The 57,671-nt window shown below is 46.4% G+C and carries 40 protein-coding genes (2 of these 40 only partly in view); 15 read left to right on the top strand and 25 right to left on the bottom strand.

Translation table 11 applies throughout. The features are described from left to right. From BQ5591_RS08980 to BQ5591_RS08960, 5 genes are all read left to right on the top strand, one after another. Positions 1-1,096, top strand: partial view of an L-rhamnose isomerase gene (locus BQ5591_RS08980; protein WP_071149052.1) — the 3' portion only. 158 nt of this gene lie to the left of the window's left edge; only the last 1,096 of its 1,254 coding nucleotides appear in the window; its start codon lies beyond the left edge, outside the window; it ends in the stop codon at positions 1,094-1,096. A 31-nt stretch (positions 1,097-1,127) separates the two neighbouring features. Continuing rightward, entirely contained in the window at positions 1,128-2,159 is a 1,032-nt protein-coding gene (gene rhaT, locus BQ5591_RS08975; protein ID WP_071149051.1) for an L-rhamnose/proton symporter RhaT, read from the top strand. Between the two features lie 62 nt (positions 2,160-2,221). Then, positions 2,222-3,031: a rhamnulose-1-phosphate aldolase gene (gene rhaD / locus BQ5591_RS08970; protein WP_071149050.1), complete on the top strand. Its 810-nt coding sequence runs from the start codon at positions 2,222-2,224 to the stop codon at positions 3,029-3,031. Between the two features lie 265 nt (positions 3,032-3,296). Continuing rightward, positions 3,297-4,202 carry a helix-turn-helix domain-containing protein gene (locus tag BQ5591_RS08965; RefSeq protein ID WP_071149049.1) on the top strand — a complete coding sequence of 302 codons (906 nt, stop codon included), beginning with the start codon at positions 3,297-3,299 and terminating at the stop codon, positions 4,200-4,202. A 117-nt stretch (positions 4,203-4,319) separates the two neighbouring features. Beyond that, the gene (locus BQ5591_RS08960) at positions 4,320-5,225 is read left to right on the top strand and encodes an IS982 family transposase (protein ID WP_071149048.1); all 906 of its coding nucleotides are present in this window, start codon (positions 4,320-4,322) and stop codon (positions 5,223-5,225) included. 38 nt (positions 5,226-5,263) lie between these two features. Here the strand turns inward: BQ5591_RS08960 and BQ5591_RS21360 are convergent, their stop codons facing one another. Then, complete coding sequence (locus BQ5591_RS21360; RefSeq protein ID WP_159434444.1) at positions 5,264-5,431, bottom strand: hypothetical protein; 168 nt, start codon at positions 5,429-5,431, stop codon at positions 5,264-5,266. A 97-nt stretch (positions 5,432-5,528) separates the two neighbouring features. Here BQ5591_RS21360 and pheS point away from each other — a divergent pair, with 97 nt between their 5' ends. The 6 genes from pheS to BQ5591_RS08930 all read left to right on the top strand — a co-directional run bounded on the left by pheS (position 5,529) and on the right by BQ5591_RS08930 (position 13,396). Then, positions 5,529-6,563, top strand: a complete 1,035-nt coding sequence (pheS, locus tag BQ5591_RS08955) for a phenylalanine--tRNA ligase subunit alpha (RefSeq protein ID WP_071149047.1) — start codon at positions 5,529-5,531, stop codon at positions 6,561-6,563. A gap of 139 nt (positions 6,564-6,702) precedes the next feature. Next, complete coding sequence (locus BQ5591_RS08950; RefSeq protein ID WP_022161633.1) at positions 6,703-7,899, top strand: MFS transporter; 1,197 nt, start codon at positions 6,703-6,705, stop codon at positions 7,897-7,899. Positions 7,900-7,942: 43 nt separating this feature from the next. Continuing rightward, complete coding sequence (nth, locus tag BQ5591_RS08945; RefSeq protein WP_071149046.1) at positions 7,943-8,617, top strand: endonuclease III; 675 nt, start codon at positions 7,943-7,945, stop codon at positions 8,615-8,617. Positions 8,618-8,765: 148 nt separating this feature from the next. After that, a complete protein-coding gene (locus tag BQ5591_RS08940; protein ID WP_113740855.1) occupies positions 8,766-10,025 on the top strand; it encodes a phosphoglycerate kinase in 1,260 nt (419 codons plus the stop codon). A gap of 72 nt (positions 10,026-10,097) precedes the next feature. After that, positions 10,098-11,129 (top strand): porin, encoded by a 1,032-nt coding sequence (locus BQ5591_RS08935; protein ID WP_071149045.1) that lies wholly within the window; start codon positions 10,098-10,100, stop codon positions 11,127-11,129. 71 nt (positions 11,130-11,200) lie between these two features. Then, positions 11,201-13,396, top strand: coding sequence for a tetratricopeptide repeat protein (locus BQ5591_RS08930; protein ID WP_071149044.1), 2,196 nt, complete (start codon positions 11,201-11,203; stop codon positions 13,394-13,396). Between the two features lie 133 nt (positions 13,397-13,529). Here the strand turns inward: BQ5591_RS08930 and BQ5591_RS08925 are convergent, their stop codons facing one another. From BQ5591_RS08925 to BQ5591_RS08900, 6 genes are all read right to left on the bottom strand, one after another. Then, positions 13,530-14,885, bottom strand: coding sequence for an MATE family efflux transporter (locus tag BQ5591_RS08925; protein WP_022162003.1), 1,356 nt, complete (start codon positions 14,883-14,885; stop codon positions 13,530-13,532). Positions 14,886-14,978: 93 nt separating this feature from the next. Beyond that, positions 14,979-15,563: a Maf-like protein gene (locus BQ5591_RS08920; protein WP_071149043.1), complete on the bottom strand. Its 585-nt coding sequence runs from the start codon at positions 15,561-15,563 to the stop codon at positions 14,979-14,981. 71 nt (positions 15,564-15,634) lie between these two features. Further along, positions 15,635-16,165, bottom strand: a complete 531-nt coding sequence (locus BQ5591_RS08915) for a KdsC family phosphatase (RefSeq protein WP_071149042.1) — start codon at positions 16,163-16,165, stop codon at positions 15,635-15,637. A gap of 11 nt (positions 16,166-16,176) precedes the next feature. Further along, a complete protein-coding gene (locus tag BQ5591_RS08910; RefSeq protein WP_071149041.1) occupies positions 16,177-16,974 on the bottom strand; it encodes a Rossmann-like and DUF2520 domain-containing protein in 798 nt (265 codons plus the stop codon). 13 nt (positions 16,975-16,987) lie between these two features. After that, entirely contained in the window at positions 16,988-17,323 is a 336-nt protein-coding gene (locus BQ5591_RS08905; RefSeq protein WP_071149040.1) for a hypothetical protein, read from the bottom strand. Positions 17,324-17,325: 2 nt separating this feature from the next. Continuing rightward, positions 17,326-17,862, bottom strand: coding sequence for a nitroreductase family protein (locus tag BQ5591_RS08900; RefSeq protein WP_071149399.1), 537 nt, complete (start codon positions 17,860-17,862; stop codon positions 17,326-17,328). A 113-nt stretch (positions 17,863-17,975) separates the two neighbouring features. Here BQ5591_RS08900 and BQ5591_RS08895 point away from each other — a divergent pair, with 113 nt between their 5' ends. After that, a complete protein-coding gene (locus BQ5591_RS08895; RefSeq protein WP_022161997.1) occupies positions 17,976-18,959 on the top strand; it encodes a GNAT family N-acetyltransferase in 984 nt (327 codons plus the stop codon). A gap of 73 nt (positions 18,960-19,032) precedes the next feature. Here BQ5591_RS08895 and BQ5591_RS08890 read toward each other — a convergent pair whose 3' ends face one another. The 7 genes from BQ5591_RS08890 to BQ5591_RS08860 form a co-directional block, all read right to left on the bottom strand. Further along, positions 19,033-21,102, bottom strand: a complete 2,070-nt coding sequence (locus BQ5591_RS08890; RefSeq protein WP_071149398.1) for an alpha-amylase family glycosyl hydrolase — start codon at positions 21,100-21,102, stop codon at positions 19,033-19,035. A 118-nt stretch (positions 21,103-21,220) separates the two neighbouring features. After that, entirely contained in the window at positions 21,221-22,645 is a 1,425-nt protein-coding gene (locus tag BQ5591_RS08885) for an Outer membrane protein SusF domain-containing protein (RefSeq protein ID WP_071149039.1), read from the bottom strand. A gap of 25 nt (positions 22,646-22,670) precedes the next feature. Further along, complete coding sequence (locus tag BQ5591_RS08880; protein WP_071149038.1) at positions 22,671-23,903, bottom strand: cadherin repeat domain-containing protein; 1,233 nt, start codon at positions 23,901-23,903, stop codon at positions 22,671-22,673. A gap of 27 nt (positions 23,904-23,930) precedes the next feature. Continuing rightward, the gene (locus BQ5591_RS08875; protein ID WP_071149037.1) at positions 23,931-25,667 is read right to left on the bottom strand and encodes a RagB/SusD family nutrient uptake outer membrane protein; all 1,737 of its coding nucleotides are present in this window, start codon (positions 25,665-25,667) and stop codon (positions 23,931-23,933) included. Positions 25,668-25,689: 22 nt separating this feature from the next. Further along, positions 25,690-28,776, bottom strand: a complete 3,087-nt coding sequence (locus BQ5591_RS08870) for a SusC/RagA family TonB-linked outer membrane protein (RefSeq protein WP_071149036.1) — start codon at positions 28,774-28,776, stop codon at positions 25,690-25,692. A 785-nt stretch (positions 28,777-29,561) separates the two neighbouring features. Further along, the gene (galB, locus tag BQ5591_RS08865; protein ID WP_071149035.1) at positions 29,562-32,036 is read right to left on the bottom strand and encodes a beta-galactosidase GalB; all 2,475 of its coding nucleotides are present in this window, start codon (positions 32,034-32,036) and stop codon (positions 29,562-29,564) included. A 12-nt stretch (positions 32,037-32,048) separates the two neighbouring features. Continuing rightward, entirely contained in the window at positions 32,049-33,221 is a 1,173-nt protein-coding gene (locus BQ5591_RS08860; protein ID WP_071149034.1) for a glycoside hydrolase family 53 protein, read from the bottom strand. Between the two features lie 397 nt (positions 33,222-33,618). On the opposite strand from BQ5591_RS08860, the gene BQ5591_RS08855 reads away from it, so the two are divergent. The 3 genes from BQ5591_RS08855 (at position 33,619) to BQ5591_RS08845 (ending at position 38,511) form a co-directional block, all read left to right on the top strand. Beyond that, positions 33,619-34,623, top strand: coding sequence for a LacI family DNA-binding transcriptional regulator (locus BQ5591_RS08855; RefSeq protein WP_071149033.1), 1,005 nt, complete (start codon positions 33,619-33,621; stop codon positions 34,621-34,623). Positions 34,624-34,684: 61 nt separating this feature from the next. Next, positions 34,685-36,049: an SLC45 family MFS transporter gene (locus tag BQ5591_RS08850; RefSeq protein ID WP_071149032.1), complete on the top strand. Its 1,365-nt coding sequence runs from the start codon at positions 34,685-34,687 to the stop codon at positions 36,047-36,049. A gap of 149 nt (positions 36,050-36,198) precedes the next feature. Further along, positions 36,199-38,511: a family 65 glycosyl hydrolase domain-containing protein gene (locus tag BQ5591_RS08845; RefSeq protein ID WP_071149397.1), complete on the top strand. Its 2,313-nt coding sequence runs from the start codon at positions 36,199-36,201 to the stop codon at positions 38,509-38,511. Between the two features lie 122 nt (positions 38,512-38,633). Here BQ5591_RS08845 and BQ5591_RS08840 read toward each other — a convergent pair whose 3' ends face one another. From BQ5591_RS08840 to BQ5591_RS08790, 11 genes are all read right to left on the bottom strand, one after another. Next, positions 38,634-39,869, bottom strand: coding sequence for a sodium ion-translocating decarboxylase subunit beta (locus BQ5591_RS08840; protein WP_022162146.1), 1,236 nt, complete (start codon positions 39,867-39,869; stop codon positions 38,634-38,636). Continuing rightward, the gene (locus BQ5591_RS08835) at positions 39,869-41,704 is read right to left on the bottom strand and encodes a biotin/lipoyl-containing protein (RefSeq protein WP_022162147.1); all 1,836 of its coding nucleotides are present in this window, start codon (positions 41,702-41,704) and stop codon (positions 39,869-39,871) included. The genes BQ5591_RS08840 and BQ5591_RS08835 overlap by 1 nt, the downstream gene beginning before the upstream one ends. Positions 41,705-41,746: 42 nt before the next feature. Further along, a complete protein-coding gene (locus BQ5591_RS08830; protein WP_022162148.1) occupies positions 41,747-42,007 on the bottom strand; it encodes an OadG family protein in 261 nt (86 codons plus the stop codon). A 966-nt stretch (positions 42,008-42,973) separates the two neighbouring features. After that, on the bottom strand, positions 42,974-44,449 hold the full coding sequence (locus BQ5591_RS08825) for a glycoside hydrolase family 30 protein (protein WP_071149031.1): 1,476 nt from the start codon (positions 44,447-44,449) through the stop codon (positions 42,974-42,976). Between the two features lie 30 nt (positions 44,450-44,479). Beyond that, positions 44,480-45,925: a sulfatase gene (locus tag BQ5591_RS08820; RefSeq protein WP_071149030.1), complete on the bottom strand. Its 1,446-nt coding sequence runs from the start codon at positions 45,923-45,925 to the stop codon at positions 44,480-44,482. 44 nt (positions 45,926-45,969) lie between these two features. Further along, positions 45,970-48,153 carry an alginate lyase family protein gene (locus BQ5591_RS08815; RefSeq protein ID WP_071149029.1) on the bottom strand — a complete coding sequence of 728 codons (2,184 nt, stop codon included), beginning with the start codon at positions 48,151-48,153 and terminating at the stop codon, positions 45,970-45,972. A 12-nt stretch (positions 48,154-48,165) separates the two neighbouring features. Then, positions 48,166-49,716, bottom strand: coding sequence for a sulfatase family protein (locus BQ5591_RS08810; protein ID WP_083380912.1), 1,551 nt, complete (start codon positions 49,714-49,716; stop codon positions 48,166-48,168). 46 nt (positions 49,717-49,762) lie between these two features. Beyond that, a complete protein-coding gene (gene hepC / locus BQ5591_RS08805; protein ID WP_071149027.1) occupies positions 49,763-51,760 on the bottom strand; it encodes a heparin-sulfate lyase HepC in 1,998 nt (665 codons plus the stop codon). 131 nt (positions 51,761-51,891) lie between these two features. Further along, positions 51,892-53,559 carry a RagB/SusD family nutrient uptake outer membrane protein gene (locus tag BQ5591_RS08800; protein WP_071149026.1) on the bottom strand — a complete coding sequence of 556 codons (1,668 nt, stop codon included), beginning with the start codon at positions 53,557-53,559 and terminating at the stop codon, positions 51,892-51,894. Positions 53,560-53,574: 15 nt separating this feature from the next. Continuing rightward, positions 53,575-56,328, bottom strand: a complete 2,754-nt coding sequence (locus BQ5591_RS08795; protein ID WP_071149025.1) for a SusC/RagA family TonB-linked outer membrane protein — start codon at positions 56,326-56,328, stop codon at positions 53,575-53,577. 40 nt (positions 56,329-56,368) lie between these two features. Further along, positions 56,369-57,671, bottom strand: the 3' portion of a protein-coding gene (locus BQ5591_RS08790) for a RagB/SusD family nutrient uptake outer membrane protein (RefSeq protein ID WP_071149024.1). It continues 536 nt past the right edge of the window; the window shows 1,303 of its 1,839 coding nt (coding positions 537-1,839); the start codon falls outside the window, past its right edge; its stop codon occupies positions 56,369-56,371.

Here is a 57,671-nt window from a genome sequence, read left to right as displayed (position 1 = left end):
CGAACTATCGGGAGGCATACAGGCCACCGGTAATTATCCCGGTAAGGCACGAAACATTGACGAAGTGCGCCAGGACATTCTGAAAGCGGCCAGCTACATTCCCAGCAACCATCGCCTGAATCTGCACGAGATATACGGAGACTTTGGAGGAAAGTTTGTAGACCGCGACCAGGTAGAACCACAGCATTTTGAAAGCTGGATGCAATGGGGAGCCGAACACAACATGAAGCTGGACTTCAACTCTACTTCCTTCTCGCATCCCAAAAGCGGAAACCTTTCTTTAGCCAATCCGAACAAAGCCATACGCGACTTCTGGATAGAACATACCAAACGCTGCCGCCTCATAGCCGAAGAAATGGGAAAACGGCAAGGTGACCCGTGCATCATGAACCTGTGGATACACGACGGCAGCAAAGACATCACGGTGAACCGCATGAAGTACCGCGAAATATTAATGGAATCGCTGGACGAAATCTTTGCAACCGAATACAAACATATGAAAGACTGCATAGAGTCCAAAGTATTCGGTATCGGGCTGGAAAGCTATACGGTAAGTTCGAGCGATTTCTACACCGCATACGGAGCAAGCCGGAAGAAGATTGTCACACTGGACACCGGACACTTCCATCCCACCGAGAGCGTAGCCGACAAGCTATCGGCCCTGCTGCTGTTCATACCGGAAGTGATGCTGCACGTAAGCCGTCCGGTACGTTGGGACAGCGACCACGTAACCATTATGAACGACGATACACTGGACTTGTGCAAAGAGATTGTCCGTTGCAATGCATTGGATCGCGTACACATCGGTCTGGATTATTTCGATGCCAGCATCAACCGTATCGGTGCTTACGTCATCGGCAGCCGCGCCACACAAAAATGCCTGTTGCAAGCTCTGTTGGAACCGCTGGAGACACTCCGCCAGTACGAAGCCTGCGGACAGGGATTCGAACGGCTGGCTTTGCTGGAAGAAGCCAAGTCAATGCCTTGGAATGCCGTATGGGACATGTTCTGCCTGAAGAACAATGTGCCCGTAGGCGAAGGTTTCATTGCCGAAGTCGAGAAGTACGAAGCCGAAGTTACTTCCAAACGTTGCTGATACACCTCAAGGATTCTTAAAGCTGAAAAAGATGAATACACTGATAGGATTGCTGATCATAGCGATAGGCAGTTTCGGACAAAGCTGTTCGTACGTCCCTATCAATAAAGTGAAACAATGGTCGTGGGAAAGTTTCTGGCTGGTGCAAGGCATCTTCGCCTGGCTGTTGTTCCCGCTGCTGGGAGCCATGCTGGCCGTGCCTGCCGGGAGCAGCCTTCCCGAACTATGGAGCTCGGGCGGAGCCATCCCGGCCATCGCTTACGGAGCACTCTGGGGCATTGGCGGACTGACATTCGGATTGAGCATGCGCTACCTGGGTGTGGCCTTGGGACAAAGCATCTCTTTAGGCACCTGTGCAGCCTTTGGCACCTTGTTCCCAGCCATATTTGCCGGAAAAGATTTATGGCACGGAGAAGGCCTGATGCTGCTGACCGGTGTTTGCATCACGCTGACCGGCATCGCTATCATCGGCTATGCCGGAAGCCTCCGCTCGCAAAGCATGTCGCAGAAAGAAAAAACAGCGGCTATCAAGGACTTTGCACTGACCAAAGGTCTGCTGGTAGCCCTGCTGGCCGGAGTAATGAGTGCCTGCTTCGCCCTGGGGCTCGATGCGGGTACCCCCATTAAAGAAGCCGCACTAAGCAACGGGGTGAAACCGCTATATGCCGGATTGCCCGTCATCTTTCTAGTAACCCTGGGCGGTTTCTGCACCAATGCCGCCTATTGCATCCAGCAAAACATCAAAAATCATACGGGGAAAGAATATCTTTCGGTAAAGGGCAGTACCTTTGCCAACAATCTGCTTTTCTGTGCCCTGGCCGGTGTTTTGTGGTACTCGCAATTCTTCGGACTGGAAATGGGAAAAAGCTTCCTGACCGACAGTCCGGCGCTGCTGGCTTTCTCGTGGAGCATCCTGATGTCGCTGAATGTCGTGTTCAGCAATCTTTGGGGCATCTTGCTGAAGGAATGGAAAGGATGCAGTCCGCGCACCATACGCGTACTTGTCATCGGACTGATAACACTGGTAGCCTCTATCGTAGCTGTAGCAATGGCACAGGCTTAAACCAAGAAACAGAATGAAACGGAAACAACGATAAACGATCAATCATAAATACTGAATAAAAAATGGAATCAATCTTGAACAATCGTCCGGCACTGGCTGCCGAAGTAGAGAAAGCCGCCGAGGTAGCCGGCTATTTATGGCAGAAAGGCTGGGCCGAACGCAACGGCGGAAACATCACATTGAACATCACCGAATTCGTTGACGACGAAATCAGAAACATGCCTGCCATCAGCGGTGTTCTGAGCATCGGCACCTGCCTGCCCTACCTGAAAGGTTGTTACTTCTACTGCAAGGGAACCCAGAAACGCATGCGCGACCTGGCACGCCGACCGATGGAGAACGGAGCTGTCATCCGCATCCTGGACGACTGCACCAGCTACGTCATCATAGCCGACCAGCCCGTAATGCCGACTTCGGAACTGCCCTCGCACCTGAGCGTACACAATTACCTCATCGAACACGGTTCGCCTTACAAAGCATCACTTCACACCCACCCCATCGAACTGATAGCCATGAGCCATCATCCCAGATTCCTGAAAGACGACGTAGCAGGAACCCTGTTGTGGAGCATGATACCCGAGACCAAAGCCTTCTGTCCACGCGGACTGGGTATCATCCCTTATGAATTGCCCGGTTCTGTCAAGCTGGCCGACGCTACCATCAGCAAGCTGGCCGACTACGATGTAGTGATGTGGGAGAAACATGGTGTATTTGCGGTCGACACCGACATCATGTCTGCCTTCGACCAGGTAGATGTGCTGAACAAATCGGCTCTGATTTACGTAGCTGCCAAAAACATGGGTTTCGAACCCGAAGGCATGACCGAAACACAAATGAAGGAAATGACCGAGGCATTCAACCTGCCCAAATAAGCAACTGACGAAAGCCTTCTGATACTTACTTGTACCCCGCGTGAGCCACACTTGTGTGGCTCGCGAGCCGTACAAGTGTTTCTCATGAGCCGTGCAAGTGTTTCTCACGAGCCACACAAGTGTCCCACAAACCGCTATGAAGCGTAAAGTTATTCCACTGATAACAAGCCTTTTACAAAATCCGCCTATTCATGGGTGAAAAGCCTGTTGTTTTTCCGGAGGAAAAACAATAACTTTGTCACAGACACCAAGAAAGACACTTGCCATGAACATCTGCAACAACCATTCCGGAATAGAATTCAAATACCTGATAGTAAACGACATGGATAAGCGATTCGGCCTGTGGGTGAACACCGTCGGTTTTCAATCCATCCCGCCCCACTCGTCCTATCCGCTGAAGGACCATCCCTCCGGCTACTTTTTCAACGCCCAGAAGGGACGCACGTTGCGCGAATACCAATTGGTCTACATCACCAAAGGCCGCGGATTGTTCAGTTCTGAAACCACCCACGAGAAACAAGTATGCAGAGGTCGGCTGATGCTCCTGTTCCCAGGCCAATGGCACACTTATCACCCATTTAAACAAACCGGATGGGATGAATACTACATCGGCTTTGAAGGCCCTGTGACGGATAACATTATGAAAGCGGCTTTCTTCACCGCCGAAAATCAGGTACTCGAAGTAGGACTGAACGAGGAACTGGTATCGCTCTTCTCGCGGGCACTCGAAATAGCCGAGAGTGACAAAATCTCCTCACAGCAATACCTAGGCGGCATCGTGTTGCACATGTTGGGCATGATACTATCCATCTCGAAAAACAAAATATTCGAAATGAGCGACACCGACCAGAAAATAGAACAGGCCAAAATCATCATGAACGAAAACCTGCTGGGCGACGTCGATCCCGAAGAATTAGCGATGAAGCTAAACATCAGTTATTCCTGGTTCAGAAAAGTATTTAAGGAGTACACCGGATACGCCCCCGCCAAATATTTTCAGGAGTTGAAGCTCCGAAAAGCTAAACAACTCCTGATAAATACTTCGCATTCGGTGAAAGAAATCGCCTTCATGCTCAACTACAAGTCTACCGAACATTTTTTCTCCACCTTCAAGAAGCACACCGGATTCACTCCTTCGGAATACCGTACGTTCGGTAAAAGCGCGCTATAACGTTACAGTAACGTGAGTTCGATATAAGCAAATAAATATTTCACTGAAAATTAGGAACATAGCGATAAAAGTATTAAATTTATAGTGAACAATTATAACATTTAAACGATTATCACTATGTTTCCAGAGTCTAAAGTTACAGAGATTTATTGTATGGCCGATGATTTTTGCAAGGAATTTACATTTCAACAGGAAAAATATATGATTGATGATAAGAAGAACAAGCATCGCAATAAACCCAACCGTATGAGTGATGCTGAGATTATGGTTATTCTTATCCTGTTTCACTCCGGTGGTTTTCGCTGTTTCAAGCATTACTACAAGGAGTATGTCTGTAAACATCTGAAACACCTTTTTCCGCGCCAAGTTTCCTATAACCGTTTTGTAGAATTGGAAAAGGAAGTACTACTTCCCCTGACCATCTTTATCAAAAAAGTACTGCTGGGAACCTGTACCGGCATCAGTTTTGTGGACTCCACTCCCTTACGTGTATGCCGTAACCAAAGAATCCTTATTCATAAGACATTTGAAGGACTTGCCGAGCGTGGAAAATGTTCAATGGGATGGTTCTTCGGATTCAAGTTGCATCTGATAATCAATGACAAAGGGGAAATTCTCAATTTCATGTTTACTCCCGGAAACGTGGATGACCGGGAGCCTTTGAAGCTGGGCAAGTTCCTGAAGAACATTAAAGGAAAACTATGTGCAGACAAAGGATATATTGGTCAGGCCCTGTTCGAGAATCTTTTTCTTAATGGCATACAACTTGTCACCAAGGTCAAGAACAATATGAAGAACTCACTGATGAGTATTGCCGACAAGATCTTGCTCAGAAAAAGAGCCCTGATCGAAACGGTCAATGACGAATTGAAGAACATTGCACAGATAGAGCACTCCAGACATCGTTCATTCAATAACTTTATAGCTAACTCTTTGTCGGCTATCGCAGCATACTGCTTTTTTGAAAAGAAGCCAGCTATTGATATAAATTTTGTCAATGACAGACAACTTCCTTTTTTTTGATTTTATATCGAACTCACGTTACAGTAAAAGTTTCCGATTCAATCCCGTACATTGCTGTCGAGTACTACTGCAATGACAGTCAGGTCATCGGCCACCGGAGAGATTCCTTCCAGACGGATCGATTTTCCTTTCTGCGAGATTTTGACATCCTGACGGGTAGACAAAACCAATACCAAAACTAAAGAGCATCCGAAGCGTAAGTTCACACTTGCACAAAATTAACGGCCCCAAGACAAGCTATATCGTAATAAAATTGTATCTTTGCATCGTTTTTTACTTTAGGAATAACATAAGATAATAACTATGATAGCTAAAATCGAACAGCTTCTGCAAGAAGTAGAAGCAATGAAAGCCGCTAATGCTGAGGAACTCGAAGTGCTCCGCATCAAATACCTCAGCAAGAAGGGAGCCATCAACGAACTGATGGCAGACTTCCGCAACGTACCCGCCGAACAGAAGAAAGAGGTAGGTATGAAACTGAACGAACTGAAAAACAAAGCCCAAGAAAAAATCGCTGCGCTGAAAGAACAATTCGAAAGCCAGAATACGGGTTGCGACAACCTCGACCTGACACGCTCGGCCTACCCCATCAAGCTGGGTACACGCCATCCGCTTTCCATTGTAAAAAACGAAATCATTGATATCTTCGCACGCATGGGATTCAACATCGCCGACGGTCCCGAGGTAGAAGACGACTGGCACGTATTCTCGTCCATGAACTTTGCCGAAGACCATCCGGCACGCGATATGCAGGATACATTCTTCATCGAAAACAACGAAGGAAATGTTACGCACAACGTCATCCTGCGCACGCACACGTCGAGCGTACAAAGCCGCGTGATGGAAACGACACAACCGCCCATCCGCGTCATCTGTCCGGGACGTGTATACCGCAACGAAGCCATCAGCTACCGTGCACACGCTTTCTTCCATCAGGTAGAAGCCCTGTACGTAGACAAGAACGTATCGTTCACCGACCTGAAGCAGGTGTTGCTGCTCTTCGCTCAGGAAATGTTCGGTAGCGACACCAAGATTCGTCTGCGTCCGTCCTACTTCCCCTTCACCGAACCGAGTGCCGAAATGGACATCAGTTGCAACATTTGTGGCGGAAAAGGCTGTCCGTTCTGCAAGAACACGGGCTGGGTAGAGATTCTGGGATGCGGAATGGTAGACCCCAACGTACTGGAACTGAACGGAATTGACAGTAAGGTATACAGCGGCTATGCCCTCGGTATGGGTATCGAACGTATCGCCAACCTGAAGTACCGCGTCAACGATTTGCGCCTCTTCTCGGAAAACGATGTCCGTTTCCTGAAAGAGTTTGAGGCGGCACAATAACCGAGAAATCTCGTTCAACACATTCTTTTTCATTTTTCATTAGGCACTAATTACACGAAAAACACCGTGTTGCCTCCCCTTCCGACATGGCAACCGTGAGATTCGTATAATTCGTGCCTAAAACATTTTTTTCACACACATGAAGGACAGGCTCGTTACCCCCAGTTATTGCTTTATCCTTGCGGCCAACTTTCTGTTGTTTTTCGGCTTCTGGCTGCTGATGCCGGTACTTCCCTTCTACCTGGCGGAAGTATTTCAGGCCAACAAAGCCACCATTGGTGTTGTCTTGTCGTGCTACACCATCGCGGCCTTGTGCATTCGCCCTTTCTCCGGCTACCTGCTCGATACTTTTGCCCGCAAGCCATTGTATCTACTGGCCTATTTCATCTTTACTGCCATGTTTGCAGGTTATCTGGTAGCAGGCACACTTACCCTGTTCATCCTCTTCCGTATTATCCACGGCGTATCGTTCGGCATGGTTACCGTAGGCGGCAACACCATCGTCATCGACATTATGCCCTCCTCGCGCCGCGGTGAAGGACTGGGTTACTACGGACTGGCCAACAACATCGCCATGTCCATCGGCCCCATGACAGGACTGTTCCTACACGATGCCAGTGTCTCTTACCCCATCATATTCTGCTGTTCGTTAGGCTCCTGCCTGACCGGTATGCTGTGTGCTTCGGCCGTAAAGACTCCCTACAAGCCCCCCGTCAAGCGCGAACCCATCTCGCTCGACCGCTTTATTCTGCTGAAAGGTCTTCCGGCAGGCATCAGCCTGTTGCTGCTGTCCATCCCCTACGGTATGACTACCAACTACGTAGCCATGTACGCCAAACAGATCGACATCCAGGCATCTACCGGGTTCTTCTTCACCTTCATGGCCGTTGGTATGGCCGTGTCGCGTCTCTTCTCGGGCAAGCTGGTAGACAGAGGAAAAATAACACAAGTCATTGCCGCAGGACTGTATGTCGTCATTGTCAGCTTTTTCCTGCTGGCGGCATGTGTCTACATCATCCGCTGGAATAGTGATGCATGCACTGTCCTCTTCTTTCTGATAGCCCTGATGCTGGGCATCGGCTTCGGCATCATGTTTCCCGCCTACAATACGCTTTTCGTCAATCTGGCTCCCAACAGCCAACGCGGAACAGCTACCTCCACCTATCTGACTTCGTGGGATGTAGGTATCGGCATCGGAATGCTGGCAGGAGGATACATTGCCGAAATCAGTACCTTCGACAAGGCTTATCTGTTCGGCGCATGCCTCACCATCGTGTCGACTCTTTATTTCCACCTGAAAGTGTCTCCGCACTATCACAAGAATAAATTAAGATAAGCAGACAGCAACAGAGATTTCACTCCAAAGCCATCCAATATATATGAGAAAAAAAGAACGTTACGAAAAGATATTAGCCTGGTTTCGCGAGAACCGCCCAATAGCCGAAACCGAACTGCACTACAGCAATCCTTTCGAACTGCTGATTGCCGTCATACTTTCGGCACAATGCACCGACAAGCGTGTCAACCTGATAACGCCTCCGCTGTTTCGCGACTTCCCGACCCCCGAAGCACTGGCTGCAACAACGCCCGAAGTTGTCTTCGACTACATACGCAGCGTGTCCTATCCCAACAACAAAGCCAAGCATCTAGTAGGTATGGCCCAGATGCTGGTCAAGGACTTCAACAGTCAGGTTCCCGACACACTGGACGAACTCATCAAACTGCCCGGAGTGGGCCGTAAAACAGCCAACGTCATCCAATCGGTCGTATTCAACAAAGCTGCCATGGCTGTCGACACCCACGTGTTCCGTGTCAGCCACCGGCTCGGTCTGGTTCCCGACCGTTGCACCACCCCTTTCAGTGTCGAGAAGGAACTGACTCAGAACATTCCTGCCGAAGACATCCCCATTGCCCACCACTGGCTCATCCTGCACGGACGTTACATCTGCCAGGCGCGTACTCCCCGGTGCGAGGAATGCGGGCTGCAACTGCTGTGCAAATATTATTGCTCAAAGTATAAAGTAAGCAAAGAGAGCGAAAACAGAGACAAATAAAATAACATTTATTCGTACAAAAGAAAAAAAATAAATGCTAACTTTGCGGCAAAAAGAAAAGAGAGACCAAATACAGGCCTGCCAAAGTGCAGCCAGTAACGCATCTCTGCCGGAAAAAAGAAAGTAACACTTTTAAATAAATATAGAGATTATGACAATTGATCAATTTAACTTTGCCGGAAAAAAGGCATTCGTTCGCGTGGACTTCAATGTACCCCTGGACGAAAACTTCAACATCACAGATGACACTCGTATGCGTGCCGCTCTTCCTACGCTGAAGAAAATTTTGGCCGACGGTGGTAGTATTATTATCGGTTCTCACCTGGGACGTCCGAAAGGCGTAGCCGATAAGTTCTCTTTGAAGCACATCCTGAAACACTTGTCTGAACTGTTGGGTGTTGAAGTACAATTTGCTAACGACTGTATGGGTGAAGAAGCTGCCGTTAAGGCTGCCGCTCTGCAACCGGGTGAAGTACTGTTGCTCGAAAACCTCCGTTTCTATGCCGAAGAAGAAGGCAAACCGCGTGGTTTGGCCGAAGATGCTTCTGACGAAGAAAAGGCTGCTGCCAAGAAAGCTGTAAAAGAGAGCCAGAAAGAATTCACAAAGAAACTGGCTTCTTATGCCAACTGCTACGTAAACGACGCATTCGGTACAGCTCACCGTGCACACGCTTCTACGGCACTGATTGCTAAATATTTCGATAAAGACAATAAGATGTTCGGTTACCTGATGGAAAAAGAAGTGAAGGCCGTTGACAAAGTATTGAACGACATTCACCGTCCGTTTACAGCCATCATGGGTGGTTCGAAAGTTTCTTCTAAGATCGAAATCATCGAAAACCTGCTGAACAAGGTTGATAACCTGATCATCACCGGCGGTATGACATATACCTTTACCAAAGCTATGGGCGGTAAGATCGGTGTATCTATCTGCGAAGACGACAAGCTGGAACTGGCATTGGATCTGATGAAGAAAGCCAAAGAAAAAGGCGTTAATCTGGTATTGGCTACAGATGCCAAGATTGCTGACTCTTTCTCGAACGATGCTAACACCAAGTTCTGCAAAGTAAACGAAATTCCTGACGGATGGGAAGGTCTGGATATAGGTCCTGAGAGTGAAAAAGCATTCGCTGAAGTAATCAAAGGTTCCAAGACTATCCTGTGGAACGGTCCTACAGGTGTATTCGAATTCGAAAACTTCACTCACGGTTCACGTTCTGTAGGTGAAGCTATCGTAGAAGCAACCAAGAACGGCGCATTCTCACTGGTAGGTGGCGGCGACTCTGTAGCTTGTGTTAACAAGTTCGGTCTGGCTCAAGGCGTATCTTACGTTTCTACTGGTGGTGGTGCATTGCTCGAAGCTATCGAAGGCAAAGTTCTTCCGGGTATTGCTGCTATCAACGAATAAAAGTCAATCTATTCATACCCCAAGGCAGCTCTTTGAAAAAAGAGTTGCCTTTTTTAATTTATATCTTTACGTATGAAACACATCCTGCTTTCCTGCCTCCTTCTGTTATGCGGAGGATACACACTCAAAGCACAGGAAAATACAAAAACAGCAAACGAAGTAATAAACACTCTGAAAGAACGCATCACCCTGCAGGGATATGCGCAAGTCGGTTACACCTATGACGACCAGAATGGAGGGAGCAACACGTTCGACATCAAACGCGTCATCTTCATGGCAAGCGGCCAGATAACCGACAAATGGTTATGCTACTTCATGTACAGTTTTGCCAATACAGGAAAAATACTCGAAGCTTACACTGAATACAAGTTTCTGCCCGAAATCAAAGTCCGGCTCGGACAGTTCAAAACCATGTATACTTTCGAGAATCCTATATCGCCCTGCTATGTAGAGTTGATCAACTGCTATGCACAGTCTGTCAACTACCTGGCCGGTATCGACGGCAGCGATCCTCTGTATGGTTCAAACAGCGGTCGCGACCTGGGACTGATGGTATACGGTGACCTCTTCGACAAACTGATAAGCTACAACCTGGCTGTAATGAACGGACAAGGCATCAACAAAAAAGACCTGAACAACCAGAAAGACATCGTAGGCCGCCTCATCTTCCATCCGCTGAAATGGCTGTCGGCAGGAGGTTCGTTTATAAAAGGAAAAGGACACGCCGTTGCCGCCTCTGCCTACAATCCCGAAGTCGGTATAGGCGAAAACTATACACGCAACCGCTGGTCGGCAGGTGCCACGATTACCACCACTCCGGTTGACATCCGCACCGAATATCTGGCAGGAAAAGACGGAAACGTCAAAAGCGAAGGATATTATTGCACAGCATCGGTTCACGTATTGCCCAAACTGGACGTCATCGCTTCGTATGACTACCTCAACAAAAACAAGACTGCGGCAGACAAACAAACCAACTACGTGGCAGGGCTGCAATACTGGTTCTACCCCAAATGCCGTGTACAGGCACAATATACGTACTGCGACCGTCACAAGGGAGAAAGTTCCAACCTGATACAAGCCCAGATACAAGTCAGATTCTAAGCAAGTGTTTTTTGGCATCCTTTTTGTATATTTGCAACATATATAATCATACAAGAAAATATTCCCTATATATGAACGAGAAAAACATACAAGAGCAATACAATCATATCGTCCTTCTGCTGAAACAGAAACGCTTGAAAGAAGCCCAGTCGCAACTGCAGGCTTTCCTGTGGAATGCCAACAACTGGGAACTTCAGAACCGGCTGGAACAGGCACAGACCTCCTACCAGTACATGCTGCAATACATGAAACAGGGTACCGAGGACCCCGAAAGGCACAAACTGTACACACGCCTGCTGGCCGAAACCTGGGAAATTGCCGACCAGACACGGCTCAGTCTGCTGGAAAACGTTTCATCGTGCTATTACATCTGGCTGCGTAAAGGATGCAAATATCCCGTACCGGTACAAAGTCCGGGCGAGATACTGAAGGAACTGGAAGCCTACACCGACGACATGGCTGTCAGCCTGCTGAATCCCAGCGACATGAAGACCATCAACAAAGTCATCGAACGTCACGAAACGGCCCAGCAAGACATTGCATTGTCTACATGGGGAAACAGTGCCTGGACTACTACAGAGGCGGCAGAAGCCCAACTCTATCTGAAATCGGAACTGATCTCATCTATCGACTTGTGCCTGTTTACCAGTATGGTTACTCTCAGCCTGATAGAATGTTTCGACGCACGTAAGCTATCTTGGCTGATGGATGCCTACACGCATGCTGATACGCAAGTCAACCAACGGGCATTGGTCGGCATCGCCATCATTCTGCACTGTCATCCCGACCGCATCTCCCTCTATCCCGATCTGACAGCCCGTCTGTCCCTGCTCGACGAAAACGGTAACTTCGGCAAACAGCTGAACCGCGTCTACATGCAGTTGCTGTACAGCAAGGAGACTGACAAGATAAACAAGAAGATGCAGGAGGAAATCATTCCTGAAATGATAAAAAACGCGAATGCAGTCAGCAACATCATGAAATTCGACCTCGAAAACTCGTCCGAGGACAACGACCGGAATCCGGATTGGGAAAAGGTCATCAACCAGCCCGAATTCGAGAATAAGATGCGCGAGATGAACGAACTCCAGATGTCGGGAGCTGATATCAACATGAGCACCTTTGCCCATCTGAAAAGCTATCCTTTCTTTCAGAAACCTTACAATTGGTTCCTTCCTTTCGATAAGCGCCACTCTAGCATCGTCAACATATATGGTCTGAATCTGGACAATGAGAGCTCCACGCTTTCTTTCATCCTACGGGTAGGGAATTATTGCAACAGCGACAAATATTCGCTTTGCCTCATGATGGGCAGTCTCCCTTCTCAACAGCGCCAGCAGATGTTGCAGCAGATGAATGTACAGGGGATAAGCGAGGCTATGGAGGACCAGATCAACCAATACTCCCAGCGGAGCGAACAACCGGAAACCATCAGCAATCTTTATATACACGACATTTATCGTTTCTTCAAACTCAATCAGCGCAGAAGCGAGTTCCGCGACCCGCTTAAGGAGGACATCGCTTTACACAAGATTCCGGCACTGAAAGAGATATTGGGAAAGCCCGAACTGCAAAAGGCCATAGCCGATTTCTACTTTGCCCAGGAACATCCCATAGAGGCTTTACAGATCTATCTCGATCTGATTGACAACAACCATGCAGATGCCGACCTTTTCCAAAAAGCAGGCTACAGCCTACAGAAAGAAAAACGCTACAAAGAAGCTATTGAAGCCTATCGGAAAGCGGATGTGCTGAAACCGGACCACGTATGGACCATACGTCATCTGGCAGTCTGCTACCGTCAGTGTGGCGATTATGCCTCGGCTCTTGAATACTACAAAAAGGCTGAAAGCATACAACCCGAAAACAAAAACATCATCTTTGCTATCGGCAGTTGCCTGGCCGAACAAGAACGTTACGACGAAGCCCTTCAACAGTTCTTCAAGCTGGACTTCATGGAAAACAACAGTCTGAAAGCCTGGCGTGCCATTGGCTGGTGTTCGTTCGTCAGCGGCAAATACCAGCAGGCCATGAAGCATTACGAGAAAGTAATTGCCGCCAAACCAACTGCTACCGATTACCTGAACGCCGGCCACGTAGCCTGGAGCTTGGGGAACCTGGAAAAGACATGTGAATACTACGAAAAATCCATTCTGGAACTCGGTGGTAAGGAGGCTTTCCTCGAAGTGTTCCTAAAAGATAAAGAAACCCTGCTGAAACAGGGCATCGCTTCCGAAGACATTCCGCTGGTGCTGGATTTAATCTAATCCGAACCTACTGCCGGCAACAGGCGAAAGGAGGCGTTCGTTTCAGGCCAGTTAGGCAATAATTTTTCCCCAGTTAGGCAATAATTTTTTCCTAACTGGGGAATATTTTTTTCCTAACTGGGAAAAAAACAGGCTATAATTTCATCTTCGCCAATATCCGAGGGAAAGAAAATGCAAAAATCAGCGTACAGCAAATGGCGGCTACTGCATCGGAAATGCCTTCGGCTGCAAAAACACCCGTTACTCCCATCCACCGCGGCAACAACAAGGCCAAGGGTACCAGCAATATCACTTTACGCAATAGAGCTATAAAGATAGAAATACGCGCCTGCCCCAAGGCCACAAACATATTCTGACAGGCACGCTGCAAACCGAAAATAGTCATTCCACCCAGGAATATCGGCATCGAGCGTGATACTGTTTCAGTCAGGCGAACATCATTGGTAAAGACCGCTGAAATGACTGTAGGGAAAAGAATCATCAGCAACACCAGTACAAAGTTGAAAAGGAACATCACTGTCACTGCTACCTTGAAACAGGCCTTCACCCGTTCGCGGTCGCCATGTCCGTAATTGTAACTGGCAACAGGCACAAATCCTTGCGCAAAACCGGTCAATGGCACACTGACACACAGCATGGCTGCCTGCATCACCGCCAGCGCACTGACGTAAATATCGCCATAACGCTCCAGACTGCCATTCAGAACAAAGCCTACCAGACTTTCCGTACTGGCCATAATGAAAGGAGAAAGTCCCAGTGCCAAAGTAGCTCCTACAATGCGGCGATCTAACTTCATATAACGGAGTTCCAACCGTAAGGAAGCTTTCTGCGAAGTCAGGAAACGCAATACCCACACCGCACTGCACGCCTGCGACAGAATGGTAGCCAGTGCCGCCCCCTTCACTCCCATATCGAAGACAAAGATAAACAAGGGATCCAGCACTATGTTAAGCACCGCTCCAATGATAACCGAACACATAGCTACGCCCGGCCTTCCCTGACAGTTGATAAACAGATTCAGTCCTACCACCGTCTCGACAAACAGCGTTCCCAACAGATAAACCGACAGGTAATCGACCGCATAGGGCAACGTATTGGCCGAAGCACCGATAGCCAGCAGAATAGGTTCCATAAAGATATAGGAAATGGAAGAGGTGATGACTGCAAACAATATCAGCAGCACAAACCCGTTACCCAATATCTTCTCGGCGCGTTCGCGATGATTCTGTCCCAAAGCGATGGATGCCAGCGGTGCCCCTCCTCCGCCTACAATGGAAGAGAAAGAAGAAATCAGAATAATGATAGAACTGGTCACTCCTACTCCAGCCAGCGCATCAGTACCAATACCTGGAATGTGACCGATATACATACGGTCCACCAATGTATAAAGCAAATTAACCAACTGGGCTGCAACCGCAGGCAAAGCCATACGGAATATCAGCGGAAGCATCGGATCGGTGCCAAGTCGCTCTTCGTAACGAGTATCCATACATTCTATCTTTTTAGACAGGCTGTCAACGAAAACAAGCTGACAAGACTACAGAATCCTTATCAGCTTGCTCACCTACAGCCTTTCAACTATTTACACAATTGCTTTCAGTTCACGATACAGCCGTTGCACCGGAAGCCCCATAATATTGAAATAACTGCCCGAAATATTTTCCACTCCGATAAAGCCAATCCATTCCTGTACGCCATATGAACCGGCTTTGTCCATGGGCTGATAACGGTCGACATAATAAGTAATCTCTTCTTCTGTGAGTTGGGCAAAACATACCTCGGTCTGTGCAGCAAAGCTACGTTGCCAGTCGGTAGTCGTAATGCAGACGCCTGTAAACACTTCGTGTGTACGTCCCGACATATCCCGAAGCATCTGCAACGCATCTTCTCGATCCTTAGGTTTGCCCAGTACCCGTCCATCCAACCAGACAATGGTATCGGCTGTTATCATCAGCTCGCCCGGCTGCAACAGTGCCCGGTAGGCATCAGCTTTTTCTTGCGAAATGTACAGAGGAATGTCTGCCCCTTGCAGCGACTCCGGATAAGATTCGTCTACATCCGGCAAGGTACGAACCTCGTAATCGATACCAAGTCCCGACAATAACTCCTTACGACGGGGCGAATTGCTGGCCAATATCACTTTGTATTTTTTCAGATTCTCCAACATAAGCAGATTGAATAATGAAGTTTAAAGAAATGAACGAAATCAGAGAACTCACAAAAAGCGTTAGAACGCATTTACCATCCGAACGCTTTCTCGTCTGCCAGCCACAATCCCTGTACCTTCAGCACCTGCTCTACAATGTCGCGACCGCAACCATAGCCACCGTCCGCATAAGATATATAGCGCGAAACAGCTTTTACTTCGGGCACTGCATCTTTAGGGCAACAGGGAAGTCCGCACATACGCATCACTTCCAGGTCGGGGATGTCATCGCCTACATACAGTATTTCCTCATCCTTCAGTCCATGACGGTCGCGGAAATCGCAGTAGTCGTGAATCTTAACTGACGAACCCAGATAAATGTTTTCGGCAGCCAGCCCCAACGAAAGGAAACGCTTGCGCACAGCTTCCGTCTTGCCACCGGTGATGATGCCCAGCAGCACTCCCTGCTTGGCGGCCAGGTGCAAGGAATATCCGTCCTTGATGTTGACCGTGCGCATCGGTTCGCCTTCCACACTCATCGGTATTACATTGGCACTCAGCACTCCGTCTACATCGAACAAAAGTGCCTTAATTTTTTTCAGATCGTAATTTATCGTACTCACAATGACCAGTTTTATTCTTTTGAACTTTGATGGATGCTTTCGCTTATCAGCCGATATAGTTCCTGTACTCTGGGCTCATCGGCCAGCATCTGCAGATGTCCGTTAATGACGTTTTCGTCAAAACGTATGGCCGGTCCTGTCTGTGCAGCCTTCGGCTCCAACTCGTGTACCTTTCGTGCCGTCTCGTCAATCAGAGGCAACATCACATCAAAAGGCAGATCGTACTTCTTCAACAGCTTGTCGGCCAAGGCATACATATGGTTCGTAAAGTTACAGGCAAATATCGCAGACAGATGCAGGCTCTTACGCTGTTCGGACGAGGCCTCGAATACCTTTACCGACAATGCGGCCGCCACTTCTTTCAGGAACTGAGTGTTCTCGGCCGAAGAGCCTTCCACAAAAATGGGAATATGGCTGAAATTCACTTCACGCTGCTTGCTGAACGTTTGCATCGGATAGAACACTCCGTAACGTTCTACATGACCTTCCCATATACTCATCGGAATGCTGCCAGCCGTATGTACCCACAATGCCTTTTCTTTTCCTGCCACAATATCGGGCAGCAGCTGTACCAGCACCGCATCCTTCAACGAAACGATATACAGTTTGGCGTCTTTCACCAACTCAGTCAAATCAGTTGTATATTCAGCTTCCACTACCTGCGCCAGTCCCTGTGCCGACTCACGGGTACGGCTATATACCTGAACGATGCGAAATCCTTTCCGATAAAGGGCCTTAGCCAGATTGGTTGCCAAATTGCCGGCTCCAACCATCACAATCGACGTATCTTCTATACTTCTTCTTGCCATACAACACTCTTTTTCATCTTGTAGCCAACCAATAGAGAATAGCTCCCAGCACCAGCAACGCCAGCGGGAGCAGATAAGCGGACATTGTACCCAACAAGGCTGTTATCAGGTTGAAGTTCAGTATCAACCACAAGCCTATAAGTACCAGACCAACGGATTTGTCGTGCTTGAACAACAGAAATATCACCGCTGTGTAAAGTAGGAAATTATCTTTGTTCATCACCCACGGCAATCCTAAGGAACGGAAATGTATCAGCTTGTCCGCCAAATAAAGAATCCCGAACACGATCAGCGTGATTGCGGTTGCCTTGTATGTGTCCCGGTTATTATTTGCCTTCGCTGCACTCACCGTTATTGTCCTCCGTATTTATTCAGATGTATTTTCTCCCATTGCAGATGTTCTTCGGCAAAAGGCTTACGCTCCATACCCTTATGACCGATAGCAATGACACTGAGCACCTGCAGCTGCAAAGGGATATCCAGCAGTCCGTGGATAAATTCGTCCGACGGCATTCCGGCTGCCGTATAGCGTTCGCGCACCTGTACCCAGCAGCTTCCCAGTCCCATATCTTCGGCTTGGAGCTGCAAGTAGATAGAAGCGATCGAAGCATCTTCAATCCATACATCGCTTGCCAAAGGATCGGCCGTAACCACTACTGCCAAAGCTGCATCGGCAATAAATTGTGAAGCCTGCTCCTTACAGTGAGACAGTTCCTTCAATGTCTCCTTATCATCTACCACGATAAACTGCCACGAATTGCTCCGCTTGGAGGTGGGTGCCATCAGTGCAGCTTTCATCAACGTAACGACTTCGTCCTGAGTCAATTCCTCGGATGTAAACTTCCGCATACTGCGGCGATTCTTTATCAATTCACTGAAACTTTCCATAAAAAAACGATAATAATGAAGAAGCAATCAGGCAAATCTGCCGTTTGGACTTCTTCGTTCTTTTGCAATAAACTTGTGCAAAGATACAAGATTATTTTCTATATTTGCGAGCAATGCCTTTGAAACTGACAACATATTATCGGGGGAACCAGATTCCGGACTTGCCCGGAAGCAATACGTTCCACTCTACGGAGTTGTTTCACATCTACGAAGCAACGCCGGGCTATACTCCTGTCCTTATTGTTGCCAGCGAACAGGACCGTCCGGTAGCCAAACTGCTTGCAGCCCTGCGGAAAAGTGTCCGTCTCTTTCCGCCTGCCATCATCAAACGATGCGAAATCTACGGCACCGGAGAATACTTTGATCCCCAGTCTGATAAAGAAGCTATCTTCAGCGACATGCTGAAGCGCCTGACCGATGAAGCCTTGCGCGACTCCTTTCTGATAGAGTTCCGTAACCTCGAAAACGCATTATTCGGTTACAAAGCTTTCCGTGCCAACCATTACTTTGCCGTCAACTGGCTGCGTGTGCGTAACTCACTGCACAGTGTCGACCGCGTAGAAGAGCGTTTCAGTCCTTCGCGCATCCGGCAGGTAAAGAAAGGATTGAAGAACGGAGCTTACGTAAGAGAAGCGCATACTTCCGAAGAGATCAAGCAATTCGCCCTGATGCTACACAAGGTCTATTCTTCCAAAATACGCCGTCACTTCCCCAGCATGAGTTTCTTTCAGCACCTCGCAAACAAAATGCTGGACGACCAGCATAGCCGGATATTCATCGTCATCTACAAAGACAAAATCATTGGAGGAAGTGCCTGTATCTACTCGGACGACAATGCCTACCTCTGGTTCTCGGGAGGCATGCGCAAGACTCATGCCTTGCAATATCCCGGCATCCTGGCCGTATGGAAAGCTCTGGACGACGCCAAACAACGGGGCTACCGGCATCTGGAATTCATGGATGTCGGCCTACCCTTCCGTAAACACGGCTACCGGGAGTTTGTGCTACGTTTCGGCGGAAAACAAATCAGCACCCGCCGTTGGTTCCGCTTCCGCTGGAAGTGGCTCAACTGGGTGCTGAATAAAATTTATGAATGATGTGCAAATCAGGAGTTAAGAATGAACGGCTTTTCAACTACTGATTTGCACAAACTAACAGTTCTTATCTGGCCTATTTCAATTTAAAGACTACCGAGGTATACCCACCCATCTTCAACTGCATCTGTCCGTTGCCAACCGATTGTTGCACATTGCCTGAAACGGCTACTGCTTTTTCCACTTCATCCGTCAATGAGAATTGAAGCTCCGAACTTCCGAAGTTGTGCATCACAAGCAACTTCTCACTGCCTTTAGTCATGTACCAGGCAGCCAAAGCCTGATAGGATTTGTTTTCATCGTTGTAAACAGCATGTCTGCTCATGGTTCCCTCAGCCAAAGCCGGATAAGTATTACGCAACTTCGCAAAAGTAATATAAGTGTTCAGCAACGAAGCAGCGTCAGCTTGCTGCTCTGCCACGGAACGTACCGATGACGCCATTCCAGCATCCACCTTATCCGTATAGCTTGTTGTCGAAGCATCACCCCACAACATGGGACTGCGCACATATTCATCCCCATTATTCTTGGTTCCATAAAGTCCCAGTTCTTCGCCATAATAGATATATGGTGAACCAGCCGAGGTCAACAATACCGCTGCAGCCAGTTTACACTTGGCGGCCGACTTGCCTAACTTGGAAGACGTACGGTCTTCATCATGATTGGAAAGTTTAGTTGCCTCAATATAGTCAGAACGATAAGCTGCATATTCCTGTTGATAACTCATAATATCCTTGGCAAAGTAACAACCAGTACCATTGTTAAGAGCCCATTCCAACCTATACCAGAAGGAGAACTCAAACAGGGCAGGCAAACCTGCATAGTAAGGAGCCACCTCGTTGTGTTCCGAAAGTACCTCACCTACCATATAAAAGTCGTCAGTCTTACCAGTCTGTTTGTAGTACGCATTCATGTCGTCATAGAAAGTTTTCAGGAAACGTGGATTCTCGTCGGACTTGGCATTGTGATAGATATGCTTCACAGCATCCAGACGCAATCCATCCACACCTTTGTCTACCCATCCCTTAGCAGCATCCACCATAGCAAGATAAGTGGGATTAGTCGTAACCTCAGCTACAGGTCCATAGTTCAGGTCAGCAAACCAATCAGTATAAAAATGAGAATGATAATACCACAAGTTCATCGATTCAAACAGAATATCTGCAGCAGTCTTGTTATCCAACACAAACGGCTCGCCCAGTTTCACCTTCGACGATTTGGACGGAGCACCATACTTGGTTCCCCCATCCCACGTTGTATTGCTGGTACGAATCAGAAAGCCCCAACTTGAAGCAAAATCCACAGTCAACTCATAGATACCATTACCACGGTCATAAAACTTCTTGCAGACTTCATCTCCATAATATAAATACTTAGCACCGCTAGTACCCGTATCGGGATTATCCGCATCAGGAGTCTCGCCCGCTGTTACGGTCACCGTAGGATGGGCAGAGTCCGACCAGTCCAGTATAAACTTATAACATCCACTCATCTCGTCATCGGCCGAAGTTGTCGAGAACCATTCACCGGCGTTATATCCGGCGGCTCCTTCCGTAGCTATCATAGCAATATTGCCAGCAGCAATATCTGCCGCCGGATCTTGCGAAAACACATAGTAATCGCGATATTCGCTATCGGGAGATGCTTTAGCACTGACAAACCATGGATGATCCTTCCCTGTATGATTCATCACATAATCCAAATAGACTTTAATACCTCGCTGATGAGCTTCCGATATCAATCTCTCAAAATCGGCCATCGTGCCATACTGCGGATTTATCGCCGTATAATCCGTTACATCATATCCGTGATAAGACATGGCCGGATGAATAGGTGACAACCAAATGGCACTCACCCCCATCTGTTGCAGATAGTCCAGTTTAGAAGTTACACCGTTCAAATCGCCCCAGCCGTCCCCATTACTGTCCGCAAAAGAATATATCAACAATTGGTACGAAATGTCCGCCCGCTTCTGATTGTCCCAAGCATCAGGAGTAGCAGTCAATGTTGTCCACTCTTCTGTTGGCTCTGGATCCGGTTCGGGAGTTGGCTCTGGAATTGGATTATTGCTGTCCGAACAGGCACAAAGAAAAGACAGCAACATGGTAGCAACTGCTCCCAGCAAATAATATCGTATTTTCAACATCATAAAAGTTCTAATAAGTTATTCAATAGCTCAAAAATCACCCTAATAAAACGACGAAGAGGGTATATCATACAAGACTCACTTCTGATACACCCTCTTTCGCTTAAATCATTACTGATTATTCTTCTGTCAATGTAACATACGGAGCACCTTGAGTTTCCAAATACAATTTAACGGTAAAAGTTCCATCCTTTTCAACAGGAATATTATCTTGACTGTTGAATGTCAGATTAGAGAGACTCGCCCCACCGATATTTACAACGTCCCAAGTACCAACAGTACGGAATTTGATAGATTTACCTGCTACAAGCTGTACACTAGTAGCTTTCCAGCATTTTTCCACCTCATCATAGGTCAACGGCGTATCACTGTCCCAACCACCAGGTTGTCCGTCACCAATAATACCTAATTGAGTAAACGGAGTCAGTGTATAAGTCATGTCTACAAGATTGACTTCAATCATATAATGTCCGTCTGCCGGCACTGAAATGTTACCCGACATACCATCATTAACTAAAATGCCTTCATCATTATTAGAATTCAATCCCCAATTACCGGAACCATCCCAGTTATCAACATTAGAACGGAACTTGAAACCAGACACCAAGTACATAGCACCATAATATTTTCCATCGAAGTTAGGACCCTGCAAAGCATATCCAGTTCCCCATCCATTATTGTTGCCCACTTCATAGATATACTCTGCAAAGTTTAGTTTCTCAATGCTATAAGAGTATTCCATCATGTTGATAGTGACTTTTATAAACTTAGCATCGCCATCTACCATAACTTTCCAAGAACCATCATCTGTCAGTTCCGAACGGCGTTTCAGCTTACCTTCCATTCCATTTGCGCCATTTCCTTCTGCACAACCAAAAGCATAGGCCCAATCTGCCTTCTCAAGCGTAATATCGTCCGTAATAGCAAACCATATTTCACCATCCTCAACCGGGAAAGTACAAGTGAATACCGGATCATCGTATACATTCTTACCACTGTGACTGAAAGGAAGTGAAGTGTCAGTTATCTCCCAGGAGCTCGGTGCACCGATAAGATAATAATGTTCCGAAATCTGCGGTGCATCCAGCGTAATCTTCAAGCTAAAAGGATCTGCCTCTTTTTTAGCAACAATTTTTCCGTCTTCCGTTGTAATCATTACATCCGCAGCAACCTTTACATTCAGTGTACGTTCTACGGGAGCCTTTCCGTATATAGTGGCCACTGCATCCTGCAATTCGGCAGACACTACCGTACCATCAGATGCAGCTGTCAAGACAACCGTTTCAGCTTTGTCTTCTGCTGATAAGGTAAGTGCAAATGAATTCGTCTGACCACTTTCCAAATTAGTGGAGAACAGCTGAATGCTTTCAGCTGTTTCCGTTGCAAAATCAATGGTTTCAACAGCTGGTTGTACAGTGAGTGTGAACTTCTCTACTGCCTCATGCTCAGGATTACTCTGCGGGCTAGACCAGTCTGTGTAGTCATCATTGCAGGAAGCAAGTCCTGCAATGATGGCAAAGCCGTATATTAGTTTCTTATTCATATAAATATGCTTTTAAAGTCAATGATTAGATTTGTTTGGCAATGATGCTGAACTCACCGGTGATATCGTTAAACATAATAATCCACGTACCTGCGGGAACACCGATATTTTTACCACCATTTGTAGCCTTTCCACAAGTGTTAACTTCACCATCTTCTGCGCCATAACCCCAGTTCGTATCCCAAGAAGCAGGAATCTTGAACTTGATTTGCTCTACGGCATCCTCGGCAACAGTCAGTTCGTAACACCATACATGGTTCTCACCTTCCTTATTGACGGAAGTCATATTAGCATCTATCCATTCGTTGAAGCTACCTGTAATACAGATTTGGTCGTACACTGTCGGCGTGATATCCTGCGGAGCGATGACACACGTATTGTCGGCTGTATTCATCGTAACGAGGTAATAACCTGCAGGATTACAAGAGATGTTACCTGCATCACCACCACCATTGCGGAAGACAGCTGTGTTAGCACTTCCACCGCTCATGAAGCCATAATCCCAATTGCCCAGATCAGAGGGATTCATTTTCCAGCCACCTGTGGTGAAATAGTTAAGGTAAACAATCTCTCCTGCACCGGTAGCCTTGTCATACGAGTAACCGCTCTGGATGAACAAGGGGAAGGTACTTACGCCAATCATATCCTTGCTGGTACTCCAGCCACCATCACCAAAGATATCACCGATGAGGTAGAACATGATAGGTTCGGCATCACGCAATTCTACGTAATAGGGATTTACATTGATTGTCACAACATTAGATGCCACAGCATTCAAACGGTTCGTACCTTCTTGAACGAAAGCGTTGACACGGACTGAAACAGCCTGCTGAGCGGGAACAGCATCCTCTGTCCACTGGGCCAACTGTACCAAAGCCTTGTTGAAATCTACAGCAGCTACGTCTGTGACACACGTGGTAGAAGTCTTGTCTATGGCAATGTAATCGGCCACCGTTGCGCCGCTTTCATCGGCGAGTGCCTCAGCGTAAGATACAGTAAAGGAATTTGTGAGCGACAGTTGCACTTCATAAACAGCGTTGATGGGTGCATTGTCGGCTGTGTATTGGGGCTGTGACCACGAGAGTTGTAAAGCTTCCGTAGTGGACAGATCAACCGTTTCGTTGACGTAAGCAGGTGTGTTCAGCTTAAACTCCTTGGGTTGAATCAAGGTAGGGTTGGAATCGTTATCATCCGAACATCCTGTGAATGCGCCGACGGCACTGATAAGCAGTGCGCCGAGCAATAATTTATTCTTCATATTACAATTCTTTTTTTGTTCTGTGTATTAGTTTTCAGTCTCACTGTAACCGTCAATCTGAACCAAGTTTCTGTTAGCTAAGATTTCAGATGTCGGGATGGGATAAACGTTGCGGGTCTTATCGAAAGTTACACCATTGATGTTACCACCCTTATACGACCAGTTGTAAGTGGCTTGCGTACCACCAAATTGATTGAAACGGATAAGGTCGGTACGGCGCAAACCTTCGAAGTAGAACTCACGGGCACGCTCATCGAGTACATCATTGAGTGTATAGCTCGTGCTGACTGTTGCATGGGCACGCTTACGCAGAGCATCAATGTACCCCTTGGCTTTGCTCGAACCTTCACCATTAATGTGCATCTCAGCTTCGGCTGCATTCAGATAGGCTTCAGCCACGCGGAAGAGGAAGAAGTCTGTGTCAACATCATACGTATCGTGCGGAGTAGCACCTGTAGAGTAATTATTGTTCCATTTCGTGGTCACAATGCCCTGGTAGAAACTGGAATTGTCACCCAAATCAAGCGTGCGTTCGTCAGCACCATCACCTTTACCCCAAAAGAGAGCACGGTCATCGATGTTCAAAGCACGAATATCAGCAGTAGACTTACCTACAAACGATTCGGGATTACTTGTAAACTTGGCAATCAGTTCGGGACGGCAACGCATACCCGACCACGTGTTACCCGTAGTACCTGCAGTGAGGTTAGTCACAGTTTGCATCTTGTCGTTCCACATGGCGGCAATGAAGAACAGCGAGCCACCATAGCCTTTTGTAACTTTACCGTCTTGCAGCAGCGGGAGGATAGCCTCACAGCTGGAACCGTTAGAACCATTGTCACCCATGAAGAGCAGGTCGTAGGGACGGTAGCCGTTGGAAGTAGCTTGAGCAGAAATCTTTGAATCATCAAATAAAGAGTAGTCAGAATTGATAACCATTTCGGCATACTCCAGAGCTTTATCCCAATAAGGATTGTTCTGACCGTCGTTATTGAGGTAGGTACCGGCATTGAGATATAAACGGCTGAGCAACAACCATGCAGACGCCTTGTCCATACGGCCATAGTCAGGGTCAGTGTCTGTCTTGGCACGGGCAATAATCAAATCGGGCTCTGCCATCTCAATCTGTCCCTTTACCCAGTTGAAGAGGAACTCACGGCCCAATTGCAGCAGTTCGGCACGGCTGTAAGTCTTGCTTGCATCATACTTTTCGTTATAGCAATGTGCCTGCTGGGGAATATCGGCCGTGATAGACTCGACGAAAGTGGGGTCGCCAAAGAAGTCGAGCATCAGGAAGTAATTGTAAGCGCGGATAAGACGCACCTCTGCCATTTTCTCCTTGTCGCTTTGAGCTGCTTCAAGAGTGAGAAAATGATTACAATAGGTGATGTTAGACATCAAACGATAATAAAGAAAACGCAATGTGGCTGTACCCGGCATACAAGCATTGTAACCAATGTCCACGATACCGCCATCACTCCACCAACAAATACCTTCGTCAGTAGAAAGTACGTTGAAGTTGTAGAGGTTACGGAGCAAGGTAGACTTACCGGCATCGTCAATCGTAAAGTCGGCATTACCATCATTACCCTCCATGATAAGACCGGCATAACACTTACTATAAAGCCCCAGTATACTAGGATTAGCCTCCACATTGGGGTCGATATTGCCCTTGCTGAGGTCATCCATGCAAGAGGTACCCATAAATGCAGTCAATGCCATTGCGACTGCAGGAAATATCTTTCTTATTTTATTGAAATTCATATAAATCTTTTTTTAGAGTGAATTAGAAGTTCAGATTCAAACCAAGCAGGAACGTGCGGCTACGCGGATAAATGCTGCTTTCCATACCCGAAGTCTGTTCGGGGTCGAGTCCCTTATACTTCGTAATGGTAAAGACGTTGGAGCAAGAAGCATAGATACGGCCAGAAATACCATTATAATTGCCCGACTTGAAGAGGTTCTCGAAGTTGTAACCCAATGTGATGTTGTCGCACTTCAAGAAGCTGGCATTCTGTACAAAGTAATCAGTCAGTGCATAGTTGTACGAACTCCAACCTAAGTTGATGATATCTCTCGTACTGTTCTCGTAGTAGCCCTTCGAGTTATAAAGCACAGACGAATTGGCCTTGCCCGACTCGATGTTATTGTATACATAGTTGCCGAAGCTAGCGCGGAAGTTACTGCCGAGATCCCAGTTCTTATAAGAAAGACGGAAATTGAAACCACCTGTCCAAGGAGCAGTGATGCTCTTATAATAGTAGCGGTCGTTTTCGTCAATGGTACCGTCAGCGTTGCGGTCTACGTAAGCACCCATGATGGGACGGCCAGTTTCGTCATAGACCTGCTGGTACACCCAGAAGGAATTGGCAGGCAGGCCCACCTTGTGGTAAGTGATCTGCTGGTCAGTACCTACTTTCATGCCTGCTTCAATGACATCACGACCACCATAGAGTTCGGTAATTTCGTTGTCGTTATAGGCCACGTTCACGCCCAATTCCAAGTACCAATCATCTGTTTGTACAGGCTTGCCAGAGAGAGCGATTTCAACACCTCTGTTCTCCAGCGAACCGGCATTCAGCAGAATGGCGTTATCAAAATTCTGACCAGCGGGGATAGTCGGCGTGCAAAGCAAGTCGGTAGTTTTACGATAGTAAGCATCTACGTTCAAAGTCAAACGCTGATCGAACATACCGTAGTCCAAACCGATGTTGTAAGTCGTAGTGGTTTCCCAAGTAAGGTCATCGTTATAGGCCAGCGGTTGATAGAGCAGACCATCGTTTCCGGGACCTACGGGATAGCGGTGGTAGTCACTGGTACCAACCTTATAGATAGCAGTATAGTATTCCTTACCCGTGTTTTGCTGACCAGTGTTACCCCAGCCGAGGCGGAGCTTCAAGTCGCTCACGAGGTCAACGTCCTTCAGGAAGCTTTCGTCCTTCACACGCCAAGCAAAGGCTGCCGAGGGGAAGAAACCCCAGCGCTGTCCTTCAGCAAAGCGACTGGAACCATCGTAACGAGCTGTGAAAGTGAAGAGGTAACGATTCATCAACGTATAGTTGGCACGTCCGTACCAGCTGACCAAAAATGTTTGGCCTCTCCAACGAGTAGCGCTGGAACTGTTCACAGTACCCGCTTTGGGGTTACCATTGTCGTCTACACTCTCGTTTGTAGAAGGATAGAAATTCTGATACCATTGGTTACCCCAATATTTCATGTGAGCGTATTCATATCCTCCCATGATGTCGAAGTGATGATTTTCGTTGAAGTCCTTATAATATTGGATGTAAGACGAAAGCATTACATTGTATTTCTTTTCCACGTTCTCGCCTACACCACCGAAATAGAAGCCATAGGTAGAGAAGGGGTTATTGTTGGTGTATTCACCACCGTCGGAGTACTCACCAGCCAAGTTGACGTGCAAACGCAGATCTTCAAGACCGTGAACTTTATAGTCAGCCTCAAAATTACCCAACAGCACATGAGCACTCTTGTCGAACGTATAGTGGTCAATCAGTTCCACAGGATTCTTCGGAGCATCGTCGTTGCGGGCATAAGGGAAAGTAGGATCAAACTCAGCTGTTGTCTTGGTCCATTGCCAGTAGCCGCCCCAGTTCTTAAACTGTTCGTCACTGCTCTTAATAGGACGCGTGGGATCCATGGTGATGGCTGCACCAATGGCATCCGTGCCACCCGGATTGGTCTTGGCATACGAATACTTGGCGTTGACATTCAGATTGAGGTGCTTGTCAAAGAAAGAGGGATTCAAAGTGAAACCGGCAGTAACACGGCTGAAGTCCGAACCTTTCAAAATACCGTTCTGTCCTGTGTAGCCTACACTGACACGATAAGGCATGGACCACTCTTCATTGCCTACACCACCTGTGATGCTGACATTGTGATCCTGACTGATACCGGCGCGATAGATTTCGCTCTGCCAGTCTGTATCATATGTACCAGCCGAAAAATCGGGTGTACCATCGTCGTTAAACTTCTTCCAGCCCAAACCTAAATAAGCAGTAGATGTTTCGCCATACTTTTCTTTGATAACGTCTACGTACTCGGCAGCATTCAGCACATCCAGTTTTTTGGCGATAGTGCTGACAGATACCGTACCATTATAAGACACCTTCGGAGCCTGATTTTCATGGCCTTTCTTCGTGGTAATGATGATGACACCATTCGAACCACGGCTACCATAGATGGCAGTGGCCGAAGCATCCTTCAACACGGTGAAAGTCTCAATATCGTTGGGGTTGACCAACGAGAGAGGATTGCTCATACCTTTGGTGCTATTGCCGTCCATGGGCATACCATCAATCACAATCAACGGGTCATTGCTGGCGTTCAAGGAAGCACCACCACGGATACGAATCTGTGCACCTTCACCCGGAGCACCCGAAGCGGTATTAACGTTCACACCGGCAATCTTACCCTGAATCATGTCTTGAGCGTTGACTACGAGACCTTTGTTCTTTTCATCAGGCTTAATAGCCGTTACAGAACCTGTCAAGTCGTTCTTCTTGGCCACACCGTAACCAATGACCACGACCTCGCTCAACAGCTCCGTGTCATCTTGCATCGTTACCACTACCTGCGGGGCAGCAGCTACTTCCTGCGTTTTGTAACCAATGAAAGACACCACCAACGTGGCTCCCTGAGGAACGGTCAATGTAAAGTTACCATCCATATCGGTAATCGTACCATTGGACGTATTTCCTTTTTCAACAACATTAGCGCCTATCACACCACCCAGAGCATCTTTCACATGCCCCTTCACGGTAACATTCTGTGCATAAACGCCTACAGACAAGAACAACCCTAACAATAAGGGAAGAATCATTTGATAGATTCTAAGATTAACTTGCTTCATGCATCTAAAAAAAATTAAAGTTAACAATATTAATTATTACTATTCTTTTTCTTTCAACCGAAACTGTCACGTGCCGTTTACATAGCATTCCTGACTATAAGGTACAAAATGACTGAGGCAAATATATAGGTTATCGGATTATGTAAAGATACAGGAAGAGTTAAATGTCGAAATTGAAACATGCAAACGATTGCACCAGACGCGCAATGCCTCTCACTGTATATGAAGTTACCTGCTTTTCAGCCTCTCCTACAACACAGACGAACAATGCTTGTACTGCTCGCGAGAGACACTTGCATTGTTCACGAGCCACACTTGCACCGCTCGTGAGCCACACTTGTGTTGCTCAACTGCATTGCTTGCTACATCGCCTGACAACGATTGTTACACCTCCTGACATTGATTACGATTCCTTCCTGCATTAATACCTATTTTCTCCGACCAATGTAGATGTTTACACTCGTAAAGTATCACTTCAGAGATACAAAGTAGTACTTTAAAACAGCCATAACAGACATCCGACAAGACAGTCAGAATGCGTACATACCCACAAAAGTTCTGAAACGTAGTTTTTTGCTTTCACGCTTTCACCGTCTCCCTATAGTCTGATTAACAAACAATTGCGGTGAAACATGAGGTTTCACCCACGTTTCACCGCAATTTCAAAAAACAGGATTACGACTGTGTCTGATCAGTCTTTCCAGAATAGTCCTTTCACCGTAAACAACTTGTATTTAACCACTTACGGTGAAACCTCACCGATTATAGGTCTTTCTTCCGGCGTTTCACTTCACTTTCAGCATCAGCTTTCCTGCCTTCACCCCTTTGGCTTTGGCTTCGAACACCAAATTGCCCGACTCAGCTCCACTTTGTACAATAGCTGTCAGCTGACCGCTGAAGGCATGCATACGGGGCAGATGGAAAAGATCGAGGCAGGTTGCATCGCCATTGGCAGCAGCACGGAAACTTCCCGCTCCTTTCACAGTGAAAGAAACCAGACGGTCGTCGGCCGGACAAAGATTGCCATCCTTGTCTACCACCCGAACCGTTATATAAGCCAGGTCTTTGCCATCGGCCGAAAGTGCCGTACGATCGGCCACCACTTCCAGATGATGAGGTTTGCCCGCTGTACGTACAGTCTTTTCTTCCACCTTCTTGCCACTGTTATCGTAAGCCACCACTTTCAGTTCGCCCGGCTCGTAAGGCACGTCGGTCCACATCAGCCGATAACGGCGCTGCAACCACAACGAATCCTTTCCCTGCAAAGCACGAGCCTCATCGGATGTCAGTTTTCGCTGCTTGCCATAGCTTTTACCGTTTACAAAGAGTTCAGCCTCGGGATAATTGGTGTAAACAAAGACCGGTGTATTCTCTCCTTCACGTCCCGGCCACGTCCAATGAGGCAGCACGTGCAGCGTATTGTCCCGCTTGTTCCAGATGCTGCGATACAGGTAGTAACGGTCTTTAGGCAGACTGGCCAGGTCGATGATACCAAATACCGAGCTGTGGCTGGGCCAAGCATCAGTATCGTAAGGCGAGGGTTCGCCCAAGTAGTCGAAACCCGTCCATACAAACTGCCCCAGCGTCCAGTCGTAATCGTCAGCCAAAGCAAAATCCTCATCGGGCACATTCGACCACGAACAAGCTTCCAGGTCGTAACCCGACGACTGATGGTCGTCGTACATAGCCTGTTTCTTCAGTTCAGCCGGGAATTTATAGACTCCACGCGAGCTGACAGTCGATGCCGTTTCAGAACCCAGCACCAGATTCTGCGGCAGTTTCTCGTAAGACTCCACATAGCGGTGAGTGCGATAATTCAGTCCCGGCACATCGAGCATGGCCGCGAAGCCATTGGCCAGCACGCACGACACCTGATCCATACCACACGTCACAGGGCGTGTCGGATCCTCGCGATGACAAATGTCTTGCAAGAACGAAGCTACCTTGTAACCTTCAGGACTGCATTGCGTAGGCACTTCGTTTCCGATGCTCCACATCACCACGCTAGGATGGTTGCGATACTGGCGAAGCATGTTTACCATATCCTTCTCGGCCCACTCCTTAAAGAAGCGGTGATAGCCGTTTTCGCATTTGGCAATGTCCCACTCGTCGAAAGGTTCCACCATCATCATAAAGCCCATTTCATCGCAAAGTTCAACCAACTCCGGCGCAGGCATGTTGTGCGACGTACGGATGGCATCACATCCCATATCTTTCAACAGTGTCAGCTGACGGCGAAGAGCCGCTACATTGATTGCGGCTCCCAACGGGCCAAGGTCGTGATGATTGCATACCCCCTGGAACTTACGATGCTGGCCGTTCAGGAAGAAACCTTTGTCGGCCACCAACTCAATGCTGCGGATACCGAAACGGGTAGTATACTCGTCGGTCTGCTGCCCATCTACATAAATCTTTGAAACGGCCTTATATAAATAAGGTGTTTCGGGGCTCCACAACCGGGGAGCATCGACCAAGAAATTCTGTTCGAAAGGCTGACCGTGATTAATCTTCATCGTATTGTCTTTCGAAGCCACCACTTCACCTTCCGGAGAAAGAATCTGGGTCAAGATACGAACATCCTTCATCCCGGCTCCCTCAACAGTTGTTTTCAGACAAACTGAAGCATATTCGGCAGAAACGTGCGGTGTTGTCAGTTGCGTTCCCCATACCGGTACATGCACAGCCTCCGTCGCCACCACACGTACATTTCGGTAGATTCCGGCTCCCGGATACCAGCGAGACGACTGCGGACGGTTTTCAAGGCGGACAGCCAGTAGGTTCTTTGCTCCCTCTTTATTTAAATAAGGTGTAACGTCGCAATGAAACGAGTTATAACCGCACGGCCAGAAACAGACTTCCTGTCCGTTGACATACACACGAGCCTCGCTCATGGCGCCATCGAATACCAGCGACACCAGCTTACCAGCCGGAGCCTCGAACGTAGTCCGATACCACCCTACCCCAACATACGGCAAACCACCCGTACGTCCGGTCTTTACCGAAGCCGCAGTCTCCAGATTCTGAGTGACAGCCACCTCCTGCAAGTCGTGACTACGGTCGAAAGGACCATAGATGGCCCAGTCGTGAGGCACGGTCACAGCTTCCCACTGCTTGTCGTCAAAGTCAGGTTTCATGGCATCAGCCACATCACCTTTCATAAATTTCCACCCTTTTTCCAATAAGGTTTCCGTTCGCTGCTGCGCAACAGCCATCCAAGCCAGTAATGCGCAACATAAAGTCATCAATAATCTTCGGTTCATATTTATTCTTTATTATTCTTTAAACCCATCCATGATTACAGTCGGCCGGCCATCTTCGGTAAAAGCTCCCAAGCGGTATTGGCCCGGTTTGCATTCTGGTTCCCAATAGAATACACCTTTACACTTGTTTCCAGTATTTTCACGGCATTCTTTTATGAGACGTGCCAGTTGCTCTTTACCCTGTTTCAATACGGCATCGCTTGCCAGGCGTCCTTGGTCGTCAGCACACTCCATACCCGTCTCTACTACCATCACATCGCATCCGTAACGGGCACTTACCTTCTTAATATTAGCAATACAATCCGTAATCGTTTTTTCTGCCGTATATTCAGGATGTTCCTGCATGGTCCAATAAGGATAGATCGACATACCTATCATGTCCCATTTTCCGCCGTTCTTCTTCAGCTCGTCGAAGAACCAGGTATAAAGTCCATTATCATATCCATTGTCCAGATGAACAATGACAATGGCTTGCGGGAAAACCGCCTTTACGGCATCATAACCTGTATTTATAAAAGTGGCCAAATTGGCCCAGTTAGCCCGATATTTTATCTCAGTCGAAGTCGTATTCGATCCTTTCACGTCGCAAGCACGGATGTCATACGAAGCTCCGCTCAGCGAAGCATCTTCGTCCCACAACATACCCGGACGGATTTCGTTTCCTACCTGTACCCACTTCGGAGTAACTCCGGCCGCCTTCAATGCATTCAATACTTCGGTCGTATGGTTCGCCAACGCTTTCTTCAATTCGTTTATTCCCAATCCTTTCCAGGCAGCCGGCTTATGCTGCTGACCGGGATCGGCCCACCAGTCGCTATAATGAAAATCGACCATTACATCCATATCCAGTTTCTGAGCCCTTTTGGCTTTCGCTACCAGATCTTCCGTGTTGCACCAGTTGTCATGCTCCTTCGGATCAACCCATACACGCAAGCGGATGGCATTAAGCCCATATTCTTTCATCAAAGCCGTACATTCACGTGCTTCTCCAGCCTGATTCTTAAAAACATGTCCTTGACTTTCCATTTCAGTCACCCAGCTGATATCAGCCCCCTTAGCAAAATCCTGGCTTTCTGTGACAGTAGAATCTTCCTCCGACTCTTTATTATTAGAGGTTCCGTCTCCGCACGATGACAATAACAACAAGGCTCCCAGCGTCCAACTCATAAAGTAAAAGTGTTTCATAGTCTACTATTTAATAAATAAAACATATATACATAATCAACGATTCACCTAAAACAGGCTACAATGACCTCAACCTATTCAACAATAAGAGTACACAACTTATTATTCCTTAGATAATAGCTGAACCGCCTCAAAGATAAACAAATCTTCTACAACAACTATAAAGGCCTTTGACAAAAATACAAAAAACAACAGTAACACAGCCACCTTGCAAGAGCTACAAAGGAGCTCACCTATGCAATCGTTTGCAAAAACGGATAAACCGATAACAGTCAAGACATAAAACATTTTCAGGCAAATCGCTTACATTTGCAATGGGAACAAGAATATTATGCCTTGATACTTATTTAGGCAGACAACTTTTTTGCCTACCTTTGGGTAGAAAATACCGATACTTATGAATAAACCTCAAATCACCATCAAAGACATAGCACGCGCACTGAAAGTTTCGCCGTCGACGGTTTCCAGAGCGTTGAAAGACAACCCGGACATCAGCCAGGAAACACGCGATCTGGTACATGCCTATGCCAACAAACATAACTACAAGCCCAATGTACAGGCCGTGAATCTGCGGGCAGGACGGAGTAACACGATAGGCGTCATCGTTCCTCAAATGGTACACCATTTCTTTTCGTGCGTACTGAGTGGAATAGAACAGGCCGCTTCGGAAGCAGGTTACAATGTGCTTGTGGCCCAAAGCAACGAATCATACGAACAGGAAGTAAAAATCATACACTCATTTCTCGCAGCCCGTGTTTGCGGTGTCATTGCTTCACTGGCTAAAAACACCTCGCATTACGAGCACTATCAGGAACTGCTGGACAATAATATTCCGATTGTCTTTTACGACCGTATCTGTACCGGTCTGAATACAGAACGGGTGGTAGTCGACGACTATGCCGGATCGTTTGCCGCCGTTGAGTACATGATACAGACCGGATGCAAACGCATCTTTTTCTACGGTTCCGCACCTCATCTGGAAATCACCAAGAACCGCCGGAACGGCTACCTGGATGCTATGAAGAAATACCACATTCCGGTAGATGACACTATGATAAAGCTGTGTGATACCCGCGAACGTGCCATTGCCATCACCCCCGACCTGTTGGAATCGGAAGAGCGTCCTGACGGTTTTTTCGCCATCAACGATGAAACGGCTGCCGGAATTCTTTATGCCTGCAAACTGGTAGGCATAAAAGTCCCCGACGAAGTTTCCATCTGCGGATTCACCGACGGAGCCATCGCCCAAAACACCGATCCCAAACTGACAACCGTAGAGCAACACGGTGAAGAAGTCGGAAAAAGTGCTTTCAGCATCCTGGCCAACAAACTGGAAGGAGAAGAAAAACGCAGCAACAAGATTGTCAGGACAAACCTGATTATCAGAGGCACAACCAAATAATTTCTAAACCGATTCTGATTCAGGGTAACAACCAACTGAAAAACAATTAACAACAAATATCATGAAAGTAAAACCAGACTTGAGTTTTTGGAAGCTGTGGAACATCAGCTTTGGCTTCTTTGGCGTACAGATAGCCTACGCCCTTCAGAGTGCCAACATCAGCCGCATCTTTGCCACGCTGGGCGCCGACCCTCACTCTCTTAGTTATTTCTGGATACTGCCACCGCTGGCCGGTATCATTGTGCAACCACTGGTAGGTGCTGCAAGCGACCGCACCTGGACCCGCTTCGGGCGCCGCATTCCTTACCTGTTCATCGGCTCGCTTATTGCCGTACTGGTGATGTGTCTGCTTCCCAACGCCGGTAGTTTCGGCATGGAAGTAAGTACAGCCATGATCTTCGGACTTTTTGCCCTTATGTTTCTTGATACATCCATCAATATGGCCATGCAACCTTTCAAAATGATGGTAGGCGACATGGTAAACGAAAAGCAGAAAGGACTGGCCTACTCCATCCAGAGTTTCCTATGCAATGCTGGCAGTCTGGTCGGCTATCTGTTCCCCTTCATTTTTGCATGGATTGGAATCCAGAATACGGCTGCACAAGGAGTGATTCCCGACTCCGTTATCTATTCATTCTACATCGGAGCCGTTATCCTCATTCTTTGTGTCATCTATACCACTGTCAAAGTAAAGGAGATGCCTCCTAAGGAATATGCCGAATATCATGGTATCAGCGAAAACGAAAAGAAAGAGAAAACCAACATGCTGAAACTATTGGTGAAAGCCCCCAAAGCTTTCTGGACAGTAGGTCTGGTACAGTTCTTCTGCTGGTTTGCCTTCATGTTCATGTGGACTTATACCAACGGCAGTATCGCAGCCAACGTATTCGACGCACCTACTGTAGAAACCGTCGTGAACGGTGCTAAAAAAGTTTTGCTCGACACCACCAGCCTGCAATATCAGGAAGCAGCCAACTGGGTCGGAGTACTTTTCGCCGTACAGGCCATCGGTTCGGTACTGTGGGCCATTTGCATCCCCATGTTCAAAAACCGTCATCTGGTCTACTCTCTTAGCCTTATTCTGGGAGGAATCGGTTTTATTTCCACCTATTTCATCCACAACCAGTATGCACTGTTCATTTCGTTCATCCTGATTGGATGTGCCTGGGCAGCCATGCTTGCACTTCCTTTCACCATCCTGACCAACTCTTTAAGTGGTGGCCACATGGGTACTTACCTGGGACTGTTCAACGGCACCATCTGCATTCCGCAGATTATAGCAGCCGCACTGGGTGGTTCCATCCTGTCACTGTTCACTCCGGAAGGTTGTCTTCCTCCCGAAATCAATATGTTGGTGACAGCAGGCGTCATGCTGATTATCGGAGCAGCCTGCGTTTATATCATCAAAGAAGGTAAAGACAGTTAATACAAACACCGTCGCGACATTGCCTGTTGGCAAACCAGGCATCATTCTGTCGGGTCATGTAGGAGAAATGCTCCACATTGTTTCCCGACAGAGTGATGCCTTTTCATTTTATTTCTTATCTTTACGCCCATAACACTAATACGAATGCCATGAAAAAGTACCTGAAAACCGATGAATGGAACATAATAGAAGACAAGTTTCATGCCGACAACCTCCGCATGTCTGAAAGCATATTCAGCTTGGGCAACGGAAGGTTCGGACAACGTGGTAACTTCGAAGAGCCATACAGCAGCGACAGCTACCAGGGCTCGTTCGTAGCCGGCATTCCTTTCCTCGACAAAACACGGGTTGCATGGTGGAAAAACGGATTCCCCTATTACTACACACGCATACCCAATGCGGCCAACTGGAGCAGCATTCACCTGAGACTTATAGACGAAGAACTGGACCTTGCCCAATGGGATGTGGAAAGCTTCAACCGCCGACTCGACATGTACGATGGTATCTCCTACCGCGATGTAAAAGTGACTTCGCCACGCGGCAACAGCCTGCAACTGCATGTAGAACATCTGGCCAACATGGCTTTCCCCGATCTGTGTCTGATCAGCTACAATGTTACTTCCCTAAATTATAGCGGGAAATTGTCACTTCTCCCACTACTCGAAGCCAACCTGAACGAACGCTCGGAACAGACCGAAGAACGGATATGGAACCTGCTTGATTCGGGAGTTGCCCATGACTGCGCCTACTTATGGACACAGACCCGACGGGAAGATGCTCAAGTGTGCTATGCCATGACTTACCAATTCTATAAAAACCACAAAGAAGCAAGCCACAACCCCATACGCATTGAAAAAGGCAAGCAAACCGGCTTCAGCCTTGGCATCGACATGAAGCCCGGAGACACCGTAACCCTTCTGAAATATGTTGTGATAGCCTCTTCGCTTTATTATGAAAGACAAGAACTTGTCGAAAAATCCATTCACATAGCCCGTGAGGCCAAAAACAAAGGATGGGAAACCTTAACCCAAGCTCATAAACAGGCCTGGCACGACATTTGGGAAGAAGCCGATGTCGTCATCGAAGGAGATCCGGAAGCACAGCAAGGAATCCGTTACAATATTTTCCAACTTTACCAGACTTATAGGGGAGACGACCCAAGACTGAACATTGCCCCCAAAGGGTTTACAGGAGAAAAATACGGAGGCAACACTTATTGGAATACCGAACTGTGCTGTGTTCCCTTCTTCCTTTTGTCCACTCCAAGGCAAATAGTCAGAAATCTGCTGATGTATCGCTACAACCAGCTTCCCAAAGCCATTGAAAATGCCCGAAAATTAGGATTTGACGGTGGCGCCGCTCTCTTCCCGCAAGTAACCAACAACGGAGAAGAATGCCACAGCGAATGGGAAATCACTTTCGAGGAAATACACCGAAATAATATCATCGTGTATGCCATCATACAACATGCAAGCATCACAGGATCGATAGACTACATACTGCAATACGGCCTGGAAGTAATGATTGCCATCTCCCGTTTCTGGAGCCAGCGTACTACCTTCTCACAGGCCAGGCAGCAATATGTCATTCTGGGAGTGACCGGCCCCGATGAATATCAGAACAACGTAGACAACAACTGGTACACAAACTTTTCGTGTATACGTTGCCTGAAGATGACACTGAAACATCTGGATCTGGCTGCACAACAATATCCCGAAGAATACAAGCGTATATGCGCAGCCACACATTTCGACTACGAAGGCGAAACGCCTTTGTGGCGCGACATCATCGAACATATGTATCTGCCCCAAGATGCGGAGAAAGGAATTTTCGTACAGAACGACGGCTTTATGGATAAAGTGCTGCAAACAACAGATGCCATCCCTCAAGCCGAACGCCCCATCAACCAGCATTGGTCCTGGGACCGCATTCTCCGCTCCTGCTACATCAAGCAAAGTGATGTCCTGCTGGGCCTCTACCTTTATTATTTCCTGTTCGATACCGAAACTGTCCGGCGCAACTTCGACTTTTACGAGCCCATGACTGTTCACGAGTCGTCGCTGTCGCCCCACATACATGCCATACTGGCTGCACGCATCGGCGAAACCGAAAAGGCTTATCAACTGTTTGTACATGCTACCCGAATGGATCTGGACGACTACAACAATGAAGCCGATCAAGGATTGCATATCACCAGTATGCCTGGTTCGTGGCTGGCCATTGTCCGAGGATTTGCCAATCTGCAAACACAAGCCAATGAGTTAAGCTTATCGCCTGTCCGGCCTTCGCAATGGGAGAAATACGCTTTCCGAATTAATTTTCAAGGCAGGAAACTAAAAATAGAAATAGGCACAAAAATACAGATTACATTGCTGACCGGCGAAACCTTAAACGTTAAGATATATGATGTTGACTACCAACTGACTCCAGAACAACCGTTGTGCATAGCCTGCAACGGCTGATCCGTAACTGCAGCATTGCCACAACAACCAGCAAACTAAAACTTATATCACTCACCTGTTAAATAAAAAAAGGATGCACCGCTCCGATGCATCCTTTTTCACATTATCATCACAACTAATTATTATCCCAAGAACGAGATAAGCACACCGGCAGCCACGGCAGAACCGATCACACCGGAAATGTTGCTCGACATACAATAGTTGAGCACATGGTTCTTCGGATCATATTTTGTAGCAATCTCATTGCACACACGGCTGGCCATAGGCACTGCACTCAAGCCGGTAGCACCGATAAGCGGGTTGATCTTCTTTTTCGAGAAGAGATTGACTATCTTTACAAACAGAATACCACCCGAAATAGACAAGGCGAATGCAAGGAAACCACCAATAACAATACCGATTGTCGTCCAGTTCAGGAATGCCTCGCTCGTCATAGTAGCACCGACACTCAGTCCCAGGAAAATGGTAGCCGCATTCATAATGCTGTTGGCAGCCGCATCGAACAGACGGCTCGTATCCGAACCGATTTCCTTAATCAGGTTACCGAACATCAACATACCGATCAAAGGTACGGCAGTAGGCACGAACAAGGCCACAATGGTAGTAACCGCTATCGGGAAGATAATCTTCAGCACACGCAGGTTCTTGATTTCCGTCTTCGAAGGATAAAGTTTCTCCTGCTCCTTCATGTTGATCATCAGTTCTTTCTTGGTACAAAGCAACTTCACTACCAACGGAATAATAACCGGAACCAATGCCATATACGAATAAGCAGCAATAGCTATCGGGCCCAACAGATGGGGAGCCAGCTTGATCGTAGTAAAAATAGCCGTAGGACCATCGGCACCACCGATAATACCCAATGCTGCAGCTTCTTTCGGAGTGAAGCCCATCAGTACGGCACAAAGCAATACGGTAAAGATACCCAGCTGGGCAGCCGCACCGAAAATAGAAAGACGCAAATTACGAAGCATCGGACCAAAGTCAGTCAACGCACCTACACCCATAAAGATGACAGGTGGCAGGAAACCGGTCTTTATCAACATATAGTAGATGAAGTTCATCAGTCCCAGCTCGTGAGCAATTTCGTGCAACGGCATCTCCCAGATGTTCTTCATCACTCCGTTCACCATCACCATGCCGTTCTCGTCGGCTTGGATAACTCCCATTTCACCTCCAGGAAAATTGGCGATAAGCACGCCGAAGGCAATAGGTATCAGCAAAAGCGGTTCGTAATGCTTCTTGATACCCAAGTAAAGGAGAACGAAAGCAATGGCATACATCACAAGGAACGACGGATCGGCAATGATATTGCTGAATGCCGTCATGTCATAGAGTTTTGCAAATATATCTTCCATTATCCAATCTTCATTAATACATCATCTTCTGAAACTGAATCTCCCGGATTGACACAGATGGCAAGAACCGTTCCGTCAAAATCGGCACGGATGGCATTGTATGTCTTCATAGCCTCGATGTAACCCAAAAGATCACCTTTTTTCACCTTATCGCCCACCTTTATCGGAGTTTCCTGTGTATTCTTGGTCAGGAAGAACTTTCCTTCAAGCGGTGCAGGAACGTCTTTGCCTTCGCCTACAGGAGCTTCAACCTTGGCTGTAGCCGAAGCAGGCAGATCGATATCGCCATAAGCCACTGTCACACGATAAGACTGCCCGTCCACCTGTACGGTAAGCGTTTTCGGTTTGGCATCGTCCAGCGGAGACTTGTCGCGTTCGGCACGGCGTTTTTCCACATCAGCAAGGAAGTCTTCTTTTGCCTTTCCACTCTTATAAGCCTCGTATTGTGCAGGGTGCATGGCATATTCGAAGAGTTCTTCGTCGTCTTCGCCTGTCTCCCACTTGTTTTCCTTCATCATCTTGCGATACTTGTCGAGACAGTCGGGATAATTATCTTGCGGATTACCGGTGAAGAACTTGCGTCCTTCGCGTTCTGCCTTCTCCACAATTTCCGGAGCCAACTGACCCGGCAATTTTCCGGCTTTACCCAGAATCATATCCCAAATGTCGTCGGCTATCATACCCCAACGTTCCTTGCCTTTCTCCATGGCAATAACGTTCATCATGGCCAGGTTCTTGACATACTGGCTGAAAGGCGTTACCAAAGGAGGATAACCTACACGGGGCCATACATAAGCCACTTCGTTGAACAGCTTGATGAGCAGTTCGTCCTGCTTCATAAACGGCAGGTTGCGTTTGGCCTTGTATTTGTTGATGCTTTCCAGATTGGTTTCCAGATCGGCCATCAGACTTCCCATCATACCACCCGGCAGTCCCGGCCCGATCAGCAGGGAATTCATCAGACGGTTGCGAGGCGAGATGTACAGTCCCAGAAAATCGTCCATGAATTCCTGAATCAGGGCACGTACTTTCATATAAGCCTCCATGTTGATTTCCGGCACCTTGAATCCGGCATCTTTCAGCATGGCCTGCACACTGAGCAAATCAGCATGGCCTGTGCCCCACGACAAAGGCTCCATACCTACATCGATATAGTCGCATCCGGCTTCGCAGACAGCCAGAATGCTGGCCATGTTGAATCCGGGACCCGCATGACTATGGTACTGTATAGGAATATCCGGATGGGCAGCCTTGATGTTGGCCACAATCTTGCCCAAGGTTACAGGACGTCCGATACCGGCCATATCCTTGATACAGATTTCATCGGCTCCTAACTTGATGAGTTGCAAAGCCATGTCTGTATAGTATTCTACCGTATGTATGGGTGAATGAGTGATACACAGCGAACATTGCGAAATCATGCCTGCTTCGTGAGCATATTTGATAGAAGGGGCTATGTTGCGAATGTCATTCAGACCGCAAAAAGTACGGGTAATGTCCGTTCCCTGCGCTTTCTTTACCTTATAAAACAGCTTTCGCACATCAGCAGGAACTGGGCTCATACGCAAACCGTTCAACGCACGGTCCAACATATGGGTTTGAATACCTGCTTCATGAAAAGGCTTTGTCCAGGCACGTACGGCCTTATTGGGGTTTTCTCCAAACAGCAGATTTACTTGTTCGAAGCCGCCACCGTTGGTTTCAACACGGGCAAAACATCCCATTTCGACGATAGCGGGAGCTACTTTCACCAGCTGGTCTACACGTGGCACATACTTACCGGCACTCTGCCACATGTCCCTGAATACCAAGCTGAACTTTATTTCTTTCTTCATACCTTATTAATTGAATTTGTATATTACTTCTTTTCTTATCGATTACAGTTTCTCTACTTTAGTCACTTTTCCTTTATCGTGTGTCACTACCGACACCGCAGCAGCAATGGCGGCCATAATATTGGCAGGAACCGGGGCAGGCGCATTGGCTCCAGCTGACTTGGCAGGGACAGACTCTTCGGGTGCGTATTTATTCACCAGCGCAATAAGTCCTTTTCCTAAATAGATAACAATCAGCAGGATAGCAAATACTGTTGCCATACCTACCACCATTAGCAAAAGTGCGATATTCAAGTTCTCCATACTTATAGTTTATTAGTTATTTAGCCAGATTTCAAAAAAATCGTTCGAAATTACTGAATATTACTGAGAAAAAGTCGTTCAATTGTGATAAAATATATTAAAAAGGAAGATATACAATCCCCAGCCTTCCTTCTTAACTACTTAACAACCAAGAGGTAATTTACACTCTGCCATCACCTGAGCCTTCTTGATTCATAAACACCCTGCACACACATACAACTACATCTTACCCGACATCCAATCCGTGATAAACCGTGTCATCTACAGTGTTTTTCAGCAGTTTGCAGGATGAAGTTTCATCGTAATTGTCTTGGGAATGAGCTGTTTGTGGTGAAAGATGGATACGCGGACAACGCGGAGAGGACGGACGAACGCGGATTTTAATCTTTAAATACAGGCAGAACAGATTTCCTGAAAGGGGTGAAAGTTGATGCCAGTCTTGCAATAATTTTTTCCCAGTTAGGAAAAAATTATTGCCTAGTTAGCAAAAAATTTTTCTCTAACTGGGAAAAAATTAACGGGTTATACAGCCATCCCGATTTATGTTTCACCGAATGTCGGTGAAGCTTTATCTTTCACCATATTCTGCTGAATATCAACAAGAAATTCCGCATTAAAAGCGTGAACCCAATTTCCCTTTTTCTTTTTTTATCCGTGTTAGTCCGTCCTCTCCGCGTTGTCCGCGTATCCATCCTTCACCCGTTATTCATTTTTAATCATCCACTTTCCATTCTTAACTACCTACTTTAGCCGCGTAACATCGGTAGTTGGCCAGCGTAATAAGTATTGCCAATAAAGTCCACGAGTATTGCAAGTGTGGCTCGCGAGCCGTACAAGTGTCGCTCATGAGCCGTGCAAGTGTGGTTCACGGACTTGTTTTGCAAGCCTTGCAAAACAAAAAAAGCCGGACTGGGAAACTCTTCCCGTCCGGCCCTTCTATTCATTTTCAATGTCCTCAGTCAGACATCATTTGGCATAAAACGTATTAAACGAATGGCCTTGTAGACTTACAGTCAGGTACTTGCCACCCAACTGAACTGTCAGCTGACGGGCATCATCGTTGAAATTGGCAGCTACAACCAAATATTTGTTATCCGGCGTAAGCAACAGCATGGCAGGCAGCCCATCCTCACCTTTTTCTCTATAAGCCAACACCTTAGTACCTGCAACAACTTTGTTGCTGAAGTGTTTCACGGCATAGTATTCGGGAGTATAAGTAGCGGCTCCTGTCTTCGAATCCACCCGAATCAAAGCATTCTGTTTCCATCCCCAGGCACTGGTACCTTCGTCGCACAGGATGGCATTCCAGATGGTATATTCTTCGCAACCATTCCCCAGATAGTGATTTATCAGATGGAAAGTGTGCTCGGCAGCTTTCCAGTCGAACGTACCCGAACCACATTCACTTTCGGTCTGCATGTATTTATAGTCGGGATACTTCTTACGGATTTCGGGCAAAATCTGTCCGCCCCACCACTGGAAACCGATTCCCTCAACAGCATCTTTCATGCGGGGATCGGACAAGACACGGTCGACCAGCTCGATACGATTCGTATTCAGCGTACCTAGGTAAAGTTGTACATCGGGCAACTGTTTCTTCAGCGTAGGTGCCAGATACTCTACATTGAAACGGATGATGCCTTCGGGTGTCCAGGCACAAGCAGGATAGATGGAATAAGCCCACGGCTCGTTCTGGAACATAACCCGATTGACAGGAACACCCAGTTCACGATAGGCCGACACGAACTTGCAGAAGTAATTGGCATAGGTTTGCAAATAACGCGGATCCTGGATAAAGTAGTCGTTCTCGGTAACCTGTTTGGGATAGAAACGCTTGTCTACATTCTCCACTCCTTCGTAAAGGGCTATTTCGGCTTCGGCAGGCAGACGGTTGACCTTGGCATTGCTCTTGACGGAATAATAATGGTTCACCTTCATCCAGGAAGGAGGCGACCAGGGAGATATCCAGAACGTCAGGTCGGGATTTACCTTCAAGGCACGCTTCACGTAAGGGATAAGCGTCTGACGGTCGCGGTCGATGTTGAAGTATTTCAACGTAAAGTCGCCCGGCACTTCGTCACAACTGTACCAGTCGCGTGCATAGTCGTTGGCATTCATGGGGATACGTCCCATCGTAAACTTCAACTCACCACCGGGAGCAAAAATCCGGTTCAACACTTCTTCCTGGCCTTCCAACGGCAGCATGTTCAAAGCATCCCAGCCCAGTTCGTTAAAACAGGTTCCCCACTTCTGGAAGGTCTGTATGCAATCCGTACCATCCGTTTTCAACAAAGGAGCCTCCTCACACTTGGCCTGGAGTTTCACTTTCGCTTCCTTCCAGACGTTTCCTTCGGTACTGCTAATCCACACCATGGATTGAGCGTACATACCCGACAGGCTGAATAAAAGCCCACCGAGCAAAAAGATTTTTTTCAGATTCATGGTTCTCTATTTAAAGTTAGTATTCCTATTTTACCGCAAATGGATTTCCTGTCTTTTGCGACCGATGAAATCCTTGAAACGTTTTATCAGCTTCTGGTATTTCTTCTCTCCGGCTGCATTTCTGTTTTCCTGCGGATCGAGCCTGTAGTCAAACAGCGCCTCGTCCACTACACGGCTCTGTGACTTGTCGTACCACTCGGCATAACTGAATTCCGGCGTTACTACATTCACTCCTTTTCCCCACTGAATAAAAGCACAATCACGATGTTTTGCTTCAGGATTCTTCAGCACCGGCAGAAAGCTGCGCCCCTGCAGATGTTCGGGCAACGTGATGCCGCAAACCTCGCACAAAGAAGGATAGATATCTACAAACTCCACAATACTACGGCTCTGTCCTGATGTTGCGTCCGGACAACGAACCATCAGCGGAGCATGAGTAGCTTGCTGAAGCAACGTATGCTTGCCCCAAAAGTCATGTTCGCCCAAGTGCCAGCCATGATCGCCCAACAGCACCACAACCGTATTATCGGCCAGTCCCAACCGCTCCAGTTCATCCAATACCAGTCCGATTTGTGCATCGACAAAACTGACACAAGCATAATAGGCATGACGGGCCTCGCGATGGAAGTCCTCGGCCGAAGTATCGGTCACCCGTGTATACTGGAATATCTCCCTGGAACCTTGCACCTGCTCGGACAAGCCCTCGGGACGGTAGCGGTTATCGGCAATCTTGATGTCCTCCCTCCGATACAGATCCCAGTATTTCTTTGGAGCGATGAACGGCAAATGAGGTTTACGGAATCCGACAGCCAGGAAGAACGGACGGTCCATCTCTTTCAGACGATTCAACTCGGCCACCGCTTTACGGGCTATCTGATTGTCTTCGTAGCAACTGTCGGGCACATCGGCCGCTTCGCAATAGGGGCCACGATGACTTTGCGGATGAAGTTCGGCTTCGGGAATTTCCGTCTTCCATACATTCCACTTGTTGTACAAAGCCCAGTCGCCACTGGCCGGACTCACAATCCAAGGCGATTCGCTCCAACTGTCTGTCCGATCATCGAAATGATGGAACACCTTGCCAAGGGAAAGCGTATAATACCCGGCATTCTTAAACGCCAACGGCAAAGTGACCACGCCGGGCAGATCTTTTTCCGAACGGGTTTCGGCATCCACAAAACGACCCTCGACAATATCGGGATATACTCCCGTCAGCAAACTGGAGCGGGAAGCTCCGCTCACCGGTACGTTGCAATAAGCCTTCTGGAAGACTACCGACTGCTCTGCCAACTTGTCAAGATGAGGTGTAATGGCCACATCGCTACCATAGCATCCCAACTCCGGACGCAAATCATCTACCACGATGAACAGCACATTTTGTTTTTCCTGAGCCTGCAAGGCAGATACGGACAGACACGAAGCAGCCAGCAAGACTGCCCGGGAGGGTTTACGATAGAAGAAGGAAGGATAGAACATAATACCAAAGTTTTGATTTTTAAGAAAACGGCATGCAGCCAGCTTTAGTTGTCCAAACTACGCTTGCGCCACAATGCCTCTAAATAATAATAATCGGCATACGAAAGAGGTACATCCACTTCGCTCTCGTGAGGAGCAGAACCGGTGGAATGCAAAAGCAGGAAGCCATAGTTTGCCCCGTATTCCGACTGATAAGATCGGTTCAGACTATCAATTATCTTATCGGCTGCTGCCTTATACTTCTTGCCTTTCTCCATATCGGCATACTCCGAAAGTTCGTACAAGCCTGAAGCTATGATCGCAGCAGCCGAAGCATCACGAGGAACATCCGGAATGCCGGGAGCTTTCATATCCCAGTAAGGCACACCGTCTTCGGGCATATTGGACCAAGACAATATGAAATCGGCAATAGCCTCGGCCTGGCGTAAATAAGCAGCCTCTTTCGTAAAGCGGTAGCACAGAGTATATCCATACAGTCCCCAACCCTGTCCACGACTCCAGAACGAATCATCCGAATAGCCCTGATAGGTGCACTTCATACGGGCTGCACCTGTAGCCGGATCATAATCCACCACATGATAGGAAGAATAATCACTACGGAAATGGTTCTTCATCGTTGTATTGGCATGGTTCACGGCCACTCTCCAGTAAAGAGAATCACCTGTCAGCTGAGTAGCGCTGAACAGCATTTCCAGATTCATCATATTATCTATAATGACTGGATACTTCCAACGATCCCGGTTAAAGTCCCAGGAACGAATACACTTCACACGATCATCGTAACGCGAAACCAAAGTCTTGGCAGCCTGTATCACCACATCCTTATAAGAACGTTCTCCTGTCCACTGATAAGCCTTTCCAAAACTGTTATTCACCATAAAGCCCAGATCGTGCGTACCCTTATAACGCTTCACTTCTTCCAGTGGCCAGGTGAAACTGATGGCCTGCTGACGCCAATAATCGTTGTTCGTATAAGCATAAACATGCCACAAACTGCCCGGAAAGAACCCTGAGCACCAGTCGTAAGGCGATACCAATGCCAACGATCCATCCTTGGCAATACTACGCGGAATCACTTTCCTTTTACAGATATTATCTTTCTGTTTCTTTGCCTTGTTGGTCGCAGCAATAGCAAAATCCAACTGCCGGCAAGCAAAAGCAAAAGCATTATCCACGGACGAAGGAACCGCATACAACAAATTAAAACGGTCTTTCCAGTCAATTATCCGATGTGTGTCATATACCTTCAAGTACCCTCTACGGTTGGTGTCAAGATATACGGCTGCCCGATAAAGGTCCTGATACAACTTTTGTTGCGTACAATCCCATCCATCGTCTTGTCGATAAGGCCATTCACTTACATCTTTTCCGGCAAATTGTGCCAGATAATCCATCGCATCGTAAAGGCTACGTCCGTCCGACGACTCAAGGCCATCAATCTGCAATCCCCGATGCTTGGCCATCAGACAGATATCAATCAAATAATGCAGATTACGCTGTGAAGCATCAAAAGAGTGTTTACACTCCAGTTCATAAGGTTGTTTCCCCGACGGCTCTATCTGCTTGAAAATACGTTTGACAGGAATTGATTCTATCACTTTATCAGCCACTTCCTTTTTACCTATATATAAGGCATAAGCTATGACTTGCGCATCGTAAGCCGTTCCCCGATGGCCGGCCCATGCCTTCGCATCCACTTCTTGTGAAGAGGCTTGCATACCGTCCAGTAAATCAGCGAGCCAGGCTTTCAACCTCTTAGCATCTTTGGAAGTCAGCTGGCTGGAAGCTTCGAGCAACTGTACAGCATCCAGCATTTCAATGAACGGATAGGTTTCGAGTACATCAAAATTGTCCGGAGTCATCCGGGTATTCTTATCCAGGAAATTCGTCCGTATCAGCTCAACAGCCTTTTGAGCATAAATTTCTTCCTCACTAAAAAAGTATGCCAAAGCCAATGTTGTGATTCGATCGGAAATCATATCCACCCGCTTACATGAAGATTCACATTCAACTCCGGATAACGGTTGTTGTGTATCCACAGTGTCGGCTCCGATCTTTAAATATCCATCCGCTTGCGTTTTCAGTTCCTGCAGCGAAGCGGCATAATAAGCATCCTGCACCGACTGCTTGACATCCGTCAGATGATTTCTATCCCAAACAGACTGTGCATGCAATGAAAGTGAACAGCAGGAAATAACAAAAACACGTAATATCGATCTCAAATTCATAGCCCCATCCTATTAATAATTAATCCTATTAGCAAATTTTCTCTCCTTGGCCCATGTATCTTCCGATACTTTTAACCAATTGCCCAATTCTGTTTTTAAAAACTCAGCCTGTTTTTCAGGAATCTCTTCCAGTGTCAGCGAAGTCTGCTGATAAGGATCTTTTATATTATCGAACAACAGATAATTGCCATCCTTTTGTACCACATAAGAATAACGGTCGGTACGCACTCCTTTCTCTTTCAGCATAAAGTAGAAAGAAGACTGAGGCTTCTGGACGCTACCAAAATCACCGGTAAGAATGCCCTGAGAGTAATTTTTCCCTTTCACCGTATCAGGAAGTCGGTCAGCCAGTCCCAGCATGCCCAACAAAGTTGGCATAATATCCTGTGCTCCTATCATCAAATCATTTATTTGCGGTTTCAGTTGCGCCGGGTAACGCATTATGAATGGAATCAGCAAAGCCTCATCATAGATCACACCTTTGGCCATTCTGCCATGGCTTCCCATCATTTCTCCATGATCGGCAGCAAATATCACCAATGTATTATCAGTCAGTCCCTCCTCATCCAAAGCATTCAGAACACGGCCAATCTCATCATCGATGCATTTAACCAATGAAAAATAAACCTTGGCTTCCAGTGATAACCTCTCCAAATTTTTCGCTTGTTTGCCTTCGCCATACTCTACATTGGGACGAAGCAACAATTCCTTAGAACCTAAGTCCTTATAATATTTATTAAAGACCTCTTCCCGGCAATCGCTTACACTGGAATAGGGTGTATGAGGAGGATTCAAACTCCAAAACAGGCTGAAAGGTTTAGACGAATCCCGTTCCCCTTCACGGTTTTTTAAATACTTAATTACAACATCAGCCTCAACTTCCGAAGTAAAACGGTGATAAAAATAAGCCTCTCCATCCTTCTTCCCTCCGACCAATTCCGGACGGTTGGAATAGGCCACCGCATTGAAATGATTATCCCTCAACTGCTGGAACCAAAACTTATTACTTTTACGACCTCTTCCTTCCGGAATGTAAGTATCATAATTATAGGTATAATGTCCTCCTGGCTCTTCTGTAGTACCTACATAATTTCCTTTTTTATCGAATAAAGGTTCGGTACGATGCCAATGCGTTTTGCCTACGTAAGCGGTCTCATATCCCGATGCTGCCAGCACGTCTGTAAAACAAACAATACTGTCTGGAATGCCTTGCTTTTTCCCTTTAAAACAATTTGTATCTACCCCATTTTTCTCAGGGAACATTCCTGTCATTAACATGGCACGATGAGGACTGCTTAAAGGGCAAGTACTACAGGCACGACTAAAGACAACGCCCTGTTTAGCCAATCGATCCAAATTGGGCGTATGAACAGGATCACCCACGGTACTCAAAACATTACGATATGCCGGATCGCTCCATAAACTCAATGCATTCAACCGATATTGGTCTGCAAATATGTACACCAGGTTTGGTCGTTGTTCCTGTCCGAATGCCTGCGTAAATACTCCAACAGCAAATGTAAAAGGAAGTCCCCATTTTATTTTATCAAAACAAAACTCCATATTCTTCTATTTATTAAAAAACATCCATAATTTTATTTCATCACTTTTATAAATTGGCAGCTAAGTTAAACTTTTTCCCGTCAATCATTACTGTAACCTCTACACCATCCTCCTGAAAATGTTTGTTCGAAAAAGATGCATATATTTTCGGGGCGTTATCAGCGTTCTTCACCGGATAAATGACAGAGATATAGCGCACTGTATCTTTCCCTTTCTTTTCAACATCCAGCGCAACAGCCTTACGAGGTACCCGCTTCCGATAGGCAGTAGAACGCCATCCTTCCACTTCGTTCATCACGGCTTTCTGCTCAGGAAAACACTGTAACTTTACATTGCTATCCCCTTCGTAAGACGTTGTAATCGCAAAATCAGCCTTGTTTATAGAAACTTCTCCTTCAGCCAAATGATAGTTCAGATTCACTGTACTAGTGGCTGTACCCACCGCTTCATCTACAATCACAAAAAACTTCTGATCGACAAAAAAGACCGTCCGCCGATGTTTCAGGTCGGCATAACTTGGATTCTCTGTCACCAGAATCTGCACATCACCTTCCGGCTTCCAAAGTTTTGTAACCGACTGCGTTGTTTCCAGATTCTTGCCGTCAAGTGTCAGTGTATTGTGCGAAGCTGTCCGTCGGAACCAGTTTCGAAGTTTCATCACTTCACCATGTCCGGCATAGATATACGAACCACTGTCCGGAAAAAGATTACGACCATTCACCCAAAGTTCGAAAGTGCCATTATCGGGCTGGCAATGCCATTCTCCCTTGGGTCCGGCTTTTACAACCATTACCGTAGCATCTTGTTTCCAACCAGTTCTAAACGTAAAGAAGCCTGATTTCTTTGCCGCATGAGATAAGTAAGGTAAAGGAGTTCCTTCACGCCCTTCGGTTGCATAAAAACGAATCCATTCGCAATCGGGAAATAGCTGAAGCCATTCTTTATAGTTTCGGATTTCTCCAGAACGTTCACCCAACTTGGCATCACTGAAACAAGGGTTTGTATAATCAGGGAAACAAATATTCGAATAGAACTCAATCATATTTTTTATTGTCTGTGCATATTCTTCCGGAAACTCCTGGCGGAATCCGTTTACATCGGCCATGCGAAGTGCTTTACAAAAGATATTAATGGCCGCCAGATGATAATGAGGATCCAGTTCAAACTGTCCTCCATCGGCATATACCTGTTTCTTTATTTCCCGGTTCAGCACCTCAATACCGCTCTTTCTCCACTTCTCCGCATCTTTCAGCTCCGGGAAAAAGGTACCTGCATATACCATACGCTGTGCTTCAAACAATAAGTGATTGCCTTGTTTGGTATAATGCTTCAATATATGAGCGGCATGACGATGATAATTCACCAGAAATTCTGTCAGGAACTCCGGAGTAAAGAACTTAGACGAATTAAAAAGCAAAAACTGAGGTATCTGATCCTGTATGCGGTGACTGACTTCCAGCGGTCGCCAGGCATAACGCATATTCTCTTTATCTCCTTTCAGATTACCTTCAATGACTTGCTGAAAATCATCATCGTTTATTTCAATTAAAGGATTCTTTTTAATCCAGTCCATATATTGAAACACCCATTCACGGGCATATTTCTCATCTCCAGATACCCGATATACCTTTCCCATAGGTGTAAACCACTTGTGACGATGCAATTGCCAGCGCAATTCATTATCTTTCACCGGCCAATACTGCCAATCTATATCTTTGCCATAATTGAAAGAAGGCTGATATCCTTCGTGTACAAAAAAGGTATGCTCCAATGCATCATCGGCCCATTGCCAGTCTCTTTTCGAAGCTTTGATATGTTCTAAGTCCAAATCAGGATAAACTATTCCAGAACGGTTTCTGTAATAATCCAGCAAAAGCTCAGCGGCCTCTTTCCATTGTTGTCTTCCACAGGCATCTTTCACTTTCTCCAATCCGGGATAATCCAAATTCAGCAAATCAAAAACTTCCGTCCGCAATGTTTGCGCCTGGATCAGGGCAGAAAACAGACTAAAGCAGACAACTAAAATAAATCTCAAAGTTTTCATGGCATCAATCCTCACTACAAATTTGCAAATCTGATAAAAAATAAGGTTACACAGACTTCCACACCATTTTTCAATTCATGTCCATCTGTGTAACCTACTTTAAACAATCTAATTACCTCTCCAGACGATTATTACCAACCCGGATTCTGTCCCAAATTGGGATTCTTGAACCGTTCTGTATTAGCAATCGGATAGAAATATAAATTGTCTGTTATGGTACGTGATTCCAATAAGAATTTGGTATATTCAAAGTCATCACCATTCTTCACAACCTTAACGCCATAAATATCAGCTGTCTCGTCCAAGTCCTTCCAACGACGAACATCCCAGAAGCGATGACCTTCGAAAGCCAACTCTACACGACGTTCATTCTTCAGACGCTTCACGAAATCTGCTTCGCTCATACCACTCGGCAGTTCGGGCATGTTTACATCTGCACGGGCACGCACCTGATTGACAGCTTCACGCGCACTTAAAGGAAGTTCACCATCCTTATAATCCGGATTATGGAAAGCATTCACCATTGCTTCTGCATAGTTCAGCAATACTTCAGCATAACGGAACAGAATCCAGTTATGGTTTTTAGCAGTCACTTTGCTACCAGACTCAAAACTGATGGAATTATTGACGTACTTCTGCAAATAATAACCTGTTGTTGTAGCATTTTCAATCGGAAGTCCGTTAGCTCCTCCTTCCCAGATTTCTACATTGTTAACCGGCCACTTCATATTATTATAAACGATAGTCATTCCCATACGAGGGTCACGGTTCGCATAAGGATTGGCTTTCATATCAGGATTGCTCCAATCAAAAGCTGAACCGTCTGTCATTTCATAAGCATCCACCAAATTCTGAGTAGGACAAGTGGAAGTGCTACCGCCTTCTACTCCCATCGGGAAGTTAGCCTTCTCAAAATCTCCGTTCTCACCAGTGGCACGAGCTAAAATAACTTCGGCAACTTTGTTATTGGTATCATTGAACAAATCGGAATATTTCACCAGTTTATAGCCCAGCTCGGAAGAAGAGCCAATGATTTCATAAGCAGCCTTGGCTGCTTTTTTCCAGTTCTCCGCATTGTCACTGCTATACAACGGACTTGCCATATAGAGCAACATACGTGCTTTTAAAGCCAATGCCGTACCTTTGGTAACGCGACCAGTCTCTGCATCCGGAAAACTCTTGTAATCCACCGGCAAATAGTTAGCTAAATCAGAACATTCGTCCACAATGAACTGTGCAATCGTCTCAAAGGTAGCGGGAGTAACCTGATTAGCTTCTTCCTGTGTCAATACTTCTGTAACAAAAGGAACATTATGATAGCGTCTGATCAACTCAAAGTAGAAATAAGCACGCAGGAACCGTACTTCGTACTTGTAATTGTTAAAGCACTTCATCATATTCTCATATTCATCGGAATATTTCCAGTCATCGAAAGTCAGATTAGCTGTCTCTGCCAGATACAAATTGGCAGCCCGAATGCCTGTATAATAATTGCTCCACTGATCATCAACCGTATTGTTCGCAGACCAAGTACCGTTCACAAACCGTTGAATGTTGGAAGAATCGTATATATGAATAGCATCATCTGTCGCAGCATCGAGCATAGCTCCGTCTATCGAACAGAAATCGGCTTTCAAATATCCATAAATGTTCGTCACCAACTGTTTTACACGAGTATAACTATCCAGAACATCCTCTTTGGTATAGTTATCGGACTCATCACAATCCATAAAGTCGCATCCAGTAAGCGTAAACAACGACAGAAGCAATGCAAGTCCTTTTATTTTAATATTCTTCATCTTAATCACGTTTTATTAAAACTTCAAATTAAAACCAAACGCATATTGTCTCATTGTAGGATGAGCAACGCCAATAGACTCTGGATCGGCAATATCAATTCCATCCACACAGAACAGATCGTGTCCACGGCCAAAGATCTTTATACCTTTTACAAAAGCAATGTTCTTCAGCCATTTTTCCGGCAACTGATAATATACTTCCAACGTTCTCAATTTCAAGAACGAAGCATCGGCTACCCACAAAGAATTGGTATTATAGTTATTATCAGATCCTTGCGTAGTCAGACGTGGTAATGTTCCATTCGGATTGCTCTCGCTCCAGCGGTTGTCCCAATAATATTGAGATATGGTATTGTTCGATACCAACGGGCGATATACACTCTTCGTATCCAATATTTTACTATAATTGGCAGCTCCTTGGAAATAAGCAGTAAAACCTAATCCCTTATACTCCGCACCCACATTAAATCCGTAATAGATTTCCGGACAAGTTTCATTATATCCTAAAGCCACTTGGTCATATTGGTCAATACGCTTGTCACCATTCTGATCTTTAAATTTCAAATCACCGGGACGCACATCTGACAAATATTGCTTAACATCACGCTGATCAATTTCTTCCTGGCTTTGATAAATACCTTCCACTTCATAACCGAAAATCTGTCCAACTGAATGACCGGTACGTTTTAAATAATCATACGGACGGTATTCTTCATTCATCTCAATAATTTCATTACGGGCAAATGAGAACTGTCCACCGATTTGATAAGTAAAATCTCCGATATGATCGGTCCAGTTAGCAGCTACATCCACTCCGTAACTGTTGATAATACCATCATTCCGTTTAGGAACAGTCATACCAAATACCGATGAAATCGCTCCACTACCGTCAACCAAAATATCGGTACGATGATCATAATATCCGTCAACGGTCAAAGACAATTTATTCCAAGCCATCAAATCAACACCCACGTTCAGCTTATGAGACTTTTCATAAGTCAACCCGTCCACCGCAATGCGATATTCTTTCATTCCAGACTGGCTGGCAGGAGTATCTTTGAAATAATAGCTGTTTCCACTGCCAAAATAATATTTATACAGATTAGCATCAAAATCTGCACGTCCTGCTATACCATAAGATGCTCTCAGCTTCAACAAATTCAGATTATCCGATTTCAACCAATCTTCTTCTGAAAGTATCCATCCTGCTCCGATCGAAGGAAATATTCCCCAACGGTTACCCGGTTCCAAAACACTTGATGCAGAACCAGACAAGGCAAAATCTAAAATATAACGATTTTTATAAGTATAGTGACCTTGAGCTACTACATCCATAAACGCATATTTATTATTTTGATCACGTCCCGTTTTCTTATCCATGGAATACAACAATACAGCATTCAATTTATGTTCTCCCCAATTACGGTCATAATTGACCTGAGTATTAAAGTTAAAATGCGTATCCATTGTCTGAAGATAAGTGCTAAACTCATAATCAGTTTCTTCACGCAACTTTGTATAAGTATCTGCTGCGCCATCCCATCCTTTTACTGCCGACTGATAGGCATACGTACGTACATTTCCTTCACGATAGAATCCATAACTGTCATAACCAACATTTACAGTGGCTGACAAACCTGGCAATAAGAAATTCAAATCCTGGTTAATACTCATATCTGCATATAAGGTACGCCCCTGTGTACGTAAATATCCGGAACCTGCAATGTTTGCGATCGGGTTATTGGAATACACAGTTGTTCCCCCCCATATATCCTGCGAAGTTTTAATAGGGAAAGCACCAGAAGGGACCTGATACAACGCTCCGAACACATCGGAGATATCACTTTGAGGGCGATTGTTCTCAGAGAAAACTCCCAGCAAGTTCAACTTCACTTTCGTCGTATTGCTCACCTTGATATCCAGATTGGTACGAATATTCATTTTAGAGTATTTCAACTGTGTAGAGTATCCGTCGTTCTCCTCAGTAGGCTGATAAATACCCAAATTGTTCAGGTAATTCAACTGTGCATAATACTGCACCCTTTCACCACCTCCACTAATCGAGAAATTCACATTGTTGCCATAAGCATGATCGCGCAATGCTTCATCCCACCAATTCACATTGGGATAGAATTCCGGATACGTCTGTTCACGGAAGGCATCCAGTTCACGCTGGCTGTAACGAGGAGACAGTCCATCATTCTTCATGCCTTCGTTCAGCGCTTGCGCATACGTATATCCATCTACAAAATCAGGCAAACGATTAGGAGTAGAGAAATTAAACTCATATCCAAAATTAATTACCGGAGCATGAACCGCACCACGTTTGGTCTTAATATATACTACTCCATTGGCTCCACGAATACCGTAAAGTGCCAACGATGCAGCATCTTTCAGAACTGTAACCGATTCGATCTCTTGAACGGTCAAAGAAGATATTTCCCGCTCAAATCCATCTACCAGAATCAACGGCGTACTGCTGTTGCTGGTTCCTACTCCACGTATATATAAGGTAGCGCCATCGTCCCAGGCATATCCTCCGTTTTGAAGGACTTGCAATCCTGGAATTAGTCCATACAATGAATTCGACGGGTCAATACTGGTCTTATGCGAAATCTGTTCGGATGTAGCCATTGCCCCTGCGACAGTCGATTCCTTCATATTGAAAGAAATACCTCGTCCATATTGTTGAATGCTGTCTGTTACTTGTGCCGTTGCTACGCATGGCAACAGTAAAAAAGCAGCGATAAATTTCATACTTCTTTTCATAAGTACATTCTTGTTACTTTGTTCATTGAATCATCTTTTGTTATTCCCATCCAGGGTTCTGCACAAGGCCATACCCCTTGTTCACCTCGTTGCTAGGGAAAGCACTCAAATACCATTTAGGAGAGAAACCACCGGGTTTCTGCCAAGCTCTTTCTGCCAACTGCGGGAAAGAGAAATCGTATTCTAAAGTATTCTTATTACGATAGACATTGATACCATGTAGATGCTTTGTAAAGTCTGCTTCACGTTTCCAGCGAATCAGGTCAAAGAAACGTACTTCTTCCCAAGCAAACTCACAAGCGCGTTCACGAAGCACAGCTTCACGGAATTCTGTCTTTTCGTCTTGCTCACCTTTCAGGACCAATCCCGGCAATCCGACACGAGCTCGTACTGCATTGACATACTGATAAGCCTCACTTGTACGTCCGCACTCGTTCAAAGCTTCGGCGTACGACAAGTAAACCTCTGCCAGACGCAAATATGGCCATTGAATAATACGTCCCTTATACTCATTCTTACGGTCAAGAGCAAATTTACGACCAGCTATACCAGTAGCCAAAGATTTACTATCCAAAGAAGCAGCACTACTGTTCCAATGTTTGCCTGCAGGATAATTATTGGGATCATCACTTTTCTTTTGAAAAACTTCAGCTTTCGTACCCTGGAAGTCATCACCATCCAGCAAAATTGTCTCACTCAAACGAGGGTCACGATTTATGAAAGGGTTTTTACGGTGTTCCGGATTATCCCAATCAAAATCAGTTCCATCTGCCATAGGAAACATATCAAAACTCTCTTTGGTCGGACACCAACCACCCCAACGCATTGATTTCAACAAGAAGCTAAGCCCATCAGTTTTATAATGTCTACGAACTGAAACCAAAGATTCGGTAGTACCACGTGTATAGTAAGCATCCTGAAATGCCTGTCGATACGTGCCCGATGTATTTTTATCGACCAAACGATAAAAACCTTCACTTGCCATTGCATCAAAAAATTCCTTACCTGCTTCAGCTGCTGCTTCCCAACGCTTTTGATCATATCCACCAAACCAAGTCATCAGCTTTGTGGAAGCTTCTCCCTGATAATAAGGAGAATCGGAATTAAATAACGGACTGGCAACAAACAACAACGTGCGAAGTTTCAAACCCATAGCCGATGCACGCGTCAGACGGCCACTCCAGTTGCTCAAGTCATCACCGGTCAGTGCCCAAGGTAATTCCTTACAAGCAATAGCTTCATCCAACAACTTCACAATAAAATCGACCGTTTCCTGTAGGGTGGCACGAGCCGGCAAATTGGTTTCTTCGACATCGATGGCATGATCGACAATAGGCAAAGCA

The sequence above is a fragment of the Bacteroides ndongoniae genome (assembly GCF_900108345.1).
Taxonomy (GTDB): domain Bacteria; phylum Bacteroidota; class Bacteroidia; order Bacteroidales; family Bacteroidaceae; genus Bacteroides; species Bacteroides ndongoniae.
Note: the sequence above shows the minus strand (reverse complement) of the source record. Positions and strands in the feature narration are given on the sequence as shown.

Bases quoted from the DNA above. Each gene is read 5' to 3' on its own strand.
- rhaT (WP_071149051.1), top strand. From the start codon at position 1,128: ATGAATACACTGATAGGATTGCTGATCATAGCGATAGGCAGTTTCGGA.
- rhaD (WP_071149050.1), top strand. From the start codon at position 2,222: ATGGAATCAATCTTGAACAATCGTCCGGCACTGGCTGCCGAAGTAGAG.
- BQ5591_RS08965 (WP_071149049.1), top strand. From the start codon at position 3,297: ATGAACATCTGCAACAACCATTCCGGAATAGAATTCAAATACCTGATA.
- BQ5591_RS08960 (WP_071149048.1), top strand. From the start codon at position 4,320: ATGTTTCCAGAGTCTAAAGTTACAGAGATTTATTGTATGGCCGATGAT.
- pheS (WP_071149047.1), top strand. From the start codon at position 5,529: ATGATAGCTAAAATCGAACAGCTTCTGCAAGAAGTAGAAGCAATGAAA.
- BQ5591_RS08950 (WP_022161633.1), top strand. From the start codon at position 6,703: ATGAAGGACAGGCTCGTTACCCCCAGTTATTGCTTTATCCTTGCGGCC.
- nth (WP_071149046.1), top strand. From the start codon at position 7,943: ATGAGAAAAAAAGAACGTTACGAAAAGATATTAGCCTGGTTTCGCGAG.
- BQ5591_RS08935 (WP_071149045.1), top strand. From the start codon at position 10,098: ATGAAACACATCCTGCTTTCCTGCCTCCTTCTGTTATGCGGAGGATAC.
- BQ5591_RS08930 (WP_071149044.1), top strand. From the start codon at position 11,201: ATGAACGAGAAAAACATACAAGAGCAATACAATCATATCGTCCTTCTG.
- BQ5591_RS08925 (WP_022162003.1), bottom strand. From the start codon at position 14,885: ATGGATACTCGTTACGAAGAGCGACTTGGCACCGATCCGATGCTTCCG.
- BQ5591_RS08920 (WP_071149043.1), bottom strand. From the start codon at position 15,563: ATGTTGGAGAATCTGAAAAAATACAAAGTGATATTGGCCAGCAATTCG.
- BQ5591_RS08910 (WP_071149041.1), bottom strand. From the start codon at position 16,974: ATGGCAAGAAGAAGTATAGAAGATACGTCGATTGTGATGGTTGGAGCC.
- BQ5591_RS08900 (WP_071149399.1), bottom strand. From the start codon at position 17,862: ATGGAAAGTTTCAGTGAATTGATAAAGAATCGCCGCAGTATGCGGAAG.
- BQ5591_RS08895 (WP_022161997.1), top strand. From the start codon at position 17,976: ATGCCTTTGAAACTGACAACATATTATCGGGGGAACCAGATTCCGGAC.
- BQ5591_RS08890 (WP_071149398.1), bottom strand. From the start codon at position 21,102: ATGTTGAAAATACGATATTATTTGCTGGGAGCAGTTGCTACCATGTTG.
- BQ5591_RS08885 (WP_071149039.1), bottom strand. From the start codon at position 22,645: ATGAATAAGAAACTAATATACGGCTTTGCCATCATTGCAGGACTTGCT.
- BQ5591_RS08880 (WP_071149038.1), bottom strand. From the start codon at position 23,903: ATGAAGAATAAATTATTGCTCGGCGCACTGCTTATCAGTGCCGTCGGC.
- BQ5591_RS08875 (WP_071149037.1), bottom strand. From the start codon at position 25,667: ATGAATTTCAATAAAATAAGAAAGATATTTCCTGCAGTCGCAATGGCA.
- BQ5591_RS08870 (WP_071149036.1), bottom strand. From the start codon at position 28,776: ATGAAGCAAGTTAATCTTAGAATCTATCAAATGATTCTTCCCTTATTG.
- galB (WP_071149035.1), bottom strand. From the start codon at position 32,036: ATGAACCGAAGATTATTGATGACTTTATGTTGCGCATTACTGGCTTGG.
- BQ5591_RS08860 (WP_071149034.1), bottom strand. From the start codon at position 33,221: ATGAAACACTTTTACTTTATGAGTTGGACGCTGGGAGCCTTGTTGTTA.
- BQ5591_RS08855 (WP_071149033.1), top strand. From the start codon at position 33,619: ATGAATAAACCTCAAATCACCATCAAAGACATAGCACGCGCACTGAAA.
- BQ5591_RS08850 (WP_071149032.1), top strand. From the start codon at position 34,685: ATGAAAGTAAAACCAGACTTGAGTTTTTGGAAGCTGTGGAACATCAGC.
- BQ5591_RS08845 (WP_071149397.1), top strand. From the start codon at position 36,199: ATGAAAAAGTACCTGAAAACCGATGAATGGAACATAATAGAAGACAAG.
- BQ5591_RS08840 (WP_022162146.1), bottom strand. From the start codon at position 39,869: ATGGAAGATATATTTGCAAAACTCTATGACATGACGGCATTCAGCAAT.
- BQ5591_RS08835 (WP_022162147.1), bottom strand. From the start codon at position 41,704: ATGAAGAAAGAAATAAAGTTCAGCTTGGTATTCAGGGACATGTGGCAG.
- BQ5591_RS08830 (WP_022162148.1), bottom strand. From the start codon at position 42,007: ATGGAGAACTTGAATATCGCACTTTTGCTAATGGTGGTAGGTATGGCA.
- BQ5591_RS08825 (WP_071149031.1), bottom strand. From the start codon at position 44,449: ATGAATCTGAAAAAAATCTTTTTGCTCGGTGGGCTTTTATTCAGCCTG.
- BQ5591_RS08820 (WP_071149030.1), bottom strand. From the start codon at position 45,925: ATGTTCTATCCTTCCTTCTTCTATCGTAAACCCTCCCGGGCAGTCTTG.
- BQ5591_RS08815 (WP_071149029.1), bottom strand. From the start codon at position 48,153: ATGAATTTGAGATCGATATTACGTGTTTTTGTTATTTCCTGCTGTTCA.
- BQ5591_RS08810 (WP_083380912.1), bottom strand. From the start codon at position 49,716: ATGGAGTTTTGTTTTGATAAAATAAAATGGGGACTTCCTTTTACATTT.
- hepC (WP_071149027.1), bottom strand. From the start codon at position 51,760: ATGAAAACTTTGAGATTTATTTTAGTTGTCTGCTTTAGTCTGTTTTCT.
- BQ5591_RS08800 (WP_071149026.1), bottom strand. From the start codon at position 53,559: ATGAAGAATATTAAAATAAAAGGACTTGCATTGCTTCTGTCGTTGTTT.
- BQ5591_RS08795 (WP_071149025.1), bottom strand. From the start codon at position 56,328: ATGAAAAGAAGTATGAAATTTATCGCTGCTTTTTTACTGTTGCCATGC.